Here is a 56,652-nt window from a genome sequence, read left to right as displayed (position 1 = left end):
ACGATGGCATGGCCGATGTGCAGTTCGCGGATGTCGGGCAGCGCAGCGACGGGCTGCACGTTGAAGTAGTTCAGCGCATGGCCCGCGTTGAAGCGCATGCCGAGGTCAACGATGGCATGACCGGCGATGCGGATCTTCGACAGCTCCTCCAGCACGGCCGGGCTGCGCGCATCGCGGCCGCGCGAATGGAAGGCATGGGCGTAGGGGCCGGTGTGCACCTCGCACACGCGGGCTCCGACGCGCGCAGCCGCCTCGACCTGCGCAAGATCGGCGTCGATGAACACACTGGTCATGATGCCGGCATCGGCAAGGCGCGCAATGATGTCCTTCAGGCGCTTCTCCTGCCCCACGATATCCAGCCCACCTTCGGTCGTGACCTCCTGGCGACCTTCCGGTACCAGCATGGCCATCTCGGGCTTGAGCTGGCAGGCGATGCCGACCATCTCCTCGGTCGCCGCCATCTCCAGGTTCAGCTTGATGTGCGTGAGTTCGCGCAGACGGCGCACGTCATGATCCTGGATGTGGCGACGGTCTTCGCGCAAATGCACGGTAATGCCATCGGCGCCACCGAGATGCGCCTCGACGGCCGCCCACACGGGATCGGGTTCATAGGTGCGGCGCGCCTGGCGGATCGTCGCGACATGGTCGATATTGACGCCGAGTTCAATCACAGTTCGTTCAGCTCCATGAGGATGCGGCGGGACTCCAACTGCTGCCCGCCCAGGTGATGCTGGATGATACGACGCATCAGGCTGCGTGCCTGTGCCACGGTCTCCGCATCGTCGTAGTCGTGGCGCGCCATGGCTAGCAAGGTGCGTCCGCTCAGTACCGCGCCTTCACTGCTGCCCGGCGGGGCCGGCACGACGCCCGACTCCGGCTCGAACAGGTAGCGTCCGGCCGGCTGCACGACGCCGCCATCGGTGGCCAAGCGGTCCAGCGTGAGGCCATAGCCAAGCTCGCGCAGCAGGGCCAACTCGAAGCCGCGCAGCAGCGGAGCCGTCGCTTCTCCGCGCGCCAGACGCGCCACCGTATCCGCATAGTGGTCGTAGAGCTTGGGATGGGCGTCCTCACGTGCCAGAAGGCGCAGCAAGAGCTCATTCAGATAATAGCCGCACAACAGGCCCACCCCGCCAAGCAGTGGCTGGCCGCCCTGCCAGCTCGCCGCGGTCAGCGTCTTGACCTCGCCCTTGCCGGACCAGCTCACGCTAAGGGGCTGGAAAGCCATCAGCACGCCACGCAAGGCCGAACCGGCGCGCCGCGCCCCCTTGGCCACCAGTGGCAGACGACCGTATTCGCGCGTCCACAGTTCGACGACCAGGCTGGTCTCGCGCCACGGGTAGGTGTGGAGGACGAAGCCCTGCTCCTCGATGACGCGATGGCGTGCAGTGCTCATCCGGCGACCTCAGCGCTGGAAGGACCCGCTTACTCGTAACCGAGCGACTTGAGGGCGCGCTCATCGTCGGCCCAGCCGCTCTTCACCTTGACCCAGACCTCGAGATAGATCTTGCCGTCAAAGAGCTTCTCCATCTCCAGGCGCGCCTCGGTGGAGATGCGCTTGAGGTGCTCGCCGCCCTTGCCGATCACCATGGCCTTGTGGCCCGGCTTGTCGACAATGATCGCGGCATAGATCCGGCGCAGATTGCCTTCCTGCTCGTACTTCTCGATCTCGACCGCCATGCCGTAGGGCAACTCTTCGCCAAGCAGCCGGAACAGCTTCTCGCGGATGAACTCGGAGGCGAGGAAGCGCTCGCTGCGATCGGTGATGTCGTCCTCACCGAACACCGGCTCGCCGACAGGCAAGTGCCTGGCCAGGGTACGCAGCAGCTCCGGCGCGTTATTGCCGCGCTGGGCGCTGATCGGCACGATGTCCGCGAAGTTGCGCTCGGCCGCCATGCGCTCGATGAAGGGGAGCAACTGCCCCTTGTCCTCCTCCAGGTCGACCTTGTTGATGACCAGCACCACCTTGGCGTCCTGCGGAATCAGCTCCAGCACCTTACGATCCGCCGGTCCGAAACGCCCCGCTTCGATCACGAAAGCCACCACATCCACATCGGCCAGCACCTGGGTGACGGTGCGGTTCATGGTGCGGTTCAGCGCGTTCGAATGGCGCGTCTGGAAGCCAGGCGTATCGACGAAGATGAATTGGTTCTCGCCCTCGGTCAGCACACCCGTCACGCGGTGGCGAGTGGTCTGCGGCTTGCGCGAGACGATGCTGATCTTCTGCCCCACCAGGCGGTTGAGCAGGGTGGACTTGCCGACGTTGGGGCGCCCGACGATGGCAACGAAACCGGTGTGCGTAACCGCCACCGGCGTGCTGTCTGCTTGACTCATTTTGCGGATCCGATCTGTTCCAGGGCCAGCCGCGCCGCGTTCTGCTCCGCGATGCGCCGGCTGTTGCCCACGCCGCAGGTGCGCAAGGCGGGGGATTCAATGATGCAGGCAACCTCGAACTCCTGCATATGGGCTTCACCACGCGTGGCCACGAGTTCGTATCGCGGCAAGGCCTTGCGTCTTCCCTGCATCAATTCCTGCAGGCTGGTCTTGGGGTCCTTGAGGGCGGCAGCGGGGTTGATGGCACTCAGAAGGGGCGCGTACTGCGCCTCGATTACGCGTTGCACAGCCTCGAAACCGCCGTCCAGGAACACCGCACCGAACAGGGCCTCGGTCGCGTCAGCCAGGATGGAAGGACGGTTGCGCCCACCACTGCGCACCTCGCCCTCGCCCAACAGCATGTGCTCGCCGACGGCCATGCGCTCAGCGATGCCATGCAAGGTGTCCTGGCGGACGAGTTGCGCCCTCAGGCGCGACAACTCGCCCTCGCGCAAGTCCGGGAAATGCCGATAGAGCGCCATGGCGACAACCATGTTGAGGATGGAGTCGCCGAGGAATTCCAGCCGCTCATAATGGTCGGCGGCATAGCTGCGGTGAGTCAGCGCACGCCGCAGCAGGCCCGCATCACGGAAGCGATGGCCCAGGGCCTGTTCGAGCGCCTCATGCCGCACGGGTGCATCCCAGCATGGTCAATACCGGGCGCTGCCCGCGCCCCCCGCCTCGGCGGCAAAGTCGAACACCAGGCTCACATTGGCGAACAGCGGTACTTCGCGCCGGTACTCGATCGACAGGCTGACGGTGCCACTGCTCTTGGTGACCACCAGGGTCTGAGGATCGACCGCGCTGAAGTCGTCGATCTCGGCCTGCCTGGCGAAGGCGCGCCGGAAGTCGGCCGGCGGCGAGGAAGCGTCGACGCTCTTGACGATGGTATTGAGCGACTTCTTGACCCCGAAGTATTCGTTGAACACCGGCACCAGCTTGAGGCCCAGCAGCAGGCCTGCCAGGATGAACAGGCCGACGATCAGTGTCGAGATCAGTGTCAGTCCGCGTTGCTTTTTCATTCAGTCCTCTCCCGTATTCACGCCTGTGGGGCGCTCAGTTGAAGCTGCCGGTCCGGCCAAAGCCCATGCCGGACGGCGGCAAGATGCTGTCGGCATGGAACCAGATGAAGAAGGCACGGCCGACGATGTTTTCGTCCGGAACGAAGCCCCAGAAACGGGAGTCCGCACTCTGGTCCCGGTTGTCGCCCATCATGAAGTAGTGCCCCGGGGGCACCACGCAGCTCACCCCTTCGCCCGAGTAGCTGCAGTTCTGCGAGAACGCGTGCGGCGTACGCTGCAACTCAGGCACGAAAGGTGGGCCCTGGCGATCGTTCAGGACCTGGTGCGGCTTCTCGCCCAGGGTCTCCTCGAACTGCTGCGAATAGTAGAACTGGTCCGGATGATAGTACTCGCCCAAAGGACGGACGGGCACGACCTGGCCGTTGATGGTCAGGCGCTTGTTGATGTACTCCACCTTGTCGCCCGGCAGGCCGATCACCCGCTTGATGTAGTCCTGCCCAGGGTTGTGGGGGTAGCGGAACACCATCACGTCGCCACGCTGTGGCGAACCGACCTCGATGATCTTCTTGTTGAGCACCGGCAGGCGCACGCCATAGGCGTACTTGTTCACGAGGATGAAATCGCCCACCAGCAGGGTCGGGATCATTGAGCCGGAGGGAATCCGGAACGGCTCCACCCAAAACGAACGCAGCAAGAAGATTGGCAGGATCACCGGGAAGAAACTGGCACCGTACTCCACCCACCAAGGGTCGGGCGTGCCCTTCGCGCGCTGCTTGCGCGCCTTGAAGACGTCGAAGAACCACAGCACGCCAGTGACGATGCTGAGGACGAACAGGATGAGTGCGAAATCCACAAAGACCTCGGGTCGAGTTGATCTGGGGTACTACTTGCCGTCGTCCACGCGCAGCACGGCGAGGAAGGCTTCCTGCGGGATCTCCACATTGCCGACCTGCTTCATGCGCTTCTTGCCTTCCTTCTGCTTCTCCAGCAGCTTCTTCTTGCGCGTGATGTCGCCGCCATAACACTTGGCCAGCACGTTCTTGCGCAGCGCCTTGATGGTTTCGCGCGCAATGATGTGCGAACCGATCGCGGCCTGTACCGCCACGTCGAACATCTGCCGTGGAATCAGCTCGCGCAGCTTGGCGGCCAGTTCACGACCACGGTACTGCGCGCTGGCACGGTGCACGATCACGGACAAGGCATCGACCTTCTCACTGCTGACCAGCAGGTCGAGCTTCACGACGTCGGCCGCGCGGTATTCCTTGAAGTCGTAGTCCAGCGAGGCATAACCGCGCGACACCGACTTCAGCTTGTCGAAGAAGTCCATCACCACTTCGGCCATCGGCATGTCATACACCAGCTTCACCTGGCGGCCGTGGTAGTGCATATCGACCTGATTGCCACGCTTCTGGTTGCACAGCGTGATGACCGGACCGAGGTAATCCTGCGGCACGAAGATCGTGGCCGTGATGATGGGCTCGCGGACCTCGGCGATCTTGCCGGTATCGGGCAGCTTGGACGGGTTCTCGATCTTGATGACCTCGCCCGAATTCAGCACCACCTCGTACACCACGGTCGGCGCCGTCGTGATGAGATCCATGTCGAACTCGCGTTCCAGGCGTTCCTGCACGATTTCCATGTGCAGCAGGCCCAGGAAGCCGCAGCGGAAGCCGAAGCCCAGCGCCTGCGAGACTTCCGGCTCGTACTGCAGCGAGGCGTCGTTGAGCTTGAGTTTCTCCAGCGAGTCGCGCAACTGGTCGTACTCGCTGGCCTCGACCGGGTACAGGCCAGCGAACACCTGCGGCTTGATTTCCTTGAAGCCTTCCAGCGGCTCGCTGGCAGGCTTGTTGGCCAGGGTGATGGTGTCGCCCACCTTGGCCGAGGTCAGTTCCTTGATACCCGCGATGATGAAGCCCACCTCGCCGGCATTGAGCGATTCGCGCTGCAGCGACTTCGGGCTGAACACGCCGGTCTGCTCGCACAGATGCTGCGCACCGGTGCTCATGAACAGCAGCTTGTCCTTGGGTCGCACGACGCCGTCGACCACGCGCACCAGCATCACGACGCCGACATAGTTGTCGAACCAGGAGTCGATGATCAGCGCCTTTAGCGGCCCCTCTGGATTGCCGCGCGGCGCCGGCACCTTGGCGATGACCATCTCGAGGATGTCTTCCACGCCCATGCCGGTCTTGGCCGAGCACGGAATCGCCTCGGTCGCATCGATGCCGATGACATCCTCGATCTCTTGTCGCGCGGTGTCGGGATCGGCCGAGGGCAGATCCATCTTGTTGAGTACCGGCAGCACTTCGACGCCCAGCTCGATGGCGGTGTAGCAGTTGGCCACGGTCTGCGCCTCGACGCCCTGCGAGGCATCGACGACCAGTAGCGCGCCTTCGCAGGCCGACAGGGAGCGACTGACCTCGTAGGAGAAGTCCACGTGCCCCGGGGTGTCGATCAGGTTCAGGTTGTAGATCTGGCCATCTCGCGCCTTGTACTGCAGGGCTGCGGTCTGCGCCTTGATGGTGATGCCGCGCTCGCGCTCCAGGTCCATGGAGTCCAGCACCTGTGCCTCCATCTCGCGCTCGGACAAACCGCCGCAGGTCTGGATGAGACGGTCGGCCAGCGTGGACTTGCCATGGTCGATGTGGGCAATGATCGAGAAATTACGGATGTGCTGCATGCGGGCTCAGTTCGGGTGACAACAAAAGGGGTGCCGCGGCACCCCTCGAGCAAAATCATTGAATAGGCGCAGATTATAGCCCAAGGCAGGGCCCCACCGCCCGCCCTACTTGCCTTCCGGCACTTTGATGCCGACGAAGTTCTGGGCGTCACCACGGCGGACCAGCAGGGTCACGGCGCTTCCGCGCGGCAGGCTTTCACTGATCCGGTTGAAATGCTCGGCCGAGCGCACCTCGCTGCTGCTGCCCTTGGTGATCAGGGCAGTGATGACGTCACCCGGGCGCAACTCGGCGCGCGCCGCCGCCCCTGTTGCCTCGCGGATCGCAGCCCCGCGCTCCAGTTCCAGATCGCGCTTCTGCTCGCGCGACAGATCCTGAGTCACCAGCCCCAGGCGATTGCCCGCCTGCAGGGCGGGCATGCTGCGCGCGAACAGGCGTGGGCTGTCATCCGGGAACTCCGACACGGTGACCGGCAGATTGCGCAACGCCCCCTCGCGCCACACGGCCATGACCGAGCGGGAGCCCGGCCGCGTCGCGCCGACGATGCGCGGCAAGTCTGCCGAGCCGCCCACCGGCTGCCCATCGAAGCGCAGCACGATGTCGCCGACACGCACCCCTACGCCTGCCGCCGGCCCATCCGGATCGACCCGGCTGACAATGGCGCCGGCCGCCTCGCGCAGACCGAAGCTGTCGGCAATCTCCCGCGTCACATCCTGGATCACCACGCCGATACGGCCCCGCCGCACACGGCCCTCCTGGCGCAACTGGGTCTGTACGTCCATCGCCACGTCAATCGGAATGGCGAACGAGATGCCCATGAAACCGCCCGAGCGCGAGTAGATCTGCGAGTTGATGCCCACCACTTCGCCCTGCAGGTTGAACAAGGGACCGCCCGAGTTGCCGGGATTGATCGCCACATCGGTCTGGATGAAGGGCACCAGGGTCTCGTCCGGCAGGGAGCGTCCCTTGGCGCTGACGATGCCAGCCGTGACCGAACTGTCGAAACCGAAGGGCGAGCCGATCGCCACCACCCAGTCGCCGACCCGCAGGCTGCGCACATCACCCAGCCGGGCGCGCGGCAGGCCGCTGGCCTCCACCTTCAGCAAGGCAATGTCGGTCCGCTTGTCCATCCCCACCAGGCGTGCAGCGAACTCGCGCCGGTCCGACAGGCGCACCAGAATCTCGTCCGCCGCTTCGACCACGTGCGCATTGGTCAGGATGTAGCCTTCGCTCGCCACGATGAAGCCTGAGCCGCTGGCGCCGCCCTCTTCCTCCGGCTGAGGCTGCGAGTGACGTGGCACCAGGCGCTTGAGCCAGTCCGGCAGTTCGCGCTCCTGTGGCTCGCGCATATAGGGCGTCTTGCCACTGCTCTTGGCCTGGGTCGCCGTGATGTTCACCACCACCGCTGCATTTCGCGCAGCCAGATCGGCAATCTGCGGCAGGCTTTGCACGGCAGGCAAGGCCATGCCCACCGACGTCTGCCCGCCCAGTCCCAGGATGAGGAGGCCAAGAATCAGGATTCGCTTCACTGCGCGGCTCATCGGACAATCTCGACCAGGCGCGGCTGCCACCCGGCCTTCACTGCCTGCCGCCCGTGGCGCCCGACGGCCCACCAAGCCAGGAGCAGGCCGACGCCAGCCCCTCCCGCGCTGAGCAACTCCCCGCCCAGCAGATGCCCCAGCCCGGCCCCTGCCAGCAGTGCCAGCAAGGGCAAACCATAGGCCCAGCCCGCCGCACGCAGAGGCAGGCCATCCGGCACCTCGATCCACACCCGGGCGCCGGCCGGCGCGGCGAGGCCGTTGGCCACCGCGTACTCCTGGCACCGCGCGCCCAGAACTTCATTGAGCATGCCGGTGCGGCAGCCGCCGGGCTCGTGGCAGCGGCCACAGCCCCCTTCCTCCCCGGTCACCCGAACCCAGGCCTGGGTGCCCTCCACCCTCGTCACGACCGCCTCGACACGCACATCCATCCCCACAAAACAAAAACGCCGGCTGAAACCGGCGTCATTGTGCCCCCAAAGCCGCTGCGGAGCTATGGCTTGGTACGTGCCTCCACGCCACCGGCAATGCGCTGCAGGGTGGCGGTCGGCACCTCGCCGAGCACGGTCACCTTGTGGTCACCCAGGCTTCGCTTGAAGATCCCGGTGGATCCCGAGCGCGTCGTGCTGGGCGGTACGCTCATGCGTTGCTTGTTCGTCGCCTCGATGAAAACGGACACACTGACCAAGCCATCCGAAAACACGGCATGCAGCGCATCCGGCTCGCCTTGGCGCAAGGGGCGACGGGTCAGCGAGATCTGGCGGAATCCGGGCGGCAGGCCTTTGAAGTCCCACTCTGCATCTTCCAACCGCAGATCGGTTCCGCGCAGGCTCACCACCTGCCAATCAGCCGAGGGCGTGAAGCCGGCGCGCAGGCGACTGCGCTCAATCGTGCCGCCGATGCTGACTTCGGTGAACGCAAACTCCTCCAGCACCTGCCCCTGCTCATCCACCATCTGGGCCTTCAGCAACAAACCGCTGGCGCTGTCGATCCACAGTCGATGGCCATAGCGCAGGGTGTCGCGCGGCTCCAGCATCACTTGCTGGGCGGCATGACCGGCGATCTGCGCCGACTCCCCTGAGCGCACCGTGTAGACCTCGCCGATGGCCTTGGCCGACAAGGCCAGACGCAGGGGATAGCGACCCACGGAGGCTCGGTCGATGATGATGGTGCGCGACTCGGGCAGGTAGCGATGCACCTCGTCATTGGTCCGCACGATCTCACGCATCGAACCACCGAGAAACTCGACCCGCTCGTGATCGCCGGCCGCGTCGACGACGCGCGTGACGCGCGATACCCCGCTCATGCCGCGCAAGCGGTAGGAGAACTCACCCGCGTAATTTGCCGAACGCCCCGCCGCGATGACTCTTTGCAGCAAGGACTGCGAATCCGGCGCCTGAGCCGAGGCCTGTGCTGCCAAGGCTAAACAGCAGAGAAGCCCCCATGCGTGCCGGGCCAAACCCTTCATCGTGCCGCGCCCATCCGTTCGCTGCTGACGGTACGCACAAAGGCTGCCACGCCAGGCACGGGAGCACCTGCGGCGCCGGCCTGATGCGCCATCACATACACTTCATCATCATTGCGCGCCGCCCCCACGAGCTGCAAGGGCGGGGCTTTCGCCGCCAAGGCGGGGGCAGGGGCTTCCAACCGCGGTGTCTCACCGCCCGGCGCCATGACCATCCAGCCCACCAGGGCTACGCCTGCCGCCGAAGCAGCCAGCGCCGCCCAGCGCGATGGCGCTGCCTCGCCCACCTTGGCGGGACGGGTACGCGCGGGAATCGCGGCCGGAGCAAAAACCACCGGCTCCTGCTCCAGCGCTGCCATCACGCGGGCATTGAAACCCGACGACACCAGCGGCTCCTGCCGCAATACATCGCCGGTCAGAATCGCCACTTCGCACGCCTGGCGCGACTCCGGCTGACGTAACAGTTTCAGCATCACCTGTTCGGCTTCCGATTCGTCCAACTCGCCATCTACCCAGGCCGACAATTTTTCGTTCAACATCACTACCACCTCTTGTCCGGTGCCACGTCCAGCAAGGGCTTCAAGCGTTCGGCGATCGCCTCACGCGCCCTGAAAATCCGCGACCGGACCGTTCCGATCGGGCAATCCATCACCATCGCGATCTCGTCATAACTCATGCCTTCGATCTCGCGCAGCACGATGGCGGTGCGCAGTTCCTCAGGCAAAGCCTCCATCGCGGCATTCACCGTCTCGCCAATCTGCTTGGTATGCATCAAACGCTCAGGCGTATCGATGTCACGCAGCAGGCTGGCGTCATCCAGCGTCTCGGCCTCCTCCGAATCCAGCTCGGTAGTCGTCGGCGCGCGACGCCCCTGCGACACGAGATAGTTCTTGGCCGTATTGATGCCGATCCGGTACAGCCAGGTATAGAAAGCGCTCTCGCCACGGAAAGCCGGCAAAGCCCGATAGGCTTTGATGAAGGCTTCCTGCATCACATCTTCCACTTCGGCTGGGTCGCGGATCATGCGCGATATCAGTCGGGCAAGCTTGCGCTGATACTTGGTGACAAGGATGCCGTAAGCCTCCTTGTCACCGCGTTGCACACGCTCCACCAACAACTGGTCAATCTCTCGTTCGCTCATGCGCGGAAATGGTTCACGGGCCTCGGCCGGTTCCGAATCGGCCGGAGTATAGCTGAACCCACTCCCGCACCCGCTGCTGTGACCGGACTGCGCGAGATTAGTTCAGGCCGCACCGAGGGTCTGTTGACCCCATGCTAATATTCCCGCCACTTCCCGCAGGCACCCCGGAGTCCCGATCTTGCTGCAATTCGACGTGCTGGTCCTGGGCTGCGGCCTGGCCGGCCAATCGCTCGCCCTTCGCCTGGCAGACCGCCTGCGCGTCGCGCTCGTAACCAAGCGGCAGATGGAAGACAGCGCCAGCGCCTGGGCGCAAGGCGGCATCGCCGCTGTCGTCGATCCGTCTGACTCCACCGAAGCCCACTACCAGGACACCCTGATCGCCGGCAGCCAGCTCAACGATGCCGCCGCGACGCGTTTCGTGGTGGAAAACGGCGCCGATGCGATCGCCTGGCTGCGCGAGCAAGGCGTGGCCTTCACCCCGGACGATGAAGTGCCCTGGGGCATGCACCTGACACGTGAAGGTGGACACAGTCATCGCCGCATCGTGCACGTGGCCGACGCCACCGGTGCCGCAGTCCAGGAAACACTGATCGACCGGGTGCGCAAGCATCCCAACATCCAGATCCTGGAGCGCTTCGTCGCGGTGGACCTGATCGTCGGCCACAAGCTCGGCAGGCCCGAAGCGGGTTGCCTCGGCGCCTACCTGCTGGATCGCAGTAGCGGGCAGGTCGTCCCCGCAGCGGCCCGTCACACGGTGCTGGCCACCGGCGGAGCCGGCAAGGTCTATCTCTACACAACCAATCCCGACTCGGCGACCGGCGACGGCATCGCGATGGCCTGGCGCGCCGGCTGCCGCGTGTCGAACATGGAGTTCATCCAGTTCCATCCGACCTGCCTCTACCACCCGCAGGCCAAGTCCTTCCTGATCTCGGAAGCAGTGCGCGGAGAGGGCGGCCTGCTGGTTCTGCCCGATGGCAGCCGCTTCATGCCCGATCATGACCCACGGGCCGAACTGGCCCCACGCGACATCGTCGCCCGGGCGATCGACTTCGAGATGAAGAAGCGTGGTCTCGACAGCGTGTTCCTGGATATCAGCCACAAACCGGAAGGCTTCCTGCGCGAGCACTTCCCCAACATCCACGCACGCTGCCTGGAACTGGGCATCGACATCGCACACCAGCCCATTCCGGTGGTGCCGGCCGCGCACTACACCTGTGGCGGCGTCATGATAGACCTGCGTGCCCGCACCGACCTGCCCGGCCTCTACGCCATCGGCGAGACAGCCTGCTCGGGCCTGCACGGAGCCAACCGGCTGGCCAGCAACTCGTTGCTGGAATGCGTGGTCTTCAGCAAAGCCGCGGCGGCCGACATCCTCGCCCACCCACGCCCCTTGCCGTCGGCGCTGCCCGCGTGGGACGAAAGCCGCGTCGGCGACGCCGACGAGGAAGTGGTGATCTCACACAACTGGGACGAATTGCGTCGTTTCATGTGGGACTACGTGGGCATCGTGCGCACCAACAAGCGCCTGCAGCGCGCCCAGCATCGCATCCGTCTGCTCAAGCGCGAGATCGACGAGTACTACACGAACTTCCGCGTTGGCAACGACCTGATCGAACTGCGCAACCTGGTCACCACGGCCGATCTGATCGTACAGAGCGCGATGCGCCGCAAGGAAAGCCGGGGCCTGCACTTCAGCCGCGACTATCCCGAAACCCTGCCCCACACTCGCTCGACCGTGCTCACCAATCCGCGCTGGCCGCGTGGTCTGCCGCGCTGGGGCAGTCAGACCTGAGGCCGGCCCCGCCCTGCCGCAGCCTCTCCGCCCACCTGTACCGCCACGGCCGAGCGCCAGCGCAGGTGCACGTTCAAACGACGCCAGCTCTCGGCGGGCATGCCATCGCACATCAACACCCAGCGCCAAGGACGGCCCTCTGCGAAATGCAGCGCCACGGCCCGCAGCGGCCCCAAGGCGGACCACTCGATGCGCTCCACGCTGCGCGGCGCGCAGTCCCCCGACTCGAGCAACAGTCCTTCTGACGAGAAATGCAGGTAAGCCCGCCAAGCCCGGCGGCACGCCCGCCAGGCCAAGAGGGCGGACGTGAACAGCAAGACCAGGCTGATTACGCGTGCCAGCGAGGGCACCTGGGGTGCCCACAAAGCCCCCATCGGCAGTGCATGAACCAGCAGAAGTCCGCCCAGGAAGAGAGGAGATGGGCGCATGGGCACGCGCAGGGAGGCTGGAGGCTGCGCCTCGCCCGTTGAACGGGCAGGTGACGGGGCGGGCTGCGCGCAGCCCGCCCCTGCGTCCTCAGACGCGGCGGAAAGCGATGGTGCTGTTGGTGCCGCCAAAGCCGAAGGCATTCGACAGAGCCACGCGGATCGGCATCGGGCGCGCGACCTTGGGCACATAATCGAGGTCGCAGGCCGGATCGACATTCTCCAGGTTGGCTGTCGGCGGCGCGACCTGTTGCTGGATGGCCAGGCAACTAAAGACAGCCTCGATCCCAGCAGCCGCCCCCAGCAAGTGGCCGGTCATCGACTTGGTCGAACTCATGGCCAGTTTATAGGCATGCTCGCCAAAGGCCCGCTTGATCGCCAGGGTCTCGGCGATATCGCCCAGCGGCGTCGAGGTACCGTGTGCATTGACGTAATCCACCTCGTCCGCATTCACGCGACCATTGCGTAGCGCGGCCAGCACGCTGCGCGCGGCGCCTTCGCCACCTTCGCTCGGTGCCGTGATGTGGTAGGCGTCCGAACTCATGCCATAGCCTGCCACTTCGCAGTAGATTTTGGCGCCACGCGCCTTGGCATGCTCGTACTCTTCGAGTACCAACACACCGGCACCCTCGCCCAGCACGAAACCGTCGCGCCCTGAATCCCAAGGACGCGATGCCGTCAAGGGATCATCGTTGCGCGTAGACAGCGCCTTGGCCGAGCAGAATCCACCCATCCCCAGAGGCGACACGGTGGATTCGGCGCCGCCGGCGATCATGATGTCGGCATCACCGTATTCGATCAGGCGCTGCGCCTCACCGATGGAGTGGTTCGCCGTTGCACACGCGCTGACGGTGGCAAAGGTCGGCCCCTTGAAACCATAGTTGATCGACAGGATGCCGGAGATCATGTTGATGATCGAGCCCGGCACGAAGAACGGGGAAATCTTCTTGACGCCCACCTCGCGCGCGGCTTCGTGCGTTTCCTCAATCAGCGGTAAGCCGCCAATGCCGGAACCGATGCACACACCAACCCGCTCAGCGAAATCCGGGTTCTCGCTGATACCGGCATCCTTCAGTGCATCCATTGCTGCCGCCAGGCCGTAATGGATGAAGGTGTCGTAGCGACGGGCTTCTTTGGGCGACAGGTAGGCCGCAACATCGAAGTCCTTCACTTCGCCAGCGATCTGTGTCGGGAAGTTGCTGACATCGAAGCGTGTGACGCGTCCGATGCCGGGACGCGCATTCAGAATGTTGTCCCACGCGGTGGCTACGGTGTTTCCGACGGGCGAGATGATGCCCAATCCTGTCACGACTACTCGGCGACGCGTCAAGGCCAGCTCCTACAACAGTTAATCTTGTACGGACGAACACAGTGGCGCAGATCATTCCTGATCTGCGCCACTGTTCAAGTCTAGACGGCCCTCAGGCCTTGTTCAGATGTGCGCTGACGTAGTCGATCGCTTGCTGAACGGTGGTGATCTTCTCGGCTTCCTCGTCAGGAATCTCGCACTCGAACTCTTCTTCGAGGGCCATCACCAGTTCGACGGTGTCGAGGGAGTCAGCGCCCAGATCGTCCACGAACGAGGACTCGTTCTTGATGTCGGCCTCGTTTACGCCCAGTTGTTCAGCGACGATCTTGCGGACGCGCTGCTCGATGTTCTCCATGAATTGCTCCTTGCGAATGAAAGCGATTAAGCAAAAAAACCCTGCTATTTTAGCAAAACAAAGCAGGAAGTTCAGTTATCAGCCGGGAACACCGGCTTTATGCCATGTACATCCCGCCGTTGGCGTGCAATGTGACACCCGTGATGTAGCTCGCGGCAGGCGACGCCAGAAACACGACGGCCGCCGCAATTTCCTCCGGCTGCCCCAGGCGCCCCAGGGCAATCTGGGTCTGCAATGCCTCGCGCTGGGCGTCCGGCAGCTCCTTGGTCATGTCCGTATCGATAAAGCCCGGCGCTACGCAGTTGACCGTAATGTTGCGGCTGCCCAGCTCGCGCGCCAACGCACGCGTCATGCCCGCCACGCCGGCCTTCGCGGCTGCGTAGTTTGCCTGTCCCGGATTGCCGGCGCTACCCACCACGGACGTAATATTGATGATGCGTCCGGTGCGTGCCTTCATCATGCCGCGCATCACCAGGCGCGCCATGCGGAAAACCGCCTTGAGATTGGTGTCGATCACCGCATCCCACTCGTCGTCCTTCATGCGCATCGCGATGTTGTCACGCGTGATACCCGCATTGTTGACGAGGATCCCAACGCCACCGAACTCCTTCTCGATGGCCGACAAGGCCGCTTCGCACGCGGCCGCATCCGTCACGTCGAGCGACAGCCCCTTGCCCTTGATGCCTGCGTCCGCCAGGGCCGCCGAAATCGCGGCCGCACCGGCCTCGCTGGTCGCCGTACCAACCACCGTGGCACCCGCGCGCCCCAGACCCAAGGCGATGGCGCGCCCAATCCCACGGCTCGCGCCGGTGACCAGGGCAATCTGTCCGTCGAAGGAACCAAACATTGCTCTCTCCAGGTTGTTTTGTCGTGATCAGGCCGCAGCCTTGGCAAGCGACTCGGCGTCAATCACCGGCTCGACCTGCAGGTCCGCCTCGATACGCTTGACCAGGCCGGCCAACACCTTGCCTGGTCCGAATTCGTAGACCCGTTCCACGCCTGCGGCCCGCATGGCCTGCACGGACTCGATCCAGCGTACGGGGCCCCAGGCCTGGCGCACCAAGGCATCGCGAATAGCTGCCGGATCACTCTCAGCACGGACATCCACGTTATTCAGCACGGGAATCTGCGGCGCATTGAAGGCGATATCAGCCAAGCGTTCAGCCAATCTGTCGGCCGCCGGCTTCATCAGCGCGCAGTGGAACGGCGCGCTGACCGGCAAAGGCACGGCACGCTTGGCGCCACGCGCCTTGCAAGCCTCCATGGCACGCTCGACCGCGGCCTTGTGGCCGGAGATCACGATCTGCACGGGAGAATTGAGGTTCGCCGCCGTCACCACCTGGCCCTGCGCCGCCTCTTCGCAAGCCGCCGCCACATTTTCGGGGTCGAGGTTCAGGATCGCCGCCATGCCACCCTCGCCAGCCGGCACCGCCTCCTGCATGACCTCGGCACGGAAACGCACCAGGCGCACCGCATCGGCAAACCCAATGACACCAGCTGCGACCAGCGCGGCGTACTCGCCCAGGCTATGTCCCGCCACCAGCGCGGGACGCGCCCCCGTGCGCTCACACCAGGCCCACCACACGGCGACACCCGCCGTCAGCATCAGGGGCTGGGTATTGACGGTCTGATTGATCGTCTCAGCCGGACCTTCGGCCGCCATGGCCCACAGATCCTCACCGAGCGCCGCCGAAGCCTCGTCGAAGGTATGCCGAATGGTGGCGACATCGCCATACGGCGTCATCATGCCTACGGCTTGCGATCCCTGGCCGGGAAATACGACCGCGAACTTGCTCACAAAGCTCTCCACGATTGGGAAAAACGCATTCAGAAGCGCAGCAGCACGGCGCCCCAGGTGAAACCACCACCCACGCCCTGCATCAACACGGACTGACCGGATCGAATGCGTCCGTCCCGCACAGCGACGTCTAGCGCCAGCGGCACCGATGCGGCCGAAGTGTTGCCATGCTGATCGACGGTCACGACTACATGTGACATGTCGACACCTGCACGCTTGGCTGCCGAGGTCATGATGCGAATATTGGCCTGATGCGGAATGAACCAATCCAGTTCGTCCGCCGTCATGCCTGCCTGCTGCAGCACTTCCAGCGCCACCTCACCGAGCACGCGCACCGCCGTCTTGAAGACGGCCTGACCATCCATGCTGAGAAAGGGGGAGCCAGTGATCTGGCCACCGGCCAGGGCGCCGGTGGTGTTCAAGATCGTGTTGAGCGAACCATCGGCATGCACCGCGCTGGCCAGGATGCCGGGCGTCTCGTCCGCGGCCAACACCACAGCCCCCGCCCCGTCACCAAACAGCACGCAGGTGGAGCGATCGCTCCAGTCGATGATGCGCGACAGCGTTTCGGCGCCAATGACCAAGGCGCGCTTGTGTGAGCCCGAACGCAGAAACTTGTCGGCAACGGTCAGCGCAAACACGAAACCGCTGCACACCGCCTGCACATCGAAGGCCACGGCGCCGGAAGGGATACCCAAGTCACTCTGCACCAGGCAGGCGGTCGAGGGGAACACCATCTCTGGCGTGGTGGTCGCGACAATCACCAGATCGATGTCGGCGGGCATCAGTCCAGCCATGTCCAGCGCACGGCGCGCGGCCTCCACGGCCATGCTGCGCGTGCCGACACCGGCAAGACTGGATGCAAGGTAACGCTGGCGGATGCCGGTACGTTCGACGATCCATTCATCGGACGTGTCGATTCCCCGCGCCACCAGGTCGTGATTGGAGACCGGTGCGCCGGGGACGAAACCGCCGGTTCCTACAATGCGGGAATAGCTCATGCGATTTCGATTTCGGGCGATTTGACGTGGGTGCTCACGTACTCGGTCATGCGCTTCTCGATCCGCTCGATCAGGTTGTTGCCGGCCGCCTCGCTGGCCCGCTTGAGCGCCTGCAGGAAGGCAAATGCATCTGCCGAGCCATGACTCTTGATCACCACGCCACGCAAGCCCAGCAAAGCCGCCCCATTGTAGCGCTTCGGGTCAACCCTATGCTTGAAACGCTTAAGCACCGGCAGGGCCATCAGCGCAGCCAGTTTAGCCAGCGGGCCGCGACTAAACTCCTCACGCAGCAAGGTGGCCACCATCTGGGCCAGCCCCTCGGAGGCCTTCAGAGCCACATTGCCCACGAAACCATCGCACACGACCACGTCGGTTGTGCTCTTGTAGATGTCATTGCCTTCCACGTTGCCATAGAAGTTCAAGCCGCTCTCGCGCAGCAGCTCGGCCGCCTGCTTGACGACCTCGTTGCCCTTGATGTCTTCCTCGCCGATATTCAGCAAGCCAACCGTGGGGCGCTCGCAATGCTCCACGGCCTCCACCAGCATCGCACCCATGATGCCAAACTGCAGCAAATGCTCAGCCGTACAGTCGACATTGGCCCCGAGGTCCAGCATGTAGGTGTGCCCCTTGACGGTGGGCAGGATGCTTGCGATCGCAGGCCGGTCGATCCCCGGTAGCGTTTTCAGCACGAAGCGCGAAATCGCCATGAGCGCACCGGTATTGCCGGCCGACACCGCGGCTTGTGCCTCGCCGGACTTGACCAGATCAATCGCCACGCGCATCGACGAATCCTTCTTGCCACGCAAAGCCGTCGCGGGCGCTTCGTCCATGCCGACGACTTCACTGGCATGTTGAATGCGGACGCGCTCACCGAACGGAGCCAGGGCGGTGTGGATGTGTGGATCGGCGAACGCAGCCTCGAGCCCGACCAGGATCAGTCGAGTCCGGGAGTCGTCGCGCAGAAAATCCAGGGCAGCAGGGAGGGTGACCGATGGACCATGGTCACCGCCCATGCAGTCAATCGCGATGGTGGTATCCATCTAGCGGCTTGAGAGCGGGAAAGCTGTGCGGGTAGGAATGCAACGCCGCGCCGCCCGTGCGGGCGACGCCTTGCGCTGAGATGGGGCGAGCGGGATTACTCGCCCTTGGTCTTGACGACCTTCTTGCCGCGGTAGAAACCCGAGGGCGAAACGTGGTGACGCAGGTGGGCTTCGCCGGTGGTCGGCTCGACAGCCAGCGCCGGAGCGGTCAGGAAGTCGTGAGCACGGTGCATGCCGCGCTTGGACGGGGACTTTTTGTTCTGTTGAACGGCCATTTCTACTTACTCCTCAAAACTCATGTTCAGTGCGGCCGGGAAGGCCCATCACCAGACTCTGTTACGACTTTCGCTTCAACGCGGCCAAAGCCGCAAACGGCGAAGGCTTCCCTGCGCCCGCCTCATCCTGCCGTGCCGCGCAGTCATGCGCATGCAGCGGAGCAATCGGCAACACCAGCAGCAGTTCGTCTTCCAGCGCTTCCAATACATCGAAGTCGCGCCCGGCGTGGACCGGATCGCAACTATCGTCTTCCAGCGCCTCGTCCGGCAGCGGTGCGTCCTTAGCCACCAGCAACAGGCTGGCCTGGACATCCACAGAGCAAGACATCTCGCCCAGGCAACGCTGGCACTGCAGCACGATCTCGCCTTGAACCGCCAGATCGAGATAACACCGCTCAGCTTCGTGCCGGCCAGAAACGGCATAGCTCAACACCTGCTCCGGCCCGCCCTCCAGCAGCACATCTTCGAGCCGCTCCAGGCTTCGTGCATCCACCTTGCCCTCGACGCGCGCCGCACGGCGTGCAAACTCAAAGGGATCAGGAAGGATGATGGGCCGCAGCGACATAAACGGTAGATGATATTATCTTTGGCTTTCCCTGTCAAAACCCGGCTTGCGGCGGCGCTGGCCGCACATCATCCCCTCGCACCATGCCTCAAATTCCGCTGGTCCTCGCATCCACCTCGGTCTATCGCCGGCAACTCCTGGAGCGGCTTGGCCTGCCCTTTGTGCAGGCCAAGCCCGACGTAGACGAGGCCCCCTTGCCTGGCGAGACGCCGACCGCCACCGCCGAGCGCCTGGCTCTGGCCAAAGCCCGGGCCGTGGCGGCAAGCCATCCGGAGTCGTTGATTATCGGCAGCGACCAGGTGGCCTATCGCGACCATCAGCGCTTCGACAAGCCCGGCACCGTGGAAAACGCCCTTGCCCAGTTGCGGAACATGTCCGGACGCAGCATCTTCTTTCATACGGCTTTGTGCTTGCTGGACAGCCGCGACGGGAGTTATCAATTGAATGCCGTTCCGGTGGAAGCACGCTTCCGCCCTCTCGAGGAAGCCGAGATCCGCCGCTACGTGGAACGGGAGCTGCCTTTGGACTGCGCCGGTAGCGCCAAATCGGAAGGCCTGGGCATCGCCCTGCTTGACTACATGCGCGGAGATGATCCCACGGCCCTGATTGGACTGCCGTTGATCACCCTGTCCCGCATGCTGCGCAAACACGGACTGCTGGTGCCATGAGCGGCGCCCTGATACTCGTCCCGGTCGGTCTGGGGCCTGGTGAGCACACCATCACTCATCCGCCTGAGACCCTGCGCCAACTGCACCGCTTGCAACACTTCATCGTAGAGCGCGCCAAGACGGCTCGCGCCGAGATCCGCCGCCTAGGCCATCCCGCCGCCCTGCAGTCGCTCGACATTCACGAGCTTCCCGAAAAACCGGACAAGGTCTGGATCGACCAAGTGCTGGATCTCGCCGTGGCCGGACAGGACATCGGCCTCATGTCTGAAGCAGGCTGCCCTGCAGTTGCCGATCCAGGCGCATTGGTAGTGCGCCGTGCACATGAGCGCGGCATCCGCGTCGTTCCCTTGGTTGGCCCATCCTCACTCCTGCTGGCGCTGATGGCCTCTGGCCTGAACGGTCAGAGCTTCGCCTTTCAGGGTTACCTGCCGGCCAAGGAGGACGAACGCAAGCAGCGCATCAAGCAACTAGAGAAGGATTCGGCACGCCTGCGCCAGACCCAGCTTTTCATCGAGACGCCTTATCGCAACGCAGCCATGCTCGACAGCCTGCTGGCCAGCTGCGCTGACGACACCTTGCTGTGCGTGGCGCGCGCACTGAGCACACCGGAGGAATGGATCGGCACAGCCTCTATCCGCGCCTGGAAAAAAAAGGCGCGACCCGATCTGTCGCGCCTCCCTACCGTATTCCTGCTGCTGGCCTGACCGGCCGGCCCTCTACTTCCAGTCGACCTGCCCCAGGCGTTCACTGACCCCCCCCGCGAAGTCCGCACCGAAACGCTTCGCGAAACGCTCGGCCACACTCTCACGCTGGGTGTAATCACGAATCTCCTCGGCCTTGATGACTTCACGCGCGACGCTATCCACCGTGCCAAAGGCATCGGCCAGGCCCAGTTCGATGCTGCGCGCGCCCGTCCACACCAGACCCGAGAAGGTGTCTGCGTCCTCCTTCAGGCGCGCCCCCCGCCCCTTGCGCACCACGTCAATGAACTGCTGGTGGATTTCCGCCAGCATCTTGCGCGCGTGTTCGGTTTGCTTCGGATCCTGCGGCGAGAATGGGTCGAGGAAGCCCTTGTTGGCGCCCGCCGTGATCAGCCGCCGCTCGACGCCCAACTTCTCCATCAAGCCCGTCACGCCAAAGCCGTCCATGCGCACGCCGATGGAGCCGATCAAACTGGCCTTGTCGACAAAGATCCGGTCCGCCGCCACCGCAACGTAGTAGCCGCCGGAAGCGCAAATATCCTCGACCACCGCATACACCGGAATATCCGGATGCAACTCGCGCTGCCGGCGGATTTCGTCGTTGATGATGCCCGCCTGCACCGGACTGCCCCCCGGGCTGTTGATACGCAGGACGACACCCTTGGTACCCTTATCCTCAAAGGCAGACTGAAGCGCAAGCAAGGTCTGCTCAGCCGACACCTCGTCAGAGCCGCCGATGGTTCCGTTCATCTGGATCAGCGCGGTGTGCTCCGCCCCATCCACCACGATGTCGCCCCCCTTGTTCCATGACCACAGCATGAACAGCAGGAAGCCCACATAGGCAAATCCAAGCAGTTTGAAGAACACGGCCCAGCGGCGGCGGCGCCGGTTCTCGCGCAGCGACTCGGTCGCCAGTTGCTGGAGCAGCTTGCGCTCCCATCCAGGTTCGTTGAGGTCACTCATAGGGGGTCGGTCAGGTAGATGTTGCCGTCACGCTCCTCGACGGCGACAGGCTGCAGGCTACGCCCCTGGCAGGGGCCGGCCACGCAGAGCCCGCTGTGCGGCTCGTAGAGCGCGCCATGCGTGGCACAGATCAAGTATAAGCCGGATGCATCGAAGAACTTGCCGGGGTTCCAGTCCAGCTCGACCGGAATGTGCGCGCAGGCGTTGCGCCAAGCGTACACCCGCCCCTCCGCACGCACGGCGAAAGCCGCCGCCCTGCCGGCAGCAGGAATCTCGAAGCGCACACCATCACCCCGCTCAACCAAGGCTGCAGCCTCACAGATCAGGCGTTGCATGCCAGCCACTCCTTCATCTCACGCACGCTGTCCACCAAGCCCTGTGGCGCCAGCGCCAGCAAGTCTTCGCGTGGATGCGCGCCATAGCTGACTGCCAAGGCGGCCGTGGCCGCGTTCTGCGCCATCAACAGATCGTGCGTGGTGTCGCCAATCATCAGCACACGCTCGGGCTCCACGGCAAACTCAGCCATCAGCTCTAACAGCATGGCCGGATGCGGCTTGGAGAAACTCTCGTCGGCGCAACGGGTGGCATGGAAATACTGCCCCAGGCTGCACTGCCCCAAAGCCCGCGTCAGCCCGGCCCGCGCCTTGCCCGTGGCGATCGCCAGCGCGTAGCCCTGTAGGCGCAGATTCGCGAGCACAGCCTCGACCCCCTCGAAGGGCGTCTGCTCGTGATCGCGGGTCAGGAAGTGGTACCGATAGCGCCCGACCAGATGCTGGATTCCAACCTCGTCGAGCTGCGGCGCGATGTGCCGCACGGCGTCCGCCAATCCCAGCCCAATGACATAGGAAGCCTCATCCCGCGTGGGCACGGCAGTTCCCACATCCTCGCACGCGGCCCGCAAAGCGTCGACGATGTGCGAAGTGGAGTCCATCAGGGTTCCATCCCAATCGAAGACGATCAGGTCAAAGCGCTTGCTCATAACTTCCATACTCACGTGACTGCTCATTGTCCAGGCGGTGCAGATAGCCTTTCAGTTCCGGTGGCAAGGCCGCGCGCAGCTCGACGCGCTCGCCACTGACCGGATGGATCAAGGCCAAGCGCGCCGCATGCAGGAACATGCGTGGCAAGCCCTCCCGGGCCAACTGCTTGTTGAGGGCGAAATCGCCGTACTTGTCGTCGCCCAGCAGCGGGAAACCCAGAGTCTGCATGTGCACGCGGATCTGATGGGTTCGCCCGGTTTTGAGTTCCACTTCCACCAGGCTGTAGCGGCTCCAGCGCGCCACCAGACGCACGATGCTGTGCGCCGGCTTGCCTTCGTGACTGGCTGAAACGCGCCGCTCACCGTCCTCGGTCAGAAACTTGTGCAGCGCCAGTTTCACGTGTTGCATGGCGTTCATCCAGCGCCCTTGCACCAACGCGTAGTAGCGCTTTTCGATGCCGCCCTCGCGCATCTGGTCCTGTATGTGGTTGAGCGCCGCCCGCTTCTTGCCGACGATCAGCAGGCCTGAAGTCTCACGATCCAGGCGATGCGCCAGCTCCAGGAACTTGGCCTGGGGACGCTGCCGGCGCAACAACTCAATGACGCCGAAGCTGACCCCGCTGCCCCCGTGCACCGCCAGTCCGGCCGGCTTGTTGAGCACCAGAAAATGTTCGTCTTCGAAAACGATCTCGAACTCGCGCTGGGGCACCTGGGGGCTGGTCGCAGCCGCACTCGGCGCGGCCACCCGGATGGGCGGGATGCGCAGCTCATCGCCCTCCTTGAGGCGATAGGTCTGGGCGATGCGCCCGCCATTCACTCTCACCTCGCCACTGCGCAGGATGCGATAGATGTGGCTCTTGGGCACCCCTTTGCATTCGCGGATCAAGAAGTTATCGATGCGCTGCCCCGCATCTTCCTCCCCGATCCTGACCCGCCGCACGCTTGCCACAGTGCGCAAATCCTGTGCCGCCCGGGGGGTGTTTTCTTTGCCTAAAGTCATGATCTTCCAATATACTGCTAGGGCTTTCCGTACCCGGAAACGCAGTGCCGGCCGACGAGCCTTCGCTTGTGCAACGCCGCACCACCGGATTATGACCGGGCTTCGTCGCAGTGTCCGTCCCCTGACGTTGTTTGCGCCCTTTGCGCACCGCGGGATCGATCCGACAGGCAAGGTGCCAGCATGCAGGGGGTCATGCCCCGCCGTGAGCCTGGAGCTCACCGACGCATGCAGTGTGCAGCGCAGGTTGCAGCGTCGAGAGGCATGCGCGTCCAGGCCAGGAAGCCCCTCATCGCGGGGGCGAAAAGCCGGCGATGTTAAACGAACATGGTCTTTCGACCATGCTTGATCCACAAAAAACTAGCGCGCGTACGCCAGGAAACCAGTGCCGCTGAGTCCGACGAATTGGTCGCTCAGGGCAGCAGCAAATCAGCAACCCGTTCACTCGTTTGCCAACGAACACGATGATCCACTGTTCATAACATTCCGAGTCGCCTCCCCCTTACCGGGTGGAGCACGGTTCGCTGTGCCGTCTGGTTTCCCGCCGCACGCGGGAGCACGACACAATGAAGCGAATGCTTTTCAACGCGACGCAAGCCGAGGAACTGCGCGTCGCAATCGTGGATGGTCAGAAACTGATCGACCTCGATATCGAATCGGCTGCCAAGGAACAACGCAAGAGCAACATCTACAAGGCCGTCATCACGCGCCTTGAGCCCAGCCTCGAAGCCGCCTTCGTCGACTACGGCGCGGAGCGTCATGGCTTCCTCCCCTTCAAGGAAATCTCGCGCGCCTACTTCAAGGACGGCGTCGACGCCTCCAAGGCCCGTATCCAGGATGCCCTGTCCGTCGGCCAGGAGCTGATCGTCCAGGTCGAAAAGGACGAGCGCGGCAACAAGGGCGCGGCGCTGACCACCTACATCTCGCTGGCCGGCCGCTATCTCGTTCTGATGCCCAACAACCCGCGTGGCGGTGGCGTTTCGCGTCGCGTGGAAGGCGAAGACCGCAGCGAGCTGCGCGACGTCATGGACGCGCTCGAAGTACCCAACGGCATGAGCCTGATCGCTCGCACCGCGGCCATCGGTCACACCAGTGAAGAACTGCAGTGGGACCTGAACTACCTGCTGCAGTTGTGGCGCGCCATTGATGGTGCGGCCAAGGCGCAGTCCGGCGCGTTCCTGATCTACCAGGAAGGCAGCCTCGTGATCCGCGCGATCCGCGACTACTTCCAGCCCGACATTGGCGAGATCCTGATCGACACCGACGAGATCTTCGATCAGGCGCACCAGTTCATGTCGCACGTGATGCCCAACAACGTGCACCGCGTGAAGCGTTACCGCGACGACGTGCCGCTGTTCTCACGCTTCCAGATCGAACACCAGATCGAGTCGGCTTACTCGCGCCAGGTCAATCTGCCATCGGGTGGCGCCATCGTGATCGATCACACCGAAGCGCTGGTGTCAGTCGATGTGAACTCGGGGCGTGCCACCAAGGGCAGCGACATCGAGGAAACGGCAACCCGCACCAACCTCGAAGCGGCCGATGAAATCGCCCGCCAACTGCGTCTGCGTGACCTCGGTGGCCTGATCGTCATCGACTTCATCGACATGGAGAACCAGCGCAACCAGCGTGAGGTAGAGAACCGCCTGCGCGACGCGCTGCGCTTCGACCGCGCCCGCGTGCAGACCGGCAAGATCAGTCGTTTCGGTCTGCTCGAACTGTCGCGCCAGCGCCTGCGCCCGGCCTTGGCCGAGACCAGCTACATCACCTGCCCGCGCTGTACCGGCACCGGTCACATCCGCTCCACCGAATCGGCCGCGCTGCACATCCTGCGCATCCTCGAAGAGGAAGCGATGAAAGAAAACACCGGCGCCATCCATGCGCAGGTGCCGGTCGATGTCGCCACCTTCCTGCTCAACGAGAAGCGCGTCGACATCGCCAAGATCGAAGTACGCCACCGCGTCAATCTGCTGATCATCCCGAACCGCCACCTGGAAACGCCGCAGCAGGAAATCATCCGTCTGCGCCACGACCAGTTGAATCAGGAAGACCTGCACCTGCCCAGCTATCGCATGGCCGAGGTCGCCAGCGAGAATGCCTACGCCCCGCCCTCGGCACAGACCGAAGGCAAGCCCCCGCGCGCCGAAGCCGCCATCAAGAGCATCACGCCGGATCAGCCGGCGCCGGTCGCACCGGCTCCTGCCGCAGCCCCGGCTGCAGCGGAATCGCAGGGCCTGTTCCAGCGCATCCTGGCCTGGTTCAGGAGCGAACCCAAGCCCGCCGAGAAAACCGAAGACAAGCCGCGCAGCGGTCAAGCGCGTCGCGAACGCGGTGAAGGCCAGCGTCGCCGCGATGGCGAGCGCAAGCCGCGCGACGGTCGCCGTGGCGAAGGCCAGGGCGAGCAACGCGAAGCCCGCCGCGATGAGCACAAGCGTGACGACAAGCGCAGCGAGGACAAGCGTGACGATCGTCGCCGCGATGGCAGTCGTGAAGAAACCAAGCGTGAAGATCGCCCGCCGCGCGAAGATCGCGGTGAACGCAAGGGTCGCACCCAGGAACGCCAGGACAAGACCGCCGCACGTCCCGCCGACGTGACGGCCGAGGCCGGCACGCAACAACAGGCCAAGCCGCAGCGCGAACGACGCGAGCGTCCGCCGCGCGAACCCAGGCCACAACAAGCCGAGGCGGCGCCCACCGCGAGTGAACTGCAGGCGTTGGAAGCCACCGCCGTGGCTGCAGATGCCACGGTCGCTACCGACAACAACAGCACTGCAGCCACCAGCGAGCAGCGTGAAGGTGGCCGTCGCCGCAACCGTCGTGGTCGTGGTCGTGGTCGTGGCGAAGGCGATCAAGCCGGTGCAACAGACCTGGCGCTGAACGAGGCAGACGACATCGCAGCAAGCGAAAGCGTGGGAGGCGAAGCTCCTGCTTCCTCCGCGACCGAGACGGCCATTGCGGAGAGCGCACCGGCACTGCAACCGCCGGCAGAAATGGTCGCAGATGCAGTGTCGGCCCAGGCAACCCCGCTCCCCGCCTTGGCCGAGCCCGTTGCCCCCGCGGAAGAAACACCGCCTGCTGCACCGGTCCAAGCCTCCTTGCTGCCCGAGGAAACTGTGGCTTCGCCTCAGCCCGCTGACGAAGCTGCGTCCTCACTGGTCCGCGCGATGGAGCGCAGCAGTGCGCCCGCCGCGGAACCCCTCCCTGTCGCCACCTCGGCACCGATCGACTTGTCGGCGGTCCTCCAGGCCGATGACCTGCAGATGGTCGAGACCAGTGGCAGCAGCGTGGCTGCCCTTCCCGCCGAGCCCGCCAAGCCGGCCGGTCGCCCACGCCGCCAGCGCACCTCGGTGCAAACCGAGGAAGAACTGGTGTTCGTGGAAACCCAGCACAAGGAATAAGCTCTCACGGGCTGTTCCCAAAAAGAAACCCGGCCTTGGCCGGGTTTCTTTTTGGTATCTGCGCTGCTTTCAGACCGTCTGCTGGGCCACCAGGCGTACCGGCTCCAACTTACCCGCACTTTGCCGGCCCAAGCCCACGAAACGTAGACCGACGTATACCCGGCACTCGCCACTCTGCTGCTCGTCCTGCGGAACTGGATTGCCGCAGCAGAAGCGACGCCCGAGGTCATCGTCCAGGCGGGCCAGCGGAAGATGATCCAACAGCGCATCGACCGGCAGCAAGCAGCGCGCTCGTGCTGCTTCATCGCGCGCCTCCAGTCCGGCCAGCGAATGTGCATCGGCCAGTTGCAATGGGCCGGTCGCCACACGTCGCAATCCGGTCAAGTGCGCACCGCAGGCCAGCGCATGACCGATGTCCTCGGCCAGGGTCCGGATATAGGTGCCCTTGCTGCAGCGGACCCGGATGCGCAAGCGCGGCAACTCGATTCGCTCAATCTCCAGCTCGTGGATGCTCACCCGACGCGCCTGGCGCTCGATCTCGACTCCTTGCCGCGCGTACTCGTATAAGGCCTTGCCCTGGTGCTTGAGCGCCGAGTACATCGGCGGCACCTGCTCGATCTCTCCCAGGAAGCGGGTACAGGCAGCGCGCACGGCGGTTTCGTCGCAGCGCACCTCGGCCTGGGCCAACACCTCGCCCTCCGCGTCACCGGTGCTCGTCGTCACGCCCAGCAGGATATCGGCCACATAGGTCTTGTCGGCTTCCAGCAGGACATGCGAGAACTTCGTCGCCTCGCCGAACAGCACCGGCAACAAGCCGGTCGCCATCGGGTCCAGCGTGCCGGTGTGACCAGCCTTGGCTGCGTTGAAGAGGCGGCGCGCCTTCTGCAAGGCGGTATTCGAGGTCATGCCGCCATCCTTGTCGAGCAGCAGCACGCCGTCCACCACCTGCCAGCGACGACGCATCTGGGGAGCGTTCATTCGGGCTTGTCGTCCTCTTTGCCGGTCGAAGCCATGGCCTGGTCGATCAGCGAAGACAGGTGTGCGCCCCGCTCCAGCGACGGGTCATAGACGAAGTGCAGTTCCGGCGTGGTGTGGATGCGTACGCGGCGCCCCAGTTCGCGGCGCAGGAAGCCACTGGCGCGGCGCAGGCCCTCGATGATGCCAGGCGCAGCGGCCTCACCCTTGAGGCTGGTGAAGAACACCTTGGCGTGGCTGTAGTCCGGCGTAATTTCGACGTCGGTCAGCGTGATGAAGCCCACGCGCGGATCCTTGACCTCCAGGCGGATCAGTTCGGCCAACTCGCGCTTGATCTGCTCGACCACACGCTCGGAACGGGAAAAATCTTTTGGCATATCTGCCTCCAAGCCCGGCCATGCCGGGACAAAAAGCCAACGGGCCCCGACGGGGCCCGTTGGTCCAGCGACGCCCCTGGCAGCCGCTTAAAGGGTACGCGCGATCTCCTGGATCTCGTAGACCTCGAGTTGGTCCAGTTCCTGGATGTCACTGAAGTTCTTAATGGACAGGCCACACTCGAAGCCGGCCTTCACTTCCTTCACGTCGTCCTTGAAGCGCTTGAGGGATTCCAGCTCGCCATCGTGCAACACCACGTTGTTGCGCAGTACGCGCACACGCGAGTTGCGCTTGACGATGCCGTCCAGCACGTAACAGCCCGCAATCGTGCCAACCTTCGAGATGACGATGACCTGGCGGATCTCGACCGTACCGATGATCTGCTCGCGCTTTTCGGGCGCCAGCATGCCGGACAGGGCCGCCTTCACCTCATCTACAGCATCGTAGATGATGTTGTAGTAGCGAATGTCTACGCCGAAGCTCTCGGCCAGCTTGCGCGCATTCGCATCGGCACGGGTGTTGAAGCCGATGATGACGGCCTTCGAGGCCTGCGCCAGGTTGACGTCGGACTCGGAGATGCCGCCCACGGCACCGTGGATGACCTGCACGCGCACTTCTTCGTTGGAGAGCTTGGTAAGCGACTGCACCAGCGCTTCCTGCGAGCCTTGCACGTCAGCCTTGACGATGAGGGGCAGCGTCTTGACTTCGCCTTCCTTCATCTGATCCATCAGGGACTCGAGCTTGGCGGCCTGCTGCTTGGCAAGCTTCACATCACGGAACTTGCCCTGCCGGAACAGGGCGATTTCGCGTGCGCGACGCTCGTCGGCCAGCGCCATGACATCGTCGCCAGCGCCCGGCACGTCCGACAAGCCGAGAATCTCCACCGGAATCGACGGCCCCGCTTCGTTGATGGGCTTGCCGTTTTCGTCCAGCATGGCACGAATACGACCGAAGGTCGCCCCGGCCAGGATCACGTCGCCGCGCTTGAGCGTACCGCTCTGCACCAGCATCGTCGCCACCGGACCGCGCCCCTTGTCGAGACGCGCCTCGATGATCAGGCCCTTGGCCAGCGTGTCCTTCTGCGCCTTCAGTTCCAGCACTTCAGCTTGCAGCAGGATGGCTTCCAGCAACTCGTCGATGCCCTTGCCGGTCTTGGCTGAGACGGCCATGAACATGGCCTCGCCGCCGTACTCTTCCGGCACCACGCCTTCGGCGACCAGCTCCTGCTTGACGCGCTCGGGGTTGGCTTCCGGCTTGTCGATCTTGTTCACCGCCACAACGATGGGCACACCGGCCGCCTTTGCGTGGTGGATGGCTTCCTTGGTCTGCGGCATGACGCCGTCGTCGGCAGCCACAACCAGCACGACAATATCGGTCGCCTTGGCACCGCGTGCACGCATGGCCGTGAAAGCCTCGTGACCGGGGGTGTCGAGGAAACTGATCATGCCGCGATCGGTTTCCACGTGATAGGCACCAATGTGCTGCGTGATGCCGCCAGCCTCGCCCGCCGCCACCTTGGCGCGACGGATGTAGTCCAGCAGCGAGGTCTTGCCGTGGTCAACGTGACCCATGACAGTCACCACCGGCGCACGCGGCTCCAGCGGTACATCCTTGTGCTCGTCGCCCTCGTCGAGGAAGGCTTCCGGATCGTCCAGCTTGGCCGCCAGCGCCTTGTGGCCCATTTCCTCGACTACGATCATGGCCGTTTCCTGGTCCAGCACCTGGTTGATGGTGACCATCTGGCCCAGCATCATCATCTTCTTGATGACTTCGGTCGCCTTCACCGCCATCTTGTGTGCGAGGTCGGCCACCGAGATCGTCTCGGGCACATGTACCTCGCGGATAACCGGCTCGGTCGGCGCCTGGAAACTGGTTCCTTGATCCTGGTGACGGCCCCCGTGACGGCCGCCCTTGGGCCCGCCACGCCAGCCGCCGGCACCGCCGCCGGCATCGCCGCGCGTCTTGATCTGACGCCGCTTGGCTGCATCGTCCTGCCAGCCCGTGGGTTTGGCCGGCGCAGCCTTCTTGACGCCCGCTTTATCGTCGGCCTTGGCCGGCTTGTGCAGGGTTCCGGTCTTGCCGCCCTCGGCCGCCTTGGCCTTTTCGGCCGCGGCTTGACGCGCCGCCTCCTCAGCCTGACGACGCGCTTCGTCAGCAAGCTTGCGGGCAGCCTCGCGCTCCTGCTTGGCCTTCAGTTCGGCAGCCTGGTGGGCCAGCAGATCGCGATGGCGCTTCTCATCCAACTCGCGCGCGGTGAGCTTGCGTTCAGGCTTGACCTCAACAACCGGCTCGCTCGGCACTTCGGGTTCAGCCACGACGACTTCCGCCACGACAACCTCGGGTTCGGCCACGACGGGCTCCGGCTCCGGCTCAGGCAACGGCTCCGGGATCGGCTCCGGTGCCAGCACGACCGGCTCGACCGTTTCTACCACGACCTCTTGCTGGGGCTGCGGAACTTCGACCGCGGGCACGCTGGTTTCGGGCGCAATCTCGGCTTCGCCGACTCCACCCTCACCGTCATCGCGCTTGACGAAGACGCGCTTCTTGCGCACCTCGACCTGGATGGTGCGTGATTTGCCGCTGGAGTCCGCCGCCTTGATCTCGGTGGTCTGCTTGCGCGTCAGCGTGATCTTGGACTTGGGTGCCGTCTCGCCATGCGAACGACGCAGGTAGTCCAGCAGGCGCGCCTTGTCCTGCTCGCTCACGCTGTCGGTGGAGGCGGACTTGGTCACCCCTGCCTTCTGCAACTGTTCGAGCAATGCCGCGGCAGGCATTTTCAGTTCGGTGGCGAAATCCGCCACACTCATTGTCGTCATACCCTACTTCTCCCCCGCTTACTCGAACCAGTGCGCACGCGCCTTGGTGATCAGATCCTTGGCCCGCGCCTCATCGACGCCCCCGATTTCCATGAGCTCGTCGACGGCCAGATCGGCCAGGTCGTCACGGGTCTTCACTTCAGCCGTGGCCAGCTTCGCTGCCAGCGACTTGTCCATGCCTTCGAGGTTGAGCAGATCCTCGGACACGTTCTCCAACTGTTCCTCGGACACGATGGCCTCGGTCAGCAGCACATTGCGCGCACGCGTGCGCAGCTCATTGACCGTTTCTTCGTCAAACGCCTCGATCTCCAGCATTTCGGCCAGCGGCACGTAGGCCACCTCTTCCAGCGAGGAGAAGCCCTCCTCGATCAGGATGTCGGCCACTTCCTCGTCCACGTCGAGCTTTTCGCAGAACAGACCGCGCAGACGGCCATTCTCGGCTTCGCTACGCTCTGCGGCAGCCTCGACGGTCATCAGGTTGATGTTCCAGCCGGTCAGCTCGGAGGCGAGCTTGACGTTCTGGCCGCCACGACCGATGGCCATGGCGAGGTTACCCTCGTCAACCACCACGTCCATGCTGTGTGCTTCTTCGTCAACCACGATGGAGCTGACCTCGGCCGGCGCCAGCGCATTGATGACGAACTGCGCCGGATCAGGCGACCACAACACGATGTCGACGTTTTCACCGCCCAGCTCGTTGCGCACTGCGGTCACGCGCGAACCGCGCAGGCCCACGCAGGTGCCGATCGGGTCGATGCGCTGGTCGTTGGCCTTGACGGCGATCTTGGCGCGCAAGCCGGCGTCGCGGGCTGCCGCCTTGATTTCCAGCAGGCCATCCTCGATCTCAGGCACTTCCAGTTCGAACAGCTTGGAGATGAAATCCGGTGCGCTGCGCGACAGCACGAGTTGCGGCCCACGTGCGCTGCGGTCGATGCGCAACAGGTAGGCACGCACACGGTCGCCGACGCGCAGGTTTTCCTTCGGAATCTGCTGGTCGCGCGGCAGCACGGCCTCCAGGCGACCCGCCTCGATGATGGCGTTGCCACGCTCGATGCGCTTGACGCTGCCGGTCACCAGATGCTCCTTGCGCTCCAGGAAGTCGTTGAGGATCTGCTCGCGCTCGGCGTCGCGGATCTTCTGCAGGATCACCTGCTTGGCGGCCTGCGCACCGATGCGGCCGAAGTCGACGGGCTCCAGCGCTTCCTCGACGAAATCGCCGATCTGGATGTCCGGGTATTCCTCGCGCGCGTCGATCAGGCCCATCTGGGCTTCGTCATTCTCGACTTCAGCATCCAGCATCACCACCCAGCGACGGAAGGCTTCGTAGTCACCCGTTTCACGGTCGATGCTCACGCGCACGTCGGCATCATCGTGAATGCGCTTCTTGGTGGCCGAAGCCAAGGCCATTTCGAGCGCGGTGAACACGATCTCTTTGGGCACGTTTTTCTCGCGCGCCAGCACATCGACGGTCAGCAGAACTTCGCGACTCATTCCTCAAATCTCCCGAAAGCGGATGCTCAATCAAACTTGGGCACGAGACGGGCGCGCTCGATCTCTTCGAGCTCGCACACCAGTTCGCCCTTCTCTGTCTCGACCACGGCCGCGCCATCGCGCAGGCCAACGAGACGACCCGTAAAGTTGCGTTGATTGTTGATCGGCAGGCGAATGCGCAGTTGCACGTCATGGCCGGCGAAGCGCTCGAAATCGGCCGCCTTGGTCAGCGGGCGGTCGAGCCCCGGGGAAGACACTTCCAGGCGGTCGTAGTCGACGCCTTCGACCTCCAGCACGCGCTGCAGATGGTGGCTCACCGTGGCACAGTCATCGACTGTGATGCCCCGCTCGATGTCGATGAAGATGCGCAGCAGACGTCCCTTGGGCGAACTCTCGATATCCACGAGTTCGTAGCCAATGGCGCTGACGGCCTGCTCGACGATGCCTTTAACGTTCATTCCGGCGCTACAAATAAAAAATGGGCGCAATGCCCATCCCGATCAAACAGCCCCCGCCGCGGATGAACGCAACGAAAGCCCGGTCAACAAAACGCACGGAGTGTAGCATGCGGCTGCGCAACAGTAAATGCGCAGCCGCTCCCGGCAAGGCTTGCAGTGGCCTCAGGCCTGCTGCGGCTGCGGCGGCTTGGCGCCCTTGGCGCGACGCGGCCGGGTCGAGCGCGGCCCCTTGGGCGGACGGCGATCCTTGGGGTTGGTCTGCTTCTTGACCACGGGCTTGCCGGTGAGCTTGGCCACCAGATCGGGAGCCATCTCCTCGTACATGCCACGCTTGAGGCGACGCGGCAGCTCGATCGCGCCATAGCGCACGCGCATCAGGCGGCTGACCGTCAGGCCCAGGCTCTCGAACATGCGGCGCACCTCGCGGTTACGCCCCTCCGAGATCGACACCCGATACCAACGATTGGCGCCCTCTCCGCCATCTTCGCGGACCATGTTGAACTTGGCCAGGCCATCATCAAGCTGTACGCCATTCTTGAGGCTGTCCATCTGCTCCGGCGTCAGCTCGCCCAGCAGGCGTACGGCGTATTCGCGCTCGATCTCGTAGCGCGGATGCATCATGCGGTTGGCCAACTCGCCGTTGTCGGTAAACAACAGCAAGCCACTGGTGTTGAAGTCGAGACGGCCGATCGCGATCCAGCGGCCCTTGTTGAGCTTGGGCAGGCGTTCGAAGACGGTCGGACGGCCCTCCGGATCGTCCTTGGAGACGATCTCGCCTTCGGGCTTGTGATAGACCAGTACGCGCGCCGCGCGTTCGGCAAAGCGCACGTTGATGAGCTTGCCATTGACCTTGACACGATCGCCCGGGCCGATCTTCTGTCCGAGCGAGGTAGGCAAGCCATTGACGCTCACGCGCCCAGCCATGATCCATTCTTCGACTTCACGCCGCGAAGCATAGCCCGCCGCAGCCAGCACCTTCTGGATACGCTCGCCCTCAGCATTGAGCAGTTCGCCCTTGGCGCCACCGCCGCCGGACTGGTTGCCACGCCCGCGACGACCGCCGGCGGCCTGGGCGCCCTGTGGCCCACGCTGACGCCGCCCACCACCGGGCAGATCGAGCGGGCGCGCCGCAGCGTTATCGCCAATGCTGCTCAGGAACGCGAGCTGGCTGTCGTCTTCGTGTTCGTGGTCGTGATCGCCGAAATCATCGTGCATGACGTTGAAGTCGTCGTCGGCTCGATTGAAATTGACCTCTCCATCCGGCGTCGCGGCGGGGTTGGCTTTGCGCGGTCCGCGCGAACGGCGGCGCCGTTGCGGCGCGCTGGTGTCACCCGTGGTCGGGTTCGGACGCGTCGGGCGACGCGGCTTCTGCGGTGTCGACAAGGTCGAGAACTCCTTCGATCTCGCTCAGGGGCGGCAGCTCAGTGAGGCTGCGCAGGCCGAGATCGTCTAGAAACTTTTTGGTTGTTGCGAACAGGGCCGGGCGGCCCGGTGTATCGCGGTGGCCGACAGTGTCGATCCAGCCGCGGGTTTCCAGCAATTTGATGATCTGACTGGAAACGGCAACGCCACGGATTTCTTCAATGTCGCCGCGCGTCACGGGCTGACGATACACGATGATGGCCAATGTTTCCAAGACCGCGCGTGAATATCGTGGTGCGCGCGTCTCCTTGAGGCGGGCCAGATAGACCTGCAGATCGGGCCGGGTCTGGAAGCGCCAACCCGTGGCGAGACGCAGCAGATTGACGCTGCGACCGCTCCAGTCCTGCTGCAGATCCTCCAGCAAACGCCCCACCAAGGCGTGGCCGATATCCGGTTCAAACAGGCGGCGCAGCTCGGCCACGCTCATCGGATCGACCGCCGACAGCAGCGCGGCTTCGAGCACCTGCTTGGCCAGCACGACGTCGATTCCTGCCTCGTCGAGGCTGCCGGCCTCGCCTGCGTCCGCCGGCGTGACCTCTTCTTCCGGCGTCACGTCAGACGACAGGGCCGGCGCAGCGGGCAAGCCGTCCGCGACTTCGGACACCTCAGGCTGCGGCGGCAGATTCTGGGGCTCGGACATAGATGGGCTCCATCGGCGCGTTCTGGGTAATTTCGATCAGGCGCTCCTTGCACAGCTCCAGTACGGCCAGGAAGCCGACGATCAGGCTCGCCACGCCATGCGTGATGTCGAACAGCTCGGTGAACTGCACGAACTGGCTGCCCTGCAGGCGGCGCAGGATCTGCGTCATGTATTCCCGCACCGACAACTCTTCGCGCTGGATGTGGTGATGCTGGTTCAGCCTGGCGCGCCGCAGGAGGTCCAGCCAAGCACTCTGCAGATCGACCAGGCTCACCTCGGGCAGGCGCTCGACGACCACCGCCTCGGCGATCTGCACGGCCGTCCATTCGTAATCGCGCTCGACGCGCGGCACCTGGTCGATCAGGCGCGCGGCCTGTTTGATCCGCTCGTATTCGACCAAGCGGCGGACCAGTTCGGCGCGCGGGTCCTCCTCGCTGTCCTCGGCCTTCTCGCGCGGCGGCTTGGGCAACAGCATGCGCGACTTGATGTCGAGCAGCATGGCGGCCATCAACAGGTATTCGGCCGCCAGTTCCAGATTGGTCGCACGCATCGCCTCGACATAGCCGAGGTACTGCTCGGTCAGCGGCGCCATCGGGATGTCCAGGATGTCCAGGTTGGCGCGGCGGATCAGGTACAGCAACAGGTCGAGCGGCCCCTCGAAGGTGTCGAGGAAGACTTCCAGCGCATCCGGCGGAATGTACAGATCCGTCGGCAGCGTCAGGAGCGGCTGGCCGTGGATGCGGGCGAGCACCAGCTCGCCCTGTTGCGGAGTCGACGCGAGCGGCTCGCTCATGGCCTCAGGAGTAGGCGAGCCCCATGGCGGCGCGCACGTCCTGCATGGTTTGCTCGGCCACCACGCGGGCACGCTCGGTGCCATGCGCAAGCACCTCGCGCACCAGCTTGGGGTTCTCGACGTACTTCATGGCGCGTTCGTGCATCGGCGCCTGCTCGGCCAGCATCGCGTCGATGACAGGCTGCTTGCATTCGAGACAGCCGATGCCAGCAGAGCGGCAGCCGGCCTGCACCCACTCGCGCGTCTCGGCGGTGGAATAGACCTGGTGCAGGCTCCACACCGGGCAGCGTGTCGGTTCGCCCGGGTCGGTGCGGCGCACCCGCTGGGTATCGGTCGGCATGGTCTTGATCTTCTTGGCCAGCGCCTCCGGCTCCTCACGCATCATGACCGTGTTGCCGTAGGACTTTGACATCTTCTGGCCGTCCAGGCCGACCACACGCGAAGCCTCGGTCAGCAAGGCGCCTGGCTCGGTGAGGATCTGCTTGCCACTGCCATCGAAATAGCCGTAGAGGCGCTCACGATCGGCGTTCGACAGACTGGCCGATTCGGCGATCAATGCGCGACCCTGCTCCAGCGCGGCCTTGTCGCCCTCCTGCTGGAAACGGGTGCGCAGCTCCAGGAACAGCTTGTCGCGCTTGCCACCGAGCTTCTTGACCGCCGCCTTGGCCTTCTCTTCAAAACCGGGCTCGCGCCCGAACAGGTGGTTGAAGCGACGCGCCACTTCGCGCGTGAGTTCGATGTGCGGCACCTGATCCTCACCCACCGGCACGTGATTGGCCTGGTAGAGCAGGATGTCCGCGCTCTGCAGCAGCGGGTAGCCGAGGAAACCGTAGGTGGCGAGGTCCTTGCCGGAGAGCTTCTCCTGCTGGTCCTTGTAGGTCGGCACCCGCTCCAGCCAGCCCAGCGGCGTCATCATCGACAGCAGCAGGTGCAGCTCGGCATGCTGCGGCAGGCGGCTCTGGATGAAGATGGTCGACTTCTCCGGGTCGACGCCGGCAGCCAGCCAGTCGATGACCATGTCCCACACGCTGTTCTCGATGACCTGCACATCGTCGTAGGCCGTGGTCAGCGCATGCCAGTCGGCGACGAAGAAGAAGCATTCCATCTCCTCCTGCAGGCGCACCCAGTTCTTGAGGGCGCCGTGATAGTGGCCGATGTGCAGACGGCCGGTGGGCCGCATGCCGGAAAGAACGCGTTGGCGAGACATAGGTGGGGGGACCCTCTCAGGAACCGGTAACGATGTAGATGAATTGCCGGATCGGCACCAGCAGCGGCCAGATGAGCTTGTCGAGCACGCCGAAGTACAACAGGCCGATCAGGATGAAGAAGCCGTAGGGCTCCACGCGCGAGAGCTGCCAGGCATAGCGATGCGGCAGCAGGCTGACCATGATGCGCCCGCCGTCCAGCGGCGGCACGGGAATCAGGTTCAGCAAGGCCAGGCCCAGGTTCACGACGATGCCGCCCTGCGCCATGGTGTAGAGAAATTGCGCCAACAGACCACCATCGCCGAAGCCGCGCGCCAGCATGCCGCCGACGATGGCCCAGGCGAAAGCCTGTACGAAGTTGATGCCGGGGCCGGCAGCGGCGACCCACAGCATGTCCTGCTTGGGACGGCGCAGATTGCCGAAGTTGACCGGCACCGGCTTGGCCCAGCCAAAAGGCGGGAACTGCGCGCCGGTCACCGCGTTGCTGAGCATGATCGCGCCCGGGATCAGCAAGGTACCGATCGGATCAACGTGCTTGATCGGATTGAGCGTGATGCGGCCCAGCATGTAGGCCGTGTTGTCGCCGAACATGCGCGCGACATAGCCGTGGGCGGCCTCGTGCAGGGTGATCGCGAGGATCACCGGCGGCGCCCACAACAGAATCGACAAGAGAGTGCTGCTTTCCATGGGGTGGGGATTGTACCGGATGCCCGCGAGCCGCCCGCCGGCACTCAGTTTTCGAAGCCAAACGGCTGCAGATCGCCCTTGCCGGCGCGGATCAACTCCGGCGCACCGGAGGACAGGTCGATCACCGTCGTGACCTCCAGGCCACAGGAGCCGGCGGCGACCACCAGTTCGACCTGTTTACCGAGGCGCTCCCGGATTTCGTCCGGATCGGTGAGCGGCTCATCCTCGCCCGGCAGCAACAGGGACGAGGTCAGGATCGGCTCCCCCAGTTCCTCCAGCAGGGCGGAGATCACCGGATGATCCGGCACGCGCAGGCCGATGGTCTTGCGCTTGGGGTGCAGCACGCGGCGTGGCAGCTCCTTGGTCGCCTCCAGGATGAAGGTGTAGGGGCCGGGCGTCACCGCCTTGAGCAGGCGGTACTGCACATTGTCGACGCGGGCGTAGTTGGCGATCTGCGACAGGTCGCGGCACATCAGGGTGAAGTGATGGCGCTCGTCGACGCCCCGGATGCGGCGGATGCGGTCCAGCACGGCCGCATCCCCCAGATGGCCTACCAGCGCATAGGCCGCATCGGTCGGCAGCGCGATCAGACCGCCGTCGCGCAAGACCTGCGCCGCCTGACGGATCAGGCGGGCTTGCGGTTGTTCGGGATGGATTTCGAAGAACTGTGCCATGACTCAGACCAGGCGGCTCCAGATCGGCGTCAGATCGGGCGGCAGCGGATCGGCACGCCCCAGATCAACGGCACTCTCGCCCGGCCCATGGAAATCCGAGGCGCGCGATGCCAGGAAGCCGTACTTGCGCGCCACACTGGCAAATTCATTGACGTGCTGCGCGGTGTGCGATCCGGTGACGACCTCGATGCCATCGCCCCCCAACTCAGCAAACTCCTTCAGCAGCGCCGTCATCTCGGCCTTGCTGAGACGGCAGCGCCCCGGGTGCGCGATCACCGCCAGCCCGCCCGCCGCGTGGATCCAGTTCACTGCGTCGGCCAGCGTGGCCCACTCATGCTCCACGAAGCCTGGCTTGCCGCGCACCAGGTAATGATCGAACACGCTCGGCACATCGCGCACCAGGCCGATATCGACCAGGTAACGCGCGAAATGGGCACGGCTGATCAACGCAGGATTACCGGCCAGACCGGCCGCACCTTCATAGGCCCCCTTGATGCCGATGGCTGCCAGCGCGTCGCCCATGCGCTGGGCGCGGCCGTCGCGGCCGTCGCGCACATGGTTGAGGCCGGCAACCAGCACCGGATGCGTCGGATCGATGGCCAGCCCGACGATATGCACCGTCTGCTCGCAATACGACACCGAGATCTCCACGCCGTCGATGAAGCGCACCCCCAAGGCCTCCGCCGCCGCACGGGCTTCGCGCAGCCCGCCCAGCTCGTCATGATCGGTCAGGGCCAGCAGGTCGACACCGTTGGCGTGCGCACGGCGCACCACCTCGGTCGGGCTCAGCAGCCCGTCGGACACGGTGGAGTGGCAGTGAAGGTCAGCATTCAGCGGGGCAACCATGGGACGCAGAGAAGGAAACCGGGGAACAGAGTCTGGATTGTCGCACTGTGGGTGGCCTCGGAGTCGGCTACCCGATCAGAAATGCTCAGGATTTACCGCCCGTGATCAATCGGGCGCCTCGCTTGAACGTCACGAACGACCACGCCCAATTGAGCATGACCACCATGCGATTGCGGAAATCGATGAGGAAGAAGATGTGCACCAAGCCCCATAACCACCAGGCCAGCGAACCGCGCACGCGCATCCACCCGAAGTCAGCCACGGCGGCGCGACGACCAATCGTCGCGAGATTGCCCCAGTTGAAGTAACGGAACGGAGCGGGTTCAGTCTGGCCTGCCAGACGCGCGCGGATCACTTGCGCCACGTACCGCCCTGCCTGTTTGGCGGCGGGTGCCACACCCGGCACGGGCTTGCCGGCGGCATCAACGAGGGTCGCGGTATCGCCGATCACGAACACCTCGGGGTGCCCTGGCAGACTGAAGTCCGGCTGCACTTTGACACGCCCGGCACGGTCCGCCTCCGCCCCCAGCCAAGCCGCAGCGGGCGAGGCCTGCACACCCGCAGCCCACACGATGGTGCCTGCGGGCACCGGCTCGGCCTCATCGCCCGTGCCAAGCACCACACCGTGGGAGTCGCACTGGCTCACGGCACGGCCGAGGCGCACTTCAACACCCAGTTTTTCGAGCGACTTGCGCGCAGCCTCCGACAGGGGCTCCGGGAAGGTTGCGAGTACACGCGGCCCCGCCTCGACGAGCATCACACGGGCCTGGCGCGGATCGATGTGGCGAAAATCGGCAGCCAATGCAGTGCGGGCAAGTTCGGCGACCGCGCCAGCCATCTCGACGCCCGTGGGCCCGCCCCCCACGATGACAATGGTCAGCAGGCGACGACGCTCCGCTTCGTCGTCCGCCATCTCGGCCTGCTCGAAGGCCATCAGCAGTCGATGGCGAATGGCCGTGGCGTCTTCGACAGTCTTGAGGCCAGGCGCAAAGGTTTCCCACTCGTCATGGCCGAAATAGGCGTGGCGTGCACCGGTGGCCAGGATGAGGTAGTCATAGCCGATACGCCCCTCGCGCACGCCGTTGTGGCCGAAGACTTCACGCCGCTCGATATCGATGCCTTGCACATCGCCGAGTACCACGGTGGCATTCGCTTGACGTGCGACGACAGCGCGGATCGGTGCCGCGATATCTGCAGGGGACAAGCCCGCCGTGGCGATTTGGTAAAGCAGGGGCTGGAAGAGATGGTGGTTGCGGCGGTCGATCAGCAAGACGTCGACCGGGGTGCGGGCCAATGCGCGGGCCGCAGACAGGCCCCCGAAACCGGCACCAACGATGACGACACGGGGATGTGAGCTCAAACAAACTCCTCGTTTACGGACAAGCTAGAAAGAGGCGGAGACTGAATCTCAAGCCCATCGACGAAACGGATGCCGCAGGCCTCGGCCGCGGCACGCGCCTCGGCCGGACGACCACCCGGCTCGTCGTGGTCAGTCAGTGCCAACAGGTCGGCACCCTCGACGCACGACCTCCGTCGAGCGCCGCAAACCATCAGATTCGGTTGCGCACAGTCATGCCGGCAGTTTACCGCAGCGCGACAAGCCCCCGCTTGACCATCTGCTCCCCCTGACGCAGGCTGCGCGCCGCGTCTCTCCATCACCCTGCCATGCCCGACACCCTTGCCTTGCTCAGTTTCGCCTGCCTGTTCGGCGCCAGCCTCAGCGCGCTGGCCGGCTGGCGCAAGCTAGCTTACGGGCTGGGCAGCGGCGCAGTAGTGGGCGGAGGCCTGTCAGGCCTGCTGCAAGCGGCCGCGCTGCCGGCCCTGCTGGCCGCCATCGCGCTGCTGTGGGCACACGCGCGGCAGCCCGCCTGGCGACTATGGACGGCAGCGCTGATCGTGGCGCTGGCGCTCGCGGCGACACTGCACCTGCTGCCCGGTTTCGAACGCCTGGTATGGCGTGAGGGCTTCGGCCGCACGGGCAGCGGTCTGCTGCGCTGGCAACTGGATAAGGGATTCGCCGGCCTGCTCCTCCTGCTCGCCTTTCTGCCCACGCGCCCGGTGCTGGGCGACTGGGGCCGGCAGCTCGCTGTGCTCGCCGCCTGCGTGCTGAGCCTGCCACTGCTGGGCTGGGCGCTGGGCCTGGCCACGCCTGATCCGCGCTGGCTGCCGGGCGCGGCCCAGTGGCTGCTGGGTAACCTGTTCCTGACCGTGATCGCCGAGGAGGCCTTCTTCCGCCTCTGCGTCCAACACCCACTACAACAGACCTTCGGCCAACGGACGCGACATGCCCCGTGGCTGGCTCTGCTGCTCAGCGCGGGCCTGTTCGCCGCGGTGCACGCGCCCTGGGGCGCCGGCTTCGCCTGCCTCGCCGGCGTGGCGGGTCTGGCCTACGGCTGGCTCGGGCGGCGTCCCGAGCTCCTCGCTTGGAGCGTGGCCTGCCATGCGCTCACCAATGCCGCCATCCTGCTGTGGATGCACTCGGCTTACGGCTGATTTCACATGCTGCAAAGCAGCTCGCTTGAGCCGCCCCCGTCACGCCGGTATAGTCGCGACTCTGTTTGGGAGAGCGCTCGCTTCAACTGACGAGCCGCCGAAGGCGTAACCCCCCGGGAACCGCTCAGGCAAAAGGACTGGACAGGAACTGCAAATCTGGAGAGCGATGCCCGCGATACGCGGAGGCATCCACCGAAGGGGCACTCGCAGCGGTAGATGAGTGCTTCAGCGGGCGAGCGAGCGATTTGCTGGCAAGGCGGCTTGCGCAGACAGTACGAAAGTACGGCGAGCAAGCCAACGTAGCCAGCGAAACGCACAGCCGCCCGATGAGGCGCTCAGCGAAATCTCTCAGGTACCAAGGACAGATGGGGGCCGCACTCACGCAAGGAGTCCGGCCCTTTTTCATTTGTCCTAACCTGAAGTTGGCTCGCCAACGGGAGAACGCCGTGCCCAAGCAAACCCCGCTCTACGACATCCACCTCGCAGCCGGCGCCAAGATCGTCGACTTCGCCGGCTGGGACATGCCCATCCACTACGGATCGCAGCTCGAAGAGCACAAGATCGTACGGGCAGACGCTGGCATGTTCGACGTCTCGCACATGCTGCCGGTGGACATCAACGGCGCCGGCGCACGCGACTTCCTGCGCCGCCTGCTGGCCAACGATGTGGCCAAGCTGACCGAAACCGGCAAGGCGCTCTACTCCTGCATGCTCAACGAAGCCGGTGGTGTGGTCGACGACCTGATCACCTACTACTTCGCGCCCGACTTCTATCGCATCGTGGTCAATGCCGGCACCGCCGACAAGGACGTGGCCTGGATGCGCAAGCAGGCGGCCGCCATGCACGGCGCCAACGTGACCATCACCCCGCGCCGCGAGCTGGCGATCATTGCGGTGCAAGGCCCCCAGGCCAAGGCCAAGGTGTGGGCCGCCCTGCCCGGCTCGCAGGCCGCGTCCGAACACCTCAAGTACTTCCAGGCCGCCATCTGGGGCGAGTTCACGCTCTGCGCCACCGGCTACACCGGCGAGCAGGGCTTCGAGATCATCCTGCCGGCCATCGAGGCTGCCGCCACCTGGAATGCGCTGGCCGCACACGGCGTCAAGCCGATCGGCCTGGGCGCACGCGACACCCTGCGCCTGGAAGCCGGCATGAACCTCTACGGCTCCGACATGGACGACAGCACGAATCCGCTGGAATCCGGCCTGGGCTGGACCATCGACCTGAAGAGCGAGCGCGATTTCGTCGGTCGCAAGGCGCTCGAAGCCACGCCGCCGCAGAAGACCCTGGTCGGCATCGTGCTGGAAGACCGTGGCGTGCTACGTTCCCACATGGCCGTCTTCACCGCCCAGGGCGAAGGCGAGACCACCAGTGGCAGCTTCGCGCCCAGCATGAACGCCTCCATCGCCTTCGCCCGCGTGCCGCTGGGCGTGCAGGTCGGCGACGCGGTCGAAGTCGACATCCGCGGCAAGCGCCTCAAGGCGCGCGTCGTGAAGATGCCTTTCGTGCGCAACGGCAAGGTACTGGTCTGACGCCCGAATTCACACCCACTACAACGAACCACCAATCCAGGAGCATTCCATGAGCATTCCCGCCAACCTGCGCTACACCGCCTCGCATGAATGGGTCCGCAAGGAACCGGACAACACCCTCACCGTGGGCATCACGGACCATGCACAGAACGCACTGGGCGACATCGTGTTCCTCGATCTGCCGGAAGCCGGCCGTGTGGTGAAGGCCGGTGAAGAAGTTGCGGTGGTCGAGTCGGTCAAGGCGGCTTCCGACATCTACGCCCCGGTCGCCGGTGAGATCGTCGCTCGCAACGACGAGGCCATCGACGCGCCGGAATCGGTCAACACCGACGCTTACGCCGCCTGGCTGTTCAAGATCAAGCCGGCCAACCTGGACGACATCGACGCGCTGCTCGACGCTGCTGGCTACAAGGCCGCGGTCGACGCCGAGTAAAGCCGCGTGCCCGCACCCGAGCGCAGCCCGCTGCAGGAACTGCTGCGCTACGTGCTGGTGGGCGGTGGCATGGCCTTGACCGTGCTGCTGCTGTCGCGTGGCAAGTGGCTACTCGGTGCGCTGATCGGCTTGTGGGTATTGGCGGCGGGACTCGGTTTGTTCCGCCGCGGCCGGCGCCGTTCGTAGGGTGGGTTAGGCCGCAGGCCGTAACCCACCATGCCAACTTTTCATGCGGGCGCCTGGCGCCCGGAAGCTGTACGACCGGTGGGTTACGCCTGCGGCTAAGCCACCCTAAGCAAACCCAGGCAGACGCCGCGATGGAACAACTTGCCCATCTTCGCCAGCACATTGACGAGATCGACGCCCAGTTAGTGGCACTGCTGGCGCGTCGTTTCACCCTGACCGATGAGGTCGGCGTGTTGAAGAAGCAGCATGGACTACCCGCGACCGACGAAGCCAGAGAGTTGGCACAGATGGCGCGCATCGAGCAACTCGCCACACAACACGGGCTCGCGCCGGATCTGGCGCAGAGATTCCTGCGCGTGGTGATCGACGAGGTCGTCGCGCGCCACAAACAGATTTGATTCACCCCGTCCGCGCCGTGGCCCTGGCCTCTGCGAACGGAAGCACACAAGACACTGGAGCCCTGCCTTCGCAGGGATGACAAGCAACACCGAACCGAGACCTGCCATGACCCAGCCTCTCTCCGCCCCGCTCTCCTCCCTCGAACAACGCGACGCCTTCATCGGCCGCCACCTCGGCTCGAACGAGACCGAGATCGCCGCCATGCTGGCCGCCATCAGCGCCCCCAGCGTTGATGCGCTGATTGCCGAAACCGTGCCGGCTGCCATCCGCCTGGAGAAGCCGCTGCCCATCGCCAACGCCGTGCCCGAGCATGTCGCGCTGGCCGAGCTGAAGGCGATTGCGTCGAAGAACCAGATCAAGCGTTCGCTGATCGGCATGGGCTACTACGACACGCTGACGCCGGCCGTCATCCTGCGCAACGTGATGGAGAACCCCGGCTGGTACACCGCCTACACGCCCTACCAGGCCGAGATTGCGCAGGGCCGCCTGGAGGCGCTGCTGAACTGGCAACAGATGGTGTGCGACCTGACCGGCATGGAACTGGCCAACGCCTCGCTGCTGGACGAAGCCACCGCCGCCGCCGAGGCGATGACGATGGCGCGCCGCGTCTCCAAGTCGAAGAGCAATGTGTTCTTCGTCGACGCCGCCTGCTTCCCGCAGACCATCGACGTGGTGAAGACGCGCGCCGCGTACTTCGGCTACGAGCTGTTGATCGCGCCGGCCGCACAGGCTGCGGATCAGGAGGCCTTCGGCGTGCTGCTGCAGTATCCGAATGTCACCGGTGAAGTGGCTGACTACAGCGCGCTCATTGCCGCCGCCAAGGCCAAGGGCGCCTGCGTGGCGGTCGCCACCGATCTGATGGCGCTGGTGCTGCTCAAGACCCCGGGCGAGATGGGCGCCGACATCGCCTTCGGCTCCGGCCAGCGCTTCGGTGTGCCGATGGGCTTCGGCGGCCCGCACGCAGCCTTCTTCGCCACGCACGAATCGAACGCCCGCTCGATGGCCGGCCGCATCATCGGCGTGTCGAAGGACGTAGCCGGCAAGACCGCGCTGCGCATGGCCCTGCAGACGCGCGAGCAGCACATCCGCCGCGAGAAGGCCAACTCCAACATCTGCACCTCGCAAGTGCTGCTCGCCAACATGGCCGGCATGTACGCCGTGTACCACGGCCCGGTTGGCTTGAAGACCATCGCTTCGCGCATCCACCGCCTGGCCGCACTGTTCGCCGCCGGCGTCGCCAAGGCGGGCTTCAAGCCGGTCACCAAGCAGTTCTTCGATTCGCTGGACATCGCCACCGGCGAACAGACCGCACGCATCCTGGCCGCGGCCGACGCCGCCGGCTACAACCTGCGCCCGGTGTCGCCCGCCGCGCTGGGCCTATCCTTCGACGAGACCAGCACGCGTGACGACGTGCTGGCCTTGCTCAACGTCTTCGCCGAAGCCGGCAAGCTCGCCAATGTGTGCGAACTGGCCAAGCCCTTCTCGGCGGAAGACATCGACGCGCTGGATGCCACCCTGCCTACCGGCATCCCGGCCGCGCTGGTACGCAGCAGCGCCTTCCTGACCCACCCGGTGTTCAACGCGCATCACACCGAGCACGAGATGCTGCGTTACCTGAAGAAGCTGCAGAACCGCGACCTCGCGCTGGACCACTCGATGATCTCGCTGGGCTCCTGCACCATGAAGCTCAACGCCACCAGCGAGATGATCCCGGTCACCTGGCCCGAGTTCGGCCGCATCCACCCCTTCGCGCCGCGTGCGCAGGTGACGGGCTACCTGGAAATGATCGAGGGCCTCGCCGACTACCTGCGCGCCGTCACCGGCTTCCCGGCCATCTGCATGCAGCCGAACTCCGGCGCGCAGGGCGAATACGCCGGCCTCGTCGCCATCCGCCGCTACCACGCCGCACGTGGCGACGCGCACCGCGACGTGTGCCTGATCCCCAAGTCCGCGCACGGCACCAACCCCGCCACCGCGCAGATGTGCGGGCTGGAAGTCGTGGTGGTCGCCTGTGATGACAATGGCAACGTCGACGTCGCTGACCTCAAGGCCAAGATCGAGCAGTACAAGGAGCGCCTTGCCGCGCTGATGATCACCTACCCCTCCACGCACGGCGTGTTCGAAGAGGCGGTCAAGGAAATCTGCGCACTGGTGCATGCGGCCGGCGGCCAGGTCTACATGGACGGCGCCAACCTCAACGCGCAGGTCGGCCTCACCTCGCCCGCCACCATCGGCGCCGACGTGAGCCACATGAACCTGCACAAGACCTTCTGCATCCCGCACGGCGGCGGCGGCCCCGGCATGGGCCCCATCGGCTTGGCCGCGCACCTCGCCCCGTTCATGGCCGACCACGCCGTCGCCGCCACCGGCGCCGAAGGCCGCGCGCATGCCGGCCAGGGCGCAGTGTCCGCCGCCCCCTTCGGCTCGGCCAGCATCCTGCCGATCAGCTGGATGTACATCCGCATGATGGGCGGCGTCGGCCTCAAGCAGGCCACCGAGATCGCCATCCTCAACGCCAACTACGTCGCCAGCCAGCTCAAGGATCACTACCCGGTGCTCTACGTCGGCGCGCAGGGCCGCGTCGCACACGAATGCATCCTGGATATCCGCCCGATCAAGGCGGCCACCGGCATCAGCGAAGTCGACATCGCCAAGCGCCTGATGGACTACGGCTTCCACGCCCCGACGATGAGCTTCCCGGTGGCCGGCACCATCATGGTCGAACCCACCGAGTCCGAACCAAAGGCCGAGCTGGACCGCTTCATCGCCGCCATGATCGCCATCCGCGACGAGATCCGCCGCATCGAGAACGGCAGCCTCCCGGCCGACAGCAACCCGCTCAAGCACGCCCCGCACACGCAGGCCGACGTCATCAGCCGCGAATGGACCCGCCCCTACTCGCGCGACGAAGCCGTCTTCCCGTTGCCCTGGGTGCGCGACAACAAGTTCTGGCCCTCAGTGAATCGGATTGACGATGTGTATGGGGATCGGAATCTGTTCTGTGCTTGTGTGCCGATGGAGGAATACGAGGGCTGATCAGGGCGTCGCAAAAAAACAGGCCACGCAATGCGTGGCCTTTTCAATTCGTAGCCCGGATGCAGGCAAAGCCGGAATCCGGGGGAGTGCCCAAACTGCCCTCCCCATCCCGGATTCCACTACGCTGCATCCGGGCTACTCGACTACTCGACCTCATCGAACCACTTTCCGGGAAATGCATGGTTCTCTATCGACGGAACTACCTTGCAGGCGGCACTTTCTTCTTCACGGTAACGCTGCGAGACCGTCGTGCGGACCTGCTGGTGCAACACATCGAACTTCTTCGCGCGGCCGTCGCAAGGGTCAAACAAGCTCACCCATTTGACATTGACGCCATGGTGGTAATGCCCGAGCACCTTCACGCCATCTGGACACTCCCGCAAGAAGATCACGATTACTCAGGTCGCTGGAGAGCAATCAAATCGGAGTTTGTTCGCGCACTGAGTCGCAGCGGCGTACCCCTTGAACGCAATGCGCGGGGAGAAGCGAACGTCTGGCAACGCAGGTTCTGGGAGCACACGATCCGTGACGAGCAAGACATGAACCGTCACATCGACTACATCCACTACAACCCCGTCAAACACGGATTTGTACAACGCCCCGCAGACTGGCCACACTCCTCCATCCATCGCTTTATCGCGCAGGGAGTTCTCAATCCGGACTGGGGCGCGGACGAATCATTCGCTGAATCTGGTTTCGGTGAGGCATGAAGCGCATCACCGTAGCCCGGATGCAGCGTAGCGGAATCCGGGAGCTCCAGTCCGCCAATCACGCCCCCCGGATTCCCGGCCTTCGGCCTTCATCCGGGCTACTTGCTGTCTCTAGGTCACCCGTGCCAACAGCGCATCTCGTGCTTCGGTGAGACGCACGAAGGCCTCGTGGCTGCCGCCGACATCCGGGTGGGTGGTCTGGGCGAGCTTGCGGAAGGCGGTCTTGATCTGTGCGGCGGCGAGCTGCCCATCGCGCGGGAGTTTGAGCGCCTCACGGTGTTCGTGCTCGCGGAAGCGACTGGCGTGTGCGGTGTCGCCAGCGTCATGGGCGTAGCCGTACTCGGCATGGATGCGCTCCTGTGCCGCGCGGCGCTGGGCGAAGGCCTGTTGCCGCAACCCGGCCTGATCGGTCTGCCAGCGCGGGCGAGACATGAGGATGCAGGCGGCGAACACGATCCGGCCCTCGCGCTGCAGTTCGTCCAGGTCGAAGGGGCCGACCATCTCGAAGGGTTTGGCAAGCCAGGCATGGCGCCCGCTGGGTGTGACCTCGACGCGGCCCAGCGCGGCCGTCAGGAGGATGCCGGCCGAGCCGTTCCAGACGACCCACTCTTCCGGATCGGGCGATGCGTGTTGAGGCATGGGCACTCTCCGGGCGCGCCCGTCACGACGCGCCACACAGCAGACAGGGACTGAGGGAAATGTCCGCTTTGCGACGGCGAAACAGCGCGCAAGGCGGGTCTGCGGTGCCAGAAGCAAGTTGCAGACCCCGCGCGCGCAGCCCCTCAGCTCAGCCGGCCTGGGTCTGGTCGAACTGCGCGCGGGCGCTGCGGATGACCTCGTGATGCTGGGCGGCCCAATCGACGAGTTGCTTGATCGGCTGCAGGATGGATTCGCCCAGCGGCGTCAGGCGGTAATCCACGCTGGGGGGCTTGGTCGGGTAGACCTGGCGCAGGATGAAGCCGTCGCGCTCCAGCTCGCGCAAGGACTGGGTGAGCATGCGCTTGGAGATGTCGGGCACGGCGCGGTGCAGCTCACTGAAGCGCTGCGGGCGCTCTTCGAGCATCTGCAGGATCAGCGTGGTCCATTTGCTGCCGACGTGGTCCAGCACGTCGCGCACCGGACACAGGCCAGGGTCGAAGCCGAGCAACTGGGTCAGCCGCACGGATCTGTCGCTTGGGCTGGGTAGGTTCCCTGTAGATAACCTGGTCACGAAAAACTGCCTCCTTACGCGGTGAATCAATGGTCTCTAATATAGACCAACACTCCGGCAGAGACTAAAACTCATCCTGTCTCACCGGTGTTCCCCCCCTGATCACCCAAGGAGCATTCCATGATTGCCATTACCGCCGCGTCAGGCCAACTGGGCCGCCTGGTCATCGCCGAGCTGTTGAAGAAACTCCCGGCCCAACAGATCGTAGCTGCCGTGCGCAGCCCGGAGAAACTGGCCGACCTGGCCGCGCTGGGCGTCCAGGTGCGACGCGCCGATTACACCGATCCGGCCTCGCTGGAAGCCGCATTCGCTGGGGTGAGCAAGCTGCTGCTGATCTCGTCGAGCGAGATCGGTCAGCGCACGGTGCAGCATGCCAATGCCATCGAGGCTGCCAGAAAGGCCGGCGTGGGGCTGGTGGCCTACACCAGCATCCTGCGCGCCGACCGCTCGCCGCTGCACCTGGCGCAGGAGCATCTGGCCACCGAGAAGCTGCTGGTGGCGTCGGGCCTGCCGCATGTGCTGCTGCGCAACGGCTGGTACACCGAGAACTATCTGCATGGTGTACCGGCCGCACTGGAACATGGCGTGGTGCTCGGCGCAGCAGGCGAAGGCCGCATCGCCTCGGCCGCGCGCGCCGACTATGCCGCCGCCGCGGCCTCCGTGTTGCTGAGCGATGGCCAGGCCGGCAAGGTGTATGAGCTGGCCGGCGACGAGGCATACACGCTGGGCGAGTTCGCTGCCGAACTGTCACGCCAGTCCGGCAAGGCGGTGGCGTACAAGAACCTGAGCGAGGACGAGTACCGCGAGACGCTGAAGTCCTTCGGCCTGCCGGAAGGTTTCGCGGCACTGCTGGCGCAGTCGGACGCCGGTGCCGCGCTAGGTGGCCTGTTTGACGACGGGCATCAGCTGAGCCGCCTGATCGGCCGGCCGAGCACCTCGCTGGCCTCGCTGATGCAGCGCGCGCTGGCCTGAGCAAGGGGGCCCTGCCAGGGTTCTGTCCAGCGAGCATCGGCACCCGCCGCCTCGCGGACACCACCCAAGTCAGCGTTGCCCACGGCAGCGCTGACTTGTCCCCTGGATGTCCGTAAGATGCGCCCCTCTCCAACCACGCCTGTCACGCCGTGCGATTCGATCTGAAGGTGCCTTTCGCCGAAAAGGACGCGGCCAAGAAGCTCGGCGCGCGCTGGGATGCCGCCAACAAGCTGTGGTACGTGGTGAACAAGGCCGATCTCGCCCCCTTTGCGAAGTGGCACCCCACGCCGCGCGACCCTGCGGCGCCGTCTGCACCGCCCGCCGCTCGCCCCGCTCCCCGCGCCTCGGGTACGCCTGCCAGCCCAGCCAGTGCACCAGTAGTAGGCAGCCGCTATGTCGAGCAACCCCGCGTGTGCGCGTGCCTGCCCTGGGAAGCCTGCGACAAGTGCCAAGCGATGACGCTGTCGGTTTGAGCTAGCAGAAACCAAAAATGCAAAAAGCTCCTGGCGGAGCTTTTTGATGGCGGAGGCGGTGAGATTCGAACTCACGAACGGTTGCCCGTTGCCGGTTTTCAAGACCGGTGCAATCGACCACTCTGCCACACCTCCATCTGGTCGTTCCGCGCGCGATCGCAACGATCCATCGGCGGAAGGTGGGCGATTGTACCCGTTCGGACTTGGTCCGGCCATGTCCGGCGGGCGATTCAAGGAGATGCTGCGGAGCGCATTTGAATCCGCTAGGATCACGCGTGTTTGGCGGGAACCCTTGGGGGTTCGCCCGTGTCAGAGCAGCATCTCAACAATTCAACGCGGCGTTTGCCGCGCCCCTGGAGGACATCAATGGAACAACGCATCCCCAATACCCTGTCGACCGGTTATTCGGTCAGCCAGAACAAGGTTCTGCGCAACACCTACGCACTGTTGGCGGTGAGCATGCTGCCCACCATCCTGGGCGCGGCGGTGGGCGTGCAGATGGGCTTCCAGCTCAGCGGCATGATGGGCTTCATCATCTTCATGGCGGTCGCCTTCGGCTTCATGTTTGCCATCGAGAAGTTCAAGAACAGCAGTATCGGCGTCGGCCTGCTGCTGGGCTTCACCTTCTTCATGGGCCTGATGCTGTCGCGCCTGATCGGGGCGATCCTGGGCTACTCGAACGGCGCCACGCTGATTGCCCTGGCAGCGGGCGGCACGGGTCTGGCCTTCTTCGGTCTGTCGGCCGTGGCGACCAGCACCAAGCGCGATCTGTCGGGCATGGGCAAGTTCCTGACCATCGGCTCGCTGCTGCTGCTGGCGGCCGTGGTGGCCAACATCTTCTTCCAGATCCCGGCGCTGACGCTGACGATCCTGGTGGTGCTGCTGGGCCTGTCCTGCGCCTGGCTGGTGTTCGACATCAACCGCATCGTGACGGGCGGCGAAACCAACTACATCACGGCCACGCTGTCGGTGTACATCAGCGTCTACAATATCTTCCAGTCGCTGCTGAGCCTGCTCGGCATCTTCGGCGGCGACCGCGAATGAGCCTGCGCCAGCCGGCTATGAAAAACCCGCCTCACGGCGGGTTTTTTATTGCTTGCGGCGGCCTTTTTTCTGCGCCGCGATGCGCTGCTGGATGAAGGCCTCGCCCTGCCGTTCGCCGTCCTGTAACAGGCGCTGGATGTTGGCCGGGCTGCGGTCGAGCTTGCTCTCGTAGTCCAGCGTGCACAGCAGCGCGTCGGACATCTCGATGAAAGGGATGTGGTAGTCCTTGTCCGGATCATCCGGAAAGCACTTGGGCACCAGCACCGGTTCCCGGATGCCTAGACCAGCGAGAAACTCGGGACGGAAGGCGTCGCGCAGCAGCAGGTCGTTGAGGTGGCAGATGGCGGTGAGTTGGTGGAACAGGGACATGTTGCCGACCATCTCGTTGCGGCGGTCGGAGATTTCCTCCGGCGCCATCGGTAGTTTGCCGCAGCCGGTGGGATTGATCTTGATGACCCAGATCTCCTGCGGCAGGTTGTCGGCGCCCACGAAGGCCGGCTTGATGACCTCGTCGATCGGCGGGTTGTCGGAGAACAGGCCATCCCAGTATGCGCCGCCTTCGAACTCCACGGCCGGGAAGATGTTGGGCACCGCGCATGACGCAAGGATGTGCTCGACGCGGATCGGCCCCAGGCGCGAACAGAACTTCTCCAGCCTGCCTGAAAGCACTTCGGCCGCCCCCAGCAGCAGGGCCGGGCGTGCCGTGCGCAAGTCCTCGCGGGCCAGTGCGGCGAAGTCGATGTGGCGCTCCAGCAAGGCACGGAAATCGGTGAAGTGGTTGCGCAGGTTGGAGTGCGTGAGCGCCGAAACCATCTGCATCAACGGCGAATAGGGGCTGAGGCTCACCTGCGGCAACTGCCCGCGGTTGATGGCACGCAGCGACTCCACGATGTAGTGGTTGAAGCCTTCCTCGGCCTGCGACTGAGCTGTGTTATCGGCCCAGAAATCGAGCATGCGCTGGGGCACATAGTCGTCCCCCACCTGCAGGGCGTACCAGACCAGGGTGGCGCACACCGCGCCACCCGAGGTACCGCTCAGGCTGACCAACTCGAAATGCTCCTGCAGACCGCAGTCGAACAAGGCCTTGAGCGCGCCCGCGGTGAACGCGGTCTGGCTGCCGCCGCCCTGGCAGGTGATGGCGACGCGTCGCTTGGGGGCCGCCATGTCAGTGCGCCGTCCAGGCGCCGTCCACCGGCAAGGCCGTGCCGGTAATGGAACGCGCACCCTCGCTGCACAGGAACACGGCCAGCGCACCCAGTTCATCGACCTCGACGAACTTCTTGGTCCACTGCGCAGCCAGCAGCACGTCGCGGATCACCTGCTCCTCGCTCATGCCACGCGCCTTCGCCGTGTCCGGGATCTGCTTTTCGACCAGCGGCGTCAGCACGTAGCCCGGGCAGATGGCGTTCACGGTGATGCCCTGCTCGGCCACCTCCAGCGCGACGGTCTTGGTCAGGCCCAGGATGGCGTGCTTGCTGGCGACATAGGCCGACTTGAAGGGCGAGGCCACCAGCGCATGCGCCGAGGCGATGTTGATGATGCGCCCCCAACCGCGCTGCTTCATGCCCGGCACTGCGAGGCGGATGGCGTGGAAGGCGGCGGACAGGTTCAGCGCGATGATCAGGTCGTACTTCTCGGGCGGGAAATCCTCGATCGGGCTGACGTGCTGCATGCCGGCGTTGTTGACCAGGATGTCGAGCCGCCCATGCTGCGCCTCGACGCTGCGGATCATCGCCTCGACCTCGGCGGTCTTCGTCAGATCGCCGCCGACGAAGCTCACCGGCACGCCGAACTCCTGCGCCAGGCTGGCGCGCTCGCGCTCGATGGCCTCTGCCTCGCCCAGCCCGTTGATGACCAGGGTGGCGCCCTGCGCGGCCAGCGCGCGTGCGATGCCCAGGCCGATGCCGCTGGTTGATCCGGTGACGAGTGCTACCTTGCCCTTGAGTGTCATGCCGAGCTCCTTGCTGGTTGGGATTCAGGCGACAGGCCTCCGCATGACGGACGCGTGCCAACGGTGCAGCGCACAAACTGGACACTAGCAAAGCCGGATGAAGTTTGCAGCCGCCTGTACGGGTGCGTTCAGCGGAAGGAGATGGTGTACTGCAGGTCCAGCGCGTTGTCGGTGCCGGCGCGCGCGATCAGCGACAGGAAGCGGTTCAGCGAAAGGGTCAGCTTGACCACGCTGTCGGTGCCCGACAGGCTCTGTTCCAGCGAAAGATAAGTGCGCGCGGTCAGACGTTTGCCGACGGTGAGTACCTGGTCCTCGGGTGTGGTAGCGCCAGCCGCGCTGGAGGGTGTGCCGGTCGCCGTGCTGGCGACACGGCTGGTGCGCTGGCGCATCACGTCGTTGCCGCCCTGGCCCACGCTCAACTGGTCGATGCCGGCGCCTTCGATGACCTTGTCGAACACGCCTTCACCATCCTCGCCCAGTGCGGCGCTTGCGGCGGTGAGCAGCAGGCCCGCGTCCTGCCCGTTGGCTTCGGCCGCGCGGCCCAGCAGCAGCCAGGAGAGCTTCTCGCTCTCCGGCACGGTCGGCTCGGACACCAGGCGCACGCGCGGATTGCGCGCCGTACCGCTGACCTCGACCCCGGCTTCCACGGCGAGCCCCTTGCGCAGGGCGACGACGTTGAGCGCTGGATTGTCCAGCGGGCCATGGAAACTCACCGTGCCGCGCTCGATCGACAGACGCTGTCCGTAGGCCGCGTACAGCCCGCCGGCGGTGTCGATGGCGCCGTTCAGGCGCCAGCGCCCGGCCTCCTGGCTCAGCGCGACGCGCCCGTCGAGACGCGTGTCGATGCCATAGGCCTTGAGATAGAAGCGCTCGCCCAGGTCGAAGCGGATGTCCGCGTCCAGGCGCAGGCGCTGCGCGGGCTTGCCCTGCTGGCCACGGATCACCACGTCTTCCGACAGGCTGGGCGCGCTGCGCCGGGGCACGCCGAAATAGCCGCCATCGGCGCGGAACTGTCCATTCAGCGCCAGACGCTCCTTGTCCATGCTGATCTTCGCCGGCCCGGACAGGACCAGCCATTGGCGCGGTGTCTGCAGAGCCGCCACGCGGTCGAGCATAAACTCCAGTTCGGTCGTCGCGCTGCGCAGGTCGACCTCGCCCGAGCCGGTCAGCCGGCCCGGCTTGTCGAGCCCGGGTGGAGCCGCCCGCGCATCGGGCGGGGGCAAGGTGCGCAGCGAGTTGAAGGCAAGCTTCTCCAGCACCAGGCGGCTGCGCCCTGCGCGCAGCACAAGCTCTCCCTCGACCAGGCGCATGCCCTGGTCGGCCAGGGCAACTTCGAGGCCGGAGCCAACGATGCGCCCCTGGCCTTCGCTGCTGCCCGGCGTGCCGCTGAGGCTGAACTCGCCATCGAGCTCACCGCCCAGGCGGAAGTTCTGGTCGATCAAGGGGCCCAGCCAGGCAATCGAAGGCACCTTGAGCGTCGCATTGGCGACCAATGGCGCATCCTGCGCCAGCCTCAGGCCGCGCCCGTCGCGCACGACGCTGGCCGACAGCACGCCAGCCATCACGCCCAGGCGGCTGCCGCTCACATTGGCCGAGGCGGCCAGCCGCCCGCCTTCTGCCGCCACGGTGAGGTCCACGGTCTCCAGACCCAAGGCCACCGGTGTGTCGCCCTGCAGGATAAGGTCGCCATCCTCGCGAAAAACGCGCACCAGGCCGTTGGCAGCCTGGCCGATGCGCACATCCCAATCGCCGCCCAGACTCAGGCTGCGGCCACGCAGCACGGTGCGCTGGAACTCGTCGACCGACACGCCGACCTGCAGCCCCTGCATGCGCCCGCGCAGCACGATCTCCTGTGGCGTCCATTGCGTCTGCAGCAGCTCGACCAGGCCGTTCTCGGTCTGCACCCGCGCCGGCCCCAATGCCATGCGCTCTGGCCCCAGCTCCAGCGTCACAGCCTCGCGCAGGTGGAAGCGCGCCAGGCCCTCGCCGGCCAGCTCGGTCAGCCGCCCCTGCCACTGTGTCTCGCCCAGCCCGCCCTCCACCCGCAGGCGCAGCTTCTCCTTCTCGACCAGGTCGGTCGTCAGTACCAGCGCGTGCTGCGCACGCGTGCCACTGAGCACCAGCAGGCCATCATCCACCCACTCCTTGCCCGCCAAGCTGAGCCGCCCGACCTCCGCCCGCGCGGTGAAGGCGCCGTCGCGCCCTGGCTGCAGGTCGGCCTGCACATTCGCGTGACTCAGGCGGTAGTCGCCCGGCAGGCGTAGCTCGCTCAGCCGCAGCTCGAGCGCGCCCCAGGGCTGCGCCAGGCTGCCCGCCAGCACCCCATTGCCGCGCACGGTGCCCCCCAGTTCGGGATGCAGCGCCGCCAGTTGTGGCGCGTCGATGCGAAAGCGCAGGCGGTCGTCGGCTGCACCAAGCGCACCACTGGCCTGCAGGCGATTGCCCAGCAGGTCCAGGTCGGCCTCCAGCGACTGCAGGCGCCGCGCATCCACGGCAAGCTTCACCTGCCCGGCCAGCGGCGTACCCGCGAGCTTGCTCGGCTGCAGTTCGAGGGCCGCATCAAGCTGCCAAGCCGGGGCCAGCGAGCCACCGACACGCCCCTTGAGGTTGATGTCGCCCACGGGGGCCGCGGGGCTGAAGGCTTGCGGATCGAGATGCGCCAACTGCCCTTCCGCGTTGAAGCTGCGGCGCCCCTGCAAGGCCATCTGGCCCCGCAACTGAGCCTGCATGCGCCCCCATTCCGCGTGGGCGCGCGACAGTGACAGCATGCCCGCCTCCTGCTGGCCGGCGACGACCAGACGCAGCGCCGGACGCCCCCGCGCCACGCCCTGCAGGTCGGCATCGAACTGCTGGCGGGCCGCCGTGGTACGCGCGGCCACGCGGCCGGACACACGCATCGGGCGCAGCGCGGCGACCAGCTTGTCGAGCGCCACACCGCGCGCCTGCAGATCGGCATCGATCAGGCCCAGGGCATCGCCGGCCTGGGCGCGCCAGCCAGCCGTGCCGCTCAGTTCTCCGTCGCCCATGCGCAGGCGCAGGCCCGTCGTCTGCAGGTGGCGGGCCGCCCAGTGCAGCTCGGCCTGCAGCGCCTGCAGCGGCAGGCCGCCGCGGTCGAAGGCGAGCGGGCTGCGATTGGTGAGGTTCAGATTGCCGTCCAGGGTCCAGTCGGCGGGGTCGCGGGGCAGCGCCTGACCCGGTACCTGGCGCGGCTGCAGGCTCAACTGGGCATCCAGCTTCGCCTGCGGTGCCGCCTCGTGGAACAGGCGCGGGTCCAGCCCGCGCACGCTCACGCGCGCCTGCTGCACTGGCAGTGCGGCAAAGGGGCTCAGCATCGTGTCGAGCTGGCCGTCCAGT

General features: G+C 65.1%; 57 protein-coding genes, 1 tRNA gene and 1 riboswitch (2 of these 59 running past the window's edge). Of the genes, 14 read left to right on the top strand and 44 right to left on the bottom strand.

What is annotated here, in order from left to right:
* The 12 genes from NMB43_RS05890 to rpoE form a co-directional block, all read right to left on the bottom strand.
* Positions 1–671, bottom strand: partial view of a pyridoxine 5'-phosphate synthase gene (locus NMB43_RS05890; protein ID WP_494351221.1) — the 5' portion only. Its footprint begins 85 nt before the window's first position; the window shows 671 of its 756 coding nt (coding positions 1–671); it begins with the start codon at positions 669–671; its stop codon lies off the left edge, out of view.
* A complete protein-coding gene (recO, locus tag NMB43_RS05885; protein WP_494351220.1) occupies positions 668–1,393 on the bottom strand; it encodes a DNA repair protein RecO in 726 nt (241 codons plus the stop codon). Before recO ends, NMB43_RS05890 begins: the two co-directional genes overlap by 4 nt.
* 29 nt (positions 1,394–1,422) lie before the next feature.
* Positions 1,423–2,331 carry a GTPase Era gene (gene era / locus NMB43_RS05880; protein WP_494351219.1) on the bottom strand — a complete coding sequence of 303 codons (909 nt, stop codon included), beginning with the start codon at positions 2,329–2,331 and terminating at the stop codon, positions 1,423–1,425.
* Positions 2,328–3,002 carry a ribonuclease III gene (gene rnc, locus NMB43_RS05875; RefSeq protein ID WP_494351218.1) on the bottom strand — a complete coding sequence of 225 codons (675 nt, stop codon included), beginning with the start codon at positions 3,000–3,002 and terminating at the stop codon, positions 2,328–2,330. Before rnc ends, era begins: the two co-directional genes overlap by 4 nt.
* 18 nt (positions 3,003–3,020) lie before the next feature.
* A complete protein-coding gene (locus tag NMB43_RS05870; protein WP_494351217.1) occupies positions 3,021–3,392 on the bottom strand; it encodes a DUF4845 domain-containing protein in 372 nt (123 codons plus the stop codon).
* 34 nt (positions 3,393–3,426) lie between these two features.
* Positions 3,427–4,245: a signal peptidase I gene (gene lepB, locus NMB43_RS05865; RefSeq protein ID WP_494351216.1), complete on the bottom strand. Its 819-nt coding sequence runs from the start codon at positions 4,243–4,245 to the stop codon at positions 3,427–3,429.
* A 30-nt stretch (positions 4,246–4,275) separates the two neighbouring features.
* Entirely contained in the window at positions 4,276–6,072 is a 1,797-nt protein-coding gene (gene lepA, locus NMB43_RS05860) for a translation elongation factor 4 (protein WP_494351215.1), read from the bottom strand.
* A gap of 105 nt (positions 6,073–6,177) precedes the next feature.
* Entirely contained in the window at positions 6,178–7,611 is a 1,434-nt protein-coding gene (locus tag NMB43_RS05855) for a Do family serine endopeptidase (protein ID WP_494351214.1), read from the bottom strand.
* Positions 7,608–8,015, bottom strand: coding sequence for a SoxR reducing system RseC family protein (locus NMB43_RS05850; protein WP_494351213.1), 408 nt, complete (start codon positions 8,013–8,015; stop codon positions 7,608–7,610). Before NMB43_RS05850 ends, NMB43_RS05855 begins: the two co-directional genes overlap by 4 nt.
* Before the next feature lie 86 nt (positions 8,016–8,101).
* Complete coding sequence (locus tag NMB43_RS05845; protein WP_494351212.1) at positions 8,102–8,986, bottom strand: MucB/RseB C-terminal domain-containing protein; 885 nt, start codon at positions 8,984–8,986, stop codon at positions 8,102–8,104.
* A gap of 86 nt (positions 8,987–9,072) precedes the next feature.
* Entirely contained in the window at positions 9,073–9,612 is a 540-nt protein-coding gene (locus tag NMB43_RS05840) for a sigma-E factor negative regulatory protein (protein ID WP_494351211.1), read from the bottom strand.
* A gap of 2 nt (positions 9,613–9,614) precedes the next feature.
* The gene (gene rpoE, locus NMB43_RS05835; protein WP_494351210.1) at positions 9,615–10,214 is read right to left on the bottom strand and encodes an RNA polymerase sigma factor RpoE; all 600 of its coding nucleotides are present in this window, start codon (positions 10,212–10,214) and stop codon (positions 9,615–9,617) included.
* 175 nt (positions 10,215–10,389) lie between these two features.
* On the opposite strand from rpoE, the gene nadB reads away from it, so the two are divergent.
* The gene (gene nadB, locus NMB43_RS05830; RefSeq protein WP_494352122.1) at positions 10,390–12,006 is read left to right on the top strand and encodes an L-aspartate oxidase; all 1,617 of its coding nucleotides are present in this window, start codon (positions 10,390–10,392) and stop codon (positions 12,004–12,006) included.
* Here the strand turns inward: nadB and NMB43_RS05825 are convergent.
* From NMB43_RS05825 to NMB43_RS05785, 9 genes are all read right to left on the bottom strand, one after another.
* Complete coding sequence (locus NMB43_RS05825) at positions 11,997–12,434, bottom strand: YgfX family protein (RefSeq protein ID WP_494351209.1); 438 nt, start codon at positions 12,432–12,434, stop codon at positions 11,997–11,999. The genes nadB and NMB43_RS05825 overlap by 10 nt on opposite strands.
* Positions 12,435–12,522: 88 nt before the next feature.
* Positions 12,523–13,761 carry a beta-ketoacyl-ACP synthase II gene (gene fabF, locus NMB43_RS05820; RefSeq protein WP_494351208.1) on the bottom strand — a complete coding sequence of 413 codons (1,239 nt, stop codon included), beginning with the start codon at positions 13,759–13,761 and terminating at the stop codon, positions 12,523–12,525.
* A 91-nt stretch (positions 13,762–13,852) separates the two neighbouring features.
* Entirely contained in the window at positions 13,853–14,095 is a 243-nt protein-coding gene (acpP, locus tag NMB43_RS05815) for an acyl carrier protein (protein ID WP_494351207.1), read from the bottom strand.
* Positions 14,096–14,192: 97 nt separating this feature from the next.
* Positions 14,193–14,942 carry a 3-oxoacyl-ACP reductase FabG gene (gene fabG / locus NMB43_RS05810; protein WP_494351206.1) on the bottom strand — a complete coding sequence of 250 codons (750 nt, stop codon included), beginning with the start codon at positions 14,940–14,942 and terminating at the stop codon, positions 14,193–14,195.
* A gap of 27 nt (positions 14,943–14,969) precedes the next feature.
* Complete coding sequence (gene fabD, locus NMB43_RS05805; RefSeq protein ID WP_494352121.1) at positions 14,970–15,842, bottom strand: ACP S-malonyltransferase; 873 nt, start codon at positions 15,840–15,842, stop codon at positions 14,970–14,972.
* An 80-nt stretch (positions 15,843–15,922) separates the two neighbouring features.
* Positions 15,923–16,894, bottom strand: a complete 972-nt coding sequence (locus NMB43_RS05800) for a beta-ketoacyl-ACP synthase III (RefSeq protein WP_494351205.1) — start codon at positions 16,892–16,894, stop codon at positions 15,923–15,925.
* Positions 16,891–17,934, bottom strand: coding sequence for a phosphate acyltransferase PlsX (gene plsX / locus NMB43_RS05795; protein WP_494351204.1), 1,044 nt, complete (start codon positions 17,932–17,934; stop codon positions 16,891–16,893). The genes NMB43_RS05800 and plsX overlap by 4 nt, the downstream gene beginning before the upstream one ends.
* Before the next feature lie 95 nt (positions 17,935–18,029).
* Positions 18,030–18,209 (bottom strand): 50S ribosomal protein L32, encoded by a 180-nt coding sequence (gene rpmF, locus NMB43_RS05790; protein WP_494351203.1) that lies wholly within the window; start codon positions 18,207–18,209, stop codon positions 18,030–18,032.
* A gap of 61 nt (positions 18,210–18,270) precedes the next feature.
* On the bottom strand, positions 18,271–18,774 hold the full coding sequence (locus NMB43_RS05785; protein ID WP_494351202.1) for a YceD family protein: 504 nt from the start codon (positions 18,772–18,774) through the stop codon (positions 18,271–18,273).
* Between the two features lie 92 nt (positions 18,775–18,866).
* Between NMB43_RS05785 and NMB43_RS05780 the strand changes: the two genes are divergently transcribed.
* Both NMB43_RS05780 and NMB43_RS05775 read left to right on the top strand, forming a co-directional pair.
* A complete protein-coding gene (locus NMB43_RS05780) occupies positions 18,867–19,442 on the top strand; it encodes a Maf family nucleotide pyrophosphatase (RefSeq protein WP_494352120.1) in 576 nt (191 codons plus the stop codon).
* Positions 19,439–20,146 carry an SAM-dependent methyltransferase gene (locus tag NMB43_RS05775; protein WP_494351201.1) on the top strand — a complete coding sequence of 236 codons (708 nt, stop codon included), beginning with the start codon at positions 19,439–19,441 and terminating at the stop codon, positions 20,144–20,146. Before NMB43_RS05780 ends, NMB43_RS05775 begins: the two co-directional genes overlap by 4 nt.
* 12 nt (positions 20,147–20,158) lie before the next feature.
* Here NMB43_RS05775 and NMB43_RS05770 read toward each other — a convergent pair whose 3' ends face one another.
* The 4 genes from NMB43_RS05770 to NMB43_RS05755 are packed head-to-tail and all read right to left on the bottom strand — an operon-like array spanning position 20,159 to position 23,085.
* Entirely contained in the window at positions 20,159–21,106 is a 948-nt protein-coding gene (locus NMB43_RS05770; protein ID WP_494351200.1) for a S49 family peptidase, read from the bottom strand.
* Positions 21,103–21,441, bottom strand: a complete 339-nt coding sequence (locus tag NMB43_RS05765) for a Rieske (2Fe-2S) protein (RefSeq protein WP_494351199.1) — start codon at positions 21,439–21,441, stop codon at positions 21,103–21,105. The genes NMB43_RS05770 and NMB43_RS05765 overlap by 4 nt, the downstream gene beginning before the upstream one ends.
* Positions 21,429–22,085 carry an HAD-IA family hydrolase gene (locus NMB43_RS05760; RefSeq protein ID WP_494352119.1) on the bottom strand — a complete coding sequence of 219 codons (657 nt, stop codon included), beginning with the start codon at positions 22,083–22,085 and terminating at the stop codon, positions 21,429–21,431. Before NMB43_RS05760 ends, NMB43_RS05765 begins: the two co-directional genes overlap by 13 nt.
* Positions 22,069–23,085: an RluA family pseudouridine synthase gene (locus NMB43_RS05755; protein WP_494351198.1), complete on the bottom strand. Its 1,017-nt coding sequence runs from the start codon at positions 23,083–23,085 to the stop codon at positions 22,069–22,071. The genes NMB43_RS05760 and NMB43_RS05755 overlap by 17 nt, the downstream gene beginning before the upstream one ends.
* Positions 23,086–23,648: 563 nt before the next feature.
* Here NMB43_RS05755 and NMB43_RS05750 point away from each other — a divergent pair.
* Positions 23,649–26,480, top strand: a complete 2,832-nt coding sequence (locus tag NMB43_RS05750; RefSeq protein WP_494351197.1) for an Rne/Rng family ribonuclease — start codon at positions 23,649–23,651, stop codon at positions 26,478–26,480.
* Positions 26,481–26,549: 69 nt separating this feature from the next.
* On the opposite strand, the gene truB is transcribed toward NMB43_RS05750, so the two are convergent.
* The 13 genes from truB to NMB43_RS05685 form a co-directional block, all read right to left on the bottom strand.
* Positions 26,550–27,458 carry a tRNA pseudouridine(55) synthase TruB gene (truB, locus tag NMB43_RS05745; RefSeq protein ID WP_494351196.1) on the bottom strand — a complete coding sequence of 303 codons (909 nt, stop codon included), beginning with the start codon at positions 27,456–27,458 and terminating at the stop codon, positions 26,550–26,552.
* The gene (rbfA, locus tag NMB43_RS05740) at positions 27,455–27,832 is read right to left on the bottom strand and encodes a 30S ribosome-binding factor RbfA (RefSeq protein ID WP_494351195.1); all 378 of its coding nucleotides are present in this window, start codon (positions 27,830–27,832) and stop codon (positions 27,455–27,457) included. The genes truB and rbfA overlap by 4 nt, the downstream gene beginning before the upstream one ends.
* 87 nt (positions 27,833–27,919) lie before the next feature.
* On the bottom strand, positions 27,920–30,646 hold the full coding sequence (gene infB, locus NMB43_RS05735; RefSeq protein WP_494351194.1) for a translation initiation factor IF-2: 2,727 nt from the start codon (positions 30,644–30,646) through the stop codon (positions 27,920–27,922).
* 18 nt (positions 30,647–30,664) lie between these two features.
* Positions 30,665–32,137, bottom strand: coding sequence for a transcription termination factor NusA (gene nusA, locus NMB43_RS05730; protein WP_494351193.1), 1,473 nt, complete (start codon positions 32,135–32,137; stop codon positions 30,665–30,667).
* A 26-nt stretch (positions 32,138–32,163) separates the two neighbouring features.
* A complete protein-coding gene (gene rimP / locus NMB43_RS05725) occupies positions 32,164–32,595 on the bottom strand; it encodes a ribosome maturation factor RimP (protein WP_494351192.1) in 432 nt (143 codons plus the stop codon).
* A gap of 162 nt (positions 32,596–32,757) precedes the next feature.
* Positions 32,758–33,978 (bottom strand): 23S rRNA pseudouridine(2605) synthase RluB, encoded by a 1,221-nt coding sequence (gene rluB / locus NMB43_RS05720; RefSeq protein WP_494351191.1) that lies wholly within the window; start codon positions 33,976–33,978, stop codon positions 32,758–32,760.
* Positions 33,923–34,657, bottom strand: coding sequence for an SMC-Scp complex subunit ScpB (gene scpB / locus NMB43_RS05715; protein ID WP_494351190.1), 735 nt, complete (start codon positions 34,655–34,657; stop codon positions 33,923–33,925). Before scpB ends, rluB begins: the two co-directional genes overlap by 56 nt.
* Entirely contained in the window at positions 34,623–35,450 is an 828-nt protein-coding gene (locus NMB43_RS05710) for a segregation and condensation protein A (protein ID WP_494351189.1), read from the bottom strand. The genes scpB and NMB43_RS05710 overlap by 35 nt, the downstream gene beginning before the upstream one ends.
* A gap of 4 nt (positions 35,451–35,454) precedes the next feature.
* Positions 35,455–36,657 (bottom strand): tryptophan--tRNA ligase, encoded by a 1,203-nt coding sequence (locus tag NMB43_RS05705; protein ID WP_494351188.1) that lies wholly within the window; start codon positions 36,655–36,657, stop codon positions 35,455–35,457.
* A 16-nt stretch (positions 36,658–36,673) separates the two neighbouring features.
* On the bottom strand, positions 36,674–37,342 hold the full coding sequence (locus NMB43_RS05700) for a site-2 protease family protein (protein ID WP_494351187.1): 669 nt from the start codon (positions 37,340–37,342) through the stop codon (positions 36,674–36,676).
* Between the two features lie 44 nt (positions 37,343–37,386).
* The gene (locus tag NMB43_RS05695) at positions 37,387–38,016 is read right to left on the bottom strand and encodes an L-threonylcarbamoyladenylate synthase (protein ID WP_494351186.1); all 630 of its coding nucleotides are present in this window, start codon (positions 38,014–38,016) and stop codon (positions 37,387–37,389) included.
* 3 nt (positions 38,017–38,019) lie between these two features.
* Complete coding sequence (locus tag NMB43_RS05690; protein ID WP_494351185.1) at positions 38,020–38,862, bottom strand: 3',5'-nucleoside bisphosphate phosphatase; 843 nt, start codon at positions 38,860–38,862, stop codon at positions 38,020–38,022.
* 85 nt (positions 38,863–38,947) lie between these two features.
* Entirely contained in the window at positions 38,948–40,156 is a 1,209-nt protein-coding gene (locus NMB43_RS05685) for an NAD(P)/FAD-dependent oxidoreductase (RefSeq protein ID WP_494352118.1), read from the bottom strand.
* A gap of 371 nt (positions 40,157–40,527) precedes the next feature.
* Between NMB43_RS05685 and NMB43_RS05680 the strand changes: the two genes are divergently transcribed.
* The 7 genes from NMB43_RS05680 (at position 40,528) to NMB43_RS05650 (ending at position 47,648) form a co-directional block, all read left to right on the top strand.
* Positions 40,528–41,355 (top strand): CPBP family intramembrane glutamic endopeptidase, encoded by an 828-nt coding sequence (locus NMB43_RS05680; protein WP_494351184.1) that lies wholly within the window; start codon positions 40,528–40,530, stop codon positions 41,353–41,355.
* 56 nt (positions 41,356–41,411) lie between these two features.
* A riboswitch (glycine riboswitch) is annotated at positions 41,412–41,505 on the top strand.
* A 296-nt stretch (positions 41,506–41,801) separates the two neighbouring features.
* Complete coding sequence (gcvT, locus tag NMB43_RS05675; protein ID WP_494351183.1) at positions 41,802–42,884, top strand: glycine cleavage system aminomethyltransferase GcvT; 1,083 nt, start codon at positions 41,802–41,804, stop codon at positions 42,882–42,884.
* Positions 42,885–42,933: 49 nt separating this feature from the next.
* A complete protein-coding gene (gcvH, locus tag NMB43_RS05670; protein WP_494351182.1) occupies positions 42,934–43,317 on the top strand; it encodes a glycine cleavage system protein GcvH in 384 nt (127 codons plus the stop codon).
* 6 nt (positions 43,318–43,323) lie between these two features.
* Positions 43,324–43,503: a hypothetical protein gene (locus NMB43_RS05665; protein ID WP_494351181.1), complete on the top strand. Its 180-nt coding sequence runs from the start codon at positions 43,324–43,326 to the stop codon at positions 43,501–43,503.
* 131 nt (positions 43,504–43,634) lie between these two features.
* Positions 43,635–43,901 (top strand): chorismate mutase, encoded by a 267-nt coding sequence (locus NMB43_RS05660; protein WP_494351180.1) that lies wholly within the window; start codon positions 43,635–43,637, stop codon positions 43,899–43,901.
* 106 nt (positions 43,902–44,007) lie between these two features.
* A complete protein-coding gene (gene gcvP / locus NMB43_RS05655; RefSeq protein WP_494351179.1) occupies positions 44,008–46,938 on the top strand; it encodes an aminomethyl-transferring glycine dehydrogenase in 2,931 nt (976 codons plus the stop codon).
* Positions 46,939–47,117: 179 nt separating this feature from the next.
* Positions 47,118–47,648, top strand: a complete 531-nt coding sequence (locus NMB43_RS05650; RefSeq protein WP_494351178.1) for an REP-associated tyrosine transposase — start codon at positions 47,118–47,120, stop codon at positions 47,646–47,648.
* A 111-nt stretch (positions 47,649–47,759) separates the two neighbouring features.
* Here the strand turns inward: NMB43_RS05650 and NMB43_RS05645 are convergent, their stop codons facing one another.
* Together NMB43_RS05645 and NMB43_RS05640 are read right to left on the bottom strand one after the other, a co-directional pair.
* Positions 47,760–48,287 (bottom strand): J domain-containing protein, encoded by a 528-nt coding sequence (locus NMB43_RS05645; RefSeq protein WP_494351177.1) that lies wholly within the window; start codon positions 48,285–48,287, stop codon positions 47,760–47,762.
* 148 nt (positions 48,288–48,435) lie between these two features.
* Complete coding sequence (locus tag NMB43_RS05640; protein WP_494351176.1) at positions 48,436–48,810, bottom strand: winged helix-turn-helix transcriptional regulator; 375 nt, start codon at positions 48,808–48,810, stop codon at positions 48,436–48,438.
* A gap of 168 nt (positions 48,811–48,978) precedes the next feature.
* Between NMB43_RS05640 and NMB43_RS05635 the strand changes: the two genes are divergently transcribed.
* Positions 48,979–49,830, top strand: a complete 852-nt coding sequence (locus NMB43_RS05635; RefSeq protein WP_494351175.1) for an SDR family oxidoreductase — start codon at positions 48,979–48,981, stop codon at positions 49,828–49,830.
* A 149-nt stretch (positions 49,831–49,979) separates the two neighbouring features.
* Complete coding sequence (locus NMB43_RS05630) at positions 49,980–50,303, top strand: DUF5710 domain-containing protein (RefSeq protein ID WP_494351174.1); 324 nt, start codon at positions 49,980–49,982, stop codon at positions 50,301–50,303.
* 47 nt (positions 50,304–50,350) lie between these two features.
* Here NMB43_RS05630 and NMB43_RS05625 read toward each other — a convergent pair.
* Positions 50,351–50,438: transfer RNA gene (locus NMB43_RS05625), tRNA-Ser, on the bottom strand.
* A gap of 231 nt (positions 50,439–50,669) precedes the next feature.
* Between NMB43_RS05625 and NMB43_RS05620 the strand changes: the two genes are divergently transcribed.
* Complete coding sequence (locus NMB43_RS05620) at positions 50,670–51,347, top strand: Bax inhibitor-1/YccA family protein (RefSeq protein WP_494351173.1); 678 nt, start codon at positions 50,670–50,672, stop codon at positions 51,345–51,347.
* 45 nt (positions 51,348–51,392) lie between these two features.
* Here NMB43_RS05620 and NMB43_RS05615 read toward each other — a convergent pair whose 3' ends face one another.
* From NMB43_RS05615 to NMB43_RS05605, 3 genes are all read right to left on the bottom strand, one after another.
* Positions 51,393–52,511 carry a patatin-like phospholipase family protein gene (locus NMB43_RS05615; RefSeq protein ID WP_494351172.1) on the bottom strand — a complete coding sequence of 373 codons (1,119 nt, stop codon included), beginning with the start codon at positions 52,509–52,511 and terminating at the stop codon, positions 51,393–51,395.
* A 1-nt stretch (position 52,512) separates the two neighbouring features.
* Positions 52,513–53,298, bottom strand: coding sequence for a 3-hydroxybutyrate dehydrogenase (locus NMB43_RS05610; protein ID WP_494351171.1), 786 nt, complete (start codon positions 53,296–53,298; stop codon positions 52,513–52,515).
* A gap of 128 nt (positions 53,299–53,426) precedes the next feature.
* Positions 53,427–56,652, bottom strand: partial view of a translocation/assembly module TamB domain-containing protein gene (locus tag NMB43_RS05605; RefSeq protein ID WP_494351170.1) — the 3' portion only. Its footprint extends 746 nt past the window's final position; the window shows 3,226 of its 3,972 coding nt (coding positions 747–3,972); its start codon lies off the right edge, out of view; the stop codon is at positions 53,427–53,429.

This window comes from Uliginosibacterium sangjuense (assembly GCF_059132465.1).
The sequence above is the reverse complement of the archived record's forward strand: the minus strand, read 5'-3'. Positions and strand labels throughout refer to the sequence as shown.

Coding starts and splice junctions, on each gene's coding strand:
- NMB43_RS05620 (WP_494351173.1), top strand. CDS start 50,670: ATGGAACAACGCATCCCCAATACCCTGTCGACCGGTTATTCGGTCAGC.
- NMB43_RS05765 (WP_494351199.1), bottom strand. CDS start 21,441: ATGCAACGCCTGATCTGTGAGGCTGCAGCCTTGGTTGAGCGGGGTGAT.
- scpB (WP_494351190.1), bottom strand. CDS start 34,657: ATGTCCGAGCCCCAGAATCTGCCGCCGCAGCCTGAGGTGTCCGAAGTC.
- NMB43_RS05760 (WP_494352119.1), bottom strand. CDS start 22,085: ATGAGCAAGCGCTTTGACCTGATCGTCTTCGATTGGGATGGAACCCTG.
- NMB43_RS05680 (WP_494351184.1), top strand. CDS start 40,528: ATGCCCGACACCCTTGCCTTGCTCAGTTTCGCCTGCCTGTTCGGCGCC.
- NMB43_RS05705 (WP_494351188.1), bottom strand. CDS start 36,657: ATGTCTCGCCAACGCGTTCTTTCCGGCATGCGGCCCACCGGCCGTCTG.
- NMB43_RS05710 (WP_494351189.1), bottom strand. CDS start 35,450: ATGAGCGAGCCGCTCGCGTCGACTCCGCAACAGGGCGAGCTGGTGCTC.
- fabD (WP_494352121.1), bottom strand. CDS start 15,842: ATGATGACGCCGTATGGCGATGTCGCCACCATTCGGCATACCTTCGAC.
- gcvH (WP_494351182.1), top strand. CDS start 42,934: ATGAGCATTCCCGCCAACCTGCGCTACACCGCCTCGCATGAATGGGTC.
- NMB43_RS05645 (WP_494351177.1), bottom strand. CDS start 48,287: ATGCCTCAACACGCATCGCCCGATCCGGAAGAGTGGGTCGTCTGGAAC.
- NMB43_RS05825 (WP_494351209.1), bottom strand. CDS start 12,434: ATGCGCCCATCTCCTCTCTTCCTGGGCGGACTTCTGCTGGTTCATGCA.
- NMB43_RS05690 (WP_494351185.1), bottom strand. CDS start 38,862: ATGGTTGCCCCGCTGAATGCTGACCTTCACTGCCACTCCACCGTGTCC.
- NMB43_RS05855 (WP_494351214.1), bottom strand. CDS start 7,611: ATGAGCCGCGCAGTGAAGCGAATCCTGATTCTTGGCCTCCTCATCCTG.
- truB (WP_494351196.1), bottom strand. CDS start 27,458: ATGAACGCTCCCCAGATGCGTCGTCGCTGGCAGGTGGTGGACGGCGTG.
- fabG (WP_494351206.1), bottom strand. CDS start 14,942: ATGTTTGGTTCCTTCGACGGACAGATTGCCCTGGTCACCGGCGCGAGC.
- NMB43_RS05775 (WP_494351201.1), top strand. CDS start 19,439: ATGAGCGGCGCCCTGATACTCGTCCCGGTCGGTCTGGGGCCTGGTGAG.
- infB (WP_494351194.1), bottom strand. CDS start 30,646: ATGACGACAATGAGTGTGGCGGATTTCGCCACCGAACTGAAAATGCCT.
- NMB43_RS05635 (WP_494351175.1), top strand. CDS start 48,979: ATGATTGCCATTACCGCCGCGTCAGGCCAACTGGGCCGCCTGGTCATC.
- gcvP (WP_494351179.1), top strand. CDS start 44,008: ATGACCCAGCCTCTCTCCGCCCCGCTCTCCTCCCTCGAACAACGCGAC.
- rimP (WP_494351192.1), bottom strand. CDS start 32,595: ATGAACGTTAAAGGCATCGTCGAGCAGGCCGTCAGCGCCATTGGCTAC.
- NMB43_RS05785 (WP_494351202.1), bottom strand. CDS start 18,774: ATGTCGCTGCGGCCCATCATCCTTCCTGATCCCTTTGAGTTTGCACGC.
- plsX (WP_494351204.1), bottom strand. CDS start 17,934: ATGGATACCACCATCGCGATTGACTGCATGGGCGGTGACCATGGTCCA.
- era (WP_494351219.1), bottom strand. CDS start 2,331: ATGAGTCAAGCAGACAGCACGCCGGTGGCGGTTACGCACACCGGTTTC.
- recO (WP_494351220.1), bottom strand. CDS start 1,393: ATGAGCACTGCACGCCATCGCGTCATCGAGGAGCAGGGCTTCGTCCTC.
- nusA (WP_494351193.1), bottom strand. CDS start 32,137: ATGAGTCGCGAAGTTCTGCTGACCGTCGATGTGCTGGCGCGCGAGAAA.
- lepA (WP_494351215.1), bottom strand. CDS start 6,072: ATGCAGCACATCCGTAATTTCTCGATCATTGCCCACATCGACCATGGC.
- rbfA (WP_494351195.1), bottom strand. CDS start 27,832: ATGCCAAAAGATTTTTCCCGTTCCGAGCGTGTGGTCGAGCAGATCAAG.
- NMB43_RS05695 (WP_494351186.1), bottom strand. CDS start 38,016: ATGGCACAGTTCTTCGAAATCCATCCCGAACAACCGCAAGCCCGCCTG.
- NMB43_RS05755 (WP_494351198.1), bottom strand. CDS start 23,085: ATGACTTTAGGCAAAGAAAACACCCCCCGGGCGGCACAGGATTTGCGC.
- NMB43_RS05800 (WP_494351205.1), bottom strand. CDS start 16,894: ATGAGCTATTCCCGCATTGTAGGAACCGGCGGTTTCGTCCCCGGCGCA.
- rpmF (WP_494351203.1), bottom strand. CDS start 18,209: ATGGCCGTTCAACAGAACAAAAAGTCCCCGTCCAAGCGCGGCATGCAC.
- NMB43_RS05770 (WP_494351200.1), bottom strand. CDS start 21,106: ATGAGTGACCTCAACGAACCTGGATGGGAGCGCAAGCTGCTCCAGCAA.
- NMB43_RS05660 (WP_494351180.1), top strand. CDS start 43,635: ATGGAACAACTTGCCCATCTTCGCCAGCACATTGACGAGATCGACGCC.
- NMB43_RS05870 (WP_494351217.1), bottom strand. CDS start 3,392: ATGAAAAAGCAACGCGGACTGACACTGATCTCGACACTGATCGTCGGC.
- NMB43_RS05840 (WP_494351211.1), bottom strand. CDS start 9,612: ATGTTGAACGAAAAATTGTCGGCCTGGGTAGATGGCGAGTTGGACGAA.
- acpP (WP_494351207.1), bottom strand. CDS start 14,095: ATGGAGAACATCGAGCAGCGCGTCCGCAAGATCGTCGCTGAACAACTG.
- NMB43_RS05750 (WP_494351197.1), top strand. CDS start 23,649: ATGAAGCGAATGCTTTTCAACGCGACGCAAGCCGAGGAACTGCGCGTC.
- NMB43_RS05610 (WP_494351171.1), bottom strand. CDS start 53,298: ATGACACTCAAGGGCAAGGTAGCACTCGTCACCGGATCAACCAGCGGC.
- NMB43_RS05615 (WP_494351172.1), bottom strand. CDS start 52,511: ATGGCGGCCCCCAAGCGACGCGTCGCCATCACCTGCCAGGGCGGCGGC.
- NMB43_RS05650 (WP_494351178.1), top strand. CDS start 47,118: ATGGTTCTCTATCGACGGAACTACCTTGCAGGCGGCACTTTCTTCTTC.
- rpoE (WP_494351210.1), bottom strand. CDS start 10,214: ATGAGCGAACGAGAGATTGACCAGTTGTTGGTGGAGCGTGTGCAACGC.
- NMB43_RS05700 (WP_494351187.1), bottom strand. CDS start 37,342: ATGGAAAGCAGCACTCTCTTGTCGATTCTGTTGTGGGCGCCGCCGGTG.